Source organism: Coleofasciculus sp. B1-GNL1-01 (assembly GCF_040220235.1).
GTDB lineage: Bacteria > Cyanobacteriota > Cyanobacteriia > Cyanobacteriales > Coleofasciculaceae > Coleofasciculus.
Map to the genome: position 1 here is coordinate 1 of NZ_JAVJTO010000046.1, position 57,417 is coordinate 57,417.

44 protein-coding genes, 1 tRNA gene and 3 pseudogenes are annotated in these 57,417 nt (G+C 45.9%); 19 read left to right on the forward strand and 29 right to left on the reverse strand.

Going from position 1 to position 57,417, the window contains the following annotated elements; genetic code table 11:
• The coding region (locus tag RID53_RS10545) for a DNA/RNA non-specific endonuclease (RefSeq protein WP_446388055.1) at positions 1-2,390 on the forward strand (2,390 nt) is incomplete at its 5' end.
• Between the two features lie 1,033 nt (positions 2,391-3,423).
• Here RID53_RS10545 and RID53_RS10550 read toward each other — a convergent pair.
• The 4 genes from RID53_RS10550 to RID53_RS10565 all read right to left on the reverse strand — a co-directional run bounded on the left by RID53_RS10550 (position 3,424) and on the right by RID53_RS10565 (position 5,870).
• A complete protein-coding gene (locus RID53_RS10550; RefSeq protein WP_446388056.1) occupies positions 3,424-3,756 on the reverse strand; it encodes a type II toxin-antitoxin system PemK/MazF family toxin in 333 nt (110 codons plus the stop codon).
• Entirely contained in the window at positions 3,741-3,935 is a 195-nt protein-coding gene (locus tag RID53_RS10555) for a DUF2281 domain-containing protein (RefSeq protein WP_446388057.1), read from the reverse strand. Before RID53_RS10555 ends, RID53_RS10550 begins: the two co-directional genes overlap by 16 nt.
• Before the next feature lie 23 nt (positions 3,936-3,958).
• The gene (locus tag RID53_RS10560; RefSeq protein WP_446388058.1) at positions 3,959-4,201 is read right to left on the reverse strand and encodes a hypothetical protein; all 243 of its coding nucleotides are present in this window, start codon (positions 4,199-4,201) and stop codon (positions 3,959-3,961) included.
• A 520-nt stretch (positions 4,202-4,721) separates the two neighbouring features.
• The gene (locus RID53_RS10565; protein ID WP_446388059.1) at positions 4,722-5,870 is read right to left on the reverse strand and encodes a SpoIID/LytB domain-containing protein; all 1,149 of its coding nucleotides are present in this window, start codon (positions 5,868-5,870) and stop codon (positions 4,722-4,724) included.
• Positions 5,871-6,192: 322 nt separating this feature from the next.
• On the opposite strand from RID53_RS10565, the gene RID53_RS10570 reads away from it, so the two are divergent.
• The 5 genes from RID53_RS10570 to RID53_RS10590 all read left to right on the forward strand — a co-directional run bounded on the left by RID53_RS10570 (position 6,193) and on the right by RID53_RS10590 (position 8,988).
• Positions 6,193-6,855: a DUF389 domain-containing protein gene (locus RID53_RS10570; RefSeq protein WP_446388060.1), complete on the forward strand. Its 663-nt coding sequence runs from the start codon at positions 6,193-6,195 to the stop codon at positions 6,853-6,855.
• Positions 6,856-6,872: 17 nt separating this feature from the next.
• Entirely contained in the window at positions 6,873-7,445 is a 573-nt protein-coding gene (locus tag RID53_RS10575) for a DUF421 domain-containing protein (RefSeq protein WP_446388061.1), read from the forward strand.
• Positions 7,432-7,566: a hypothetical protein gene (locus tag RID53_RS10580; RefSeq protein ID WP_446388062.1), complete on the forward strand. Its 135-nt coding sequence runs from the start codon at positions 7,432-7,434 to the stop codon at positions 7,564-7,566. The genes RID53_RS10575 and RID53_RS10580 overlap by 14 nt, the downstream gene beginning before the upstream one ends.
• Positions 7,567-7,666: 100 nt before the next feature.
• On the forward strand, positions 7,667-8,626 hold the full coding sequence (locus tag RID53_RS10585; protein ID WP_446388063.1) for a ribonuclease Z: 960 nt from the start codon (positions 7,667-7,669) through the stop codon (positions 8,624-8,626).
• A 101-nt stretch (positions 8,627-8,727) separates the two neighbouring features.
• On the forward strand, positions 8,728-8,988 hold the full coding sequence (locus RID53_RS10590) for a ribbon-helix-helix domain-containing protein (RefSeq protein ID WP_446388064.1): 261 nt from the start codon (positions 8,728-8,730) through the stop codon (positions 8,986-8,988).
• Between the two features lie 149 nt (positions 8,989-9,137).
• On the opposite strand, the gene RID53_RS10595 is transcribed toward RID53_RS10590, so the two are convergent.
• The 4 genes from RID53_RS10595 to RID53_RS10610 form a co-directional block, all read right to left on the reverse strand.
• Positions 9,138-9,734 (reverse strand): hypothetical protein, encoded by a 597-nt coding sequence (locus RID53_RS10595; protein WP_446388065.1) that lies wholly within the window; start codon positions 9,732-9,734, stop codon positions 9,138-9,140.
• Between the two features lie 508 nt (positions 9,735-10,242).
• Positions 10,243-11,250, reverse strand: coding sequence for a hypothetical protein (locus tag RID53_RS10600; RefSeq protein ID WP_446388066.1), 1,008 nt, complete (start codon positions 11,248-11,250; stop codon positions 10,243-10,245).
• A 353-nt stretch (positions 11,251-11,603) separates the two neighbouring features.
• Positions 11,604-12,716, reverse strand: a complete 1,113-nt coding sequence (locus tag RID53_RS10605; protein WP_446388067.1) for a matrixin family metalloprotease — start codon at positions 12,714-12,716, stop codon at positions 11,604-11,606.
• A gap of 206 nt (positions 12,717-12,922) precedes the next feature.
• Positions 12,923-13,924, reverse strand: a complete 1,002-nt coding sequence (locus RID53_RS10610) for an adenosine kinase (protein ID WP_446388068.1) — start codon at positions 13,922-13,924, stop codon at positions 12,923-12,925.
• A 1,072-nt stretch (positions 13,925-14,996) separates the two neighbouring features.
• Between RID53_RS10610 and RID53_RS10615 the strand changes: the two genes are divergently transcribed.
• Together RID53_RS10615 and RID53_RS10620 are read left to right on the forward strand one after the other, a co-directional pair.
• Positions 14,997-17,693, forward strand: a complete 2,697-nt coding sequence (locus tag RID53_RS10615) for a cation-translocating P-type ATPase (protein WP_446388069.1) — start codon at positions 14,997-14,999, stop codon at positions 17,691-17,693.
• A 249-nt stretch (positions 17,694-17,942) separates the two neighbouring features.
• Complete coding sequence (locus RID53_RS10620; RefSeq protein WP_446388070.1) at positions 17,943-18,395, forward strand: DUF2267 domain-containing protein; 453 nt, start codon at positions 17,943-17,945, stop codon at positions 18,393-18,395.
• 194 nt (positions 18,396-18,589) lie between these two features.
• On the opposite strand, the gene RID53_RS10625 is transcribed toward RID53_RS10620, so the two are convergent.
• Both RID53_RS10625 and RID53_RS10630 read right to left on the reverse strand, forming a co-directional pair.
• Positions 18,590-19,798 carry a glycosyltransferase gene (locus RID53_RS10625; RefSeq protein WP_446388071.1) on the reverse strand — a complete coding sequence of 403 codons (1,209 nt, stop codon included), beginning with the start codon at positions 19,796-19,798 and terminating at the stop codon, positions 18,590-18,592.
• Between the two features lie 130 nt (positions 19,799-19,928).
• A complete protein-coding gene (locus RID53_RS10630; RefSeq protein ID WP_446388072.1) occupies positions 19,929-21,653 on the reverse strand; it encodes a glycosyltransferase family 39 protein in 1,725 nt (574 codons plus the stop codon).
• 52 nt (positions 21,654-21,705) lie between these two features.
• Here RID53_RS10630 and RID53_RS10635 point away from each other — a divergent pair, with 52 nt between their 5' ends.
• The 3 genes from RID53_RS10635 to pckA all read left to right on the forward strand — a co-directional run bounded on the left by RID53_RS10635 (position 21,706) and on the right by pckA (position 25,530).
• On the forward strand, positions 21,706-21,843 hold the full coding sequence (locus RID53_RS10635) for a hypothetical protein (RefSeq protein ID WP_446388073.1): 138 nt from the start codon (positions 21,706-21,708) through the stop codon (positions 21,841-21,843).
• A gap of 330 nt (positions 21,844-22,173) precedes the next feature.
• Positions 22,174-23,361: a leucine-rich repeat domain-containing protein gene (locus RID53_RS10640; RefSeq protein WP_446388074.1), complete on the forward strand. Its 1,188-nt coding sequence runs from the start codon at positions 22,174-22,176 to the stop codon at positions 23,359-23,361.
• A 501-nt stretch (positions 23,362-23,862) separates the two neighbouring features.
• Positions 23,863-25,530 carry a phosphoenolpyruvate carboxykinase (ATP) gene (gene pckA / locus RID53_RS10645; RefSeq protein WP_446388075.1) on the forward strand — a complete coding sequence of 556 codons (1,668 nt, stop codon included), beginning with the start codon at positions 23,863-23,865 and terminating at the stop codon, positions 25,528-25,530.
• 569 nt (positions 25,531-26,099) lie between these two features.
• On the opposite strand, the gene RID53_RS10650 is transcribed toward pckA, so the two are convergent.
• The gene (locus RID53_RS10650) at positions 26,100-27,074 is read right to left on the reverse strand and encodes a tetratricopeptide repeat protein (protein WP_446388076.1); all 975 of its coding nucleotides are present in this window, start codon (positions 27,072-27,074) and stop codon (positions 26,100-26,102) included.
• Positions 27,075-27,174: 100 nt separating this feature from the next.
• Between RID53_RS10650 and RID53_RS10655 the strand changes: the two genes are divergently transcribed.
• The 4 genes from RID53_RS10655 to RID53_RS10670 all read left to right on the forward strand — a co-directional run bounded on the left by RID53_RS10655 (position 27,175) and on the right by RID53_RS10670 (position 36,209).
• Positions 27,175-28,392 (forward strand): DUF790 family protein, encoded by a 1,218-nt coding sequence (locus RID53_RS10655; protein WP_446388077.1) that lies wholly within the window; start codon positions 27,175-27,177, stop codon positions 28,390-28,392.
• Between the two features lie 456 nt (positions 28,393-28,848).
• Positions 28,849-33,114: a two-partner secretion domain-containing protein gene (locus RID53_RS10660; RefSeq protein ID WP_446388078.1), complete on the forward strand. Its 4,266-nt coding sequence runs from the start codon at positions 28,849-28,851 to the stop codon at positions 33,112-33,114.
• An 82-nt stretch (positions 33,115-33,196) separates the two neighbouring features.
• On the forward strand, positions 33,197-33,421 hold the full coding sequence (locus RID53_RS10665) for a DUF433 domain-containing protein (protein WP_446388079.1): 225 nt from the start codon (positions 33,197-33,199) through the stop codon (positions 33,419-33,421).
• A 37-nt stretch (positions 33,422-33,458) separates the two neighbouring features.
• Positions 33,459-36,209 (forward strand): CHAT domain-containing protein, encoded by a 2,751-nt coding sequence (locus RID53_RS10670; protein WP_446388080.1) that lies wholly within the window; start codon positions 33,459-33,461, stop codon positions 36,207-36,209.
• A gap of 26 nt (positions 36,210-36,235) precedes the next feature.
• Here the strand turns inward: RID53_RS10670 and RID53_RS10675 are convergent, their stop codons facing one another.
• The 11 genes and pseudogenes from RID53_RS10675 to egtC form a co-directional block, all read right to left on the reverse strand.
• Complete coding sequence (locus tag RID53_RS10675) at positions 36,236-36,496, reverse strand: ParE family toxin-like protein (protein WP_446388081.1); 261 nt, start codon at positions 36,494-36,496, stop codon at positions 36,236-36,238.
• Positions 36,493-36,699 carry a hypothetical protein gene (locus RID53_RS10680; RefSeq protein WP_446388082.1) on the reverse strand — a complete coding sequence of 69 codons (207 nt, stop codon included), beginning with the start codon at positions 36,697-36,699 and terminating at the stop codon, positions 36,493-36,495. The genes RID53_RS10675 and RID53_RS10680 overlap by 4 nt, the downstream gene beginning before the upstream one ends.
• Before the next feature lie 90 nt (positions 36,700-36,789).
• On the reverse strand, positions 36,790-37,554 hold the full coding sequence (locus RID53_RS10685) for a DUF928 domain-containing protein (protein WP_446388083.1): 765 nt from the start codon (positions 37,552-37,554) through the stop codon (positions 36,790-36,792).
• Positions 37,555-37,584: 30 nt separating this feature from the next.
• Positions 37,585-40,803 (reverse strand): TIR domain-containing protein, encoded by a 3,219-nt coding sequence (locus tag RID53_RS10690; protein WP_446388084.1) that lies wholly within the window; start codon positions 40,801-40,803, stop codon positions 37,585-37,587.
• A 223-nt stretch (positions 40,804-41,026) separates the two neighbouring features.
• Positions 41,027-41,890, reverse strand: coding sequence for an Npun_R2479 family HD domain-containing metalloprotein (locus RID53_RS10695; protein WP_446388085.1), 864 nt, complete (start codon positions 41,888-41,890; stop codon positions 41,027-41,029).
• 409 nt (positions 41,891-42,299) lie between these two features.
• Positions 42,300-42,509, reverse strand: a complete 210-nt coding sequence (locus RID53_RS10700) for a hypothetical protein (protein ID WP_446379114.1) — start codon at positions 42,507-42,509, stop codon at positions 42,300-42,302.
• 116 nt (positions 42,510-42,625) lie between these two features.
• Positions 42,626-43,225 (reverse strand): superoxide dismutase, encoded by a 600-nt coding sequence (locus RID53_RS10705; protein WP_446388086.1) that lies wholly within the window; start codon positions 43,223-43,225, stop codon positions 42,626-42,628.
• A gap of 248 nt (positions 43,226-43,473) precedes the next feature.
• Positions 43,474-43,971 (reverse strand): TIGR00725 family protein, encoded by a 498-nt coding sequence (locus tag RID53_RS10710; RefSeq protein WP_446388087.1) that lies wholly within the window; start codon positions 43,969-43,971, stop codon positions 43,474-43,476.
• A 942-nt stretch (positions 43,972-44,913) separates the two neighbouring features.
• Positions 44,914-45,882, reverse strand: a pseudogene (locus RID53_RS10715) (RRXRR domain-containing protein).
• A gap of 433 nt (positions 45,883-46,315) precedes the next feature.
• Complete coding sequence (locus RID53_RS10720; protein WP_446388088.1) at positions 46,316-47,281, reverse strand: protochlorophyllide reductase; 966 nt, start codon at positions 47,279-47,281, stop codon at positions 46,316-46,318.
• A 912-nt stretch (positions 47,282-48,193) separates the two neighbouring features.
• Positions 48,194-48,982, reverse strand: coding sequence for an ergothioneine biosynthesis protein EgtC (gene egtC, locus RID53_RS10725; protein ID WP_446388089.1), 789 nt, complete (start codon positions 48,980-48,982; stop codon positions 48,194-48,196).
• 235 nt (positions 48,983-49,217) lie between these two features.
• Between egtC and RID53_RS10730 the strand changes: the two genes are divergently transcribed.
• Positions 49,218-49,859 carry an ABC transporter permease gene (locus tag RID53_RS10730; protein ID WP_446388090.1) on the forward strand — a complete coding sequence of 214 codons (642 nt, stop codon included), beginning with the start codon at positions 49,218-49,220 and terminating at the stop codon, positions 49,857-49,859.
• A 123-nt stretch (positions 49,860-49,982) separates the two neighbouring features.
• Here RID53_RS10730 and RID53_RS10735 read toward each other — a convergent pair whose 3' ends face one another.
• A complete protein-coding gene (locus tag RID53_RS10735) occupies positions 49,983-50,627 on the reverse strand; it encodes an ABC transporter permease (RefSeq protein WP_446388091.1) in 645 nt (214 codons plus the stop codon).
• Positions 50,628-50,924: 297 nt separating this feature from the next.
• On the opposite strand from RID53_RS10735, the gene RID53_RS10740 reads away from it, so the two are divergent.
• Both RID53_RS10740 and RID53_RS10745 read left to right on the forward strand, forming a co-directional pair.
• Entirely contained in the window at positions 50,925-51,563 is a 639-nt protein-coding gene (locus tag RID53_RS10740) for an HAD-IA family hydrolase (RefSeq protein WP_446388092.1), read from the forward strand.
• 547 nt (positions 51,564-52,110) lie between these two features.
• Positions 52,111-52,182: transfer RNA gene (locus RID53_RS10745), tRNA-Asn, on the forward strand.
• A gap of 81 nt (positions 52,183-52,263) precedes the next feature.
• Here RID53_RS10745 and RID53_RS10750 read toward each other — a convergent pair.
• Both RID53_RS10750 and RID53_RS10755 read right to left on the reverse strand, forming a co-directional pair.
• Positions 52,264-53,367 carry a tetratricopeptide repeat protein gene (locus tag RID53_RS10750; RefSeq protein ID WP_446388093.1) on the reverse strand — a complete coding sequence of 368 codons (1,104 nt, stop codon included), beginning with the start codon at positions 53,365-53,367 and terminating at the stop codon, positions 52,264-52,266.
• Between the two features lie 45 nt (positions 53,368-53,412).
• Positions 53,413-54,072, reverse strand: coding sequence for an RNA polymerase sigma factor (locus RID53_RS10755; protein ID WP_446388094.1), 660 nt, complete (start codon positions 54,070-54,072; stop codon positions 53,413-53,415).
• A gap of 289 nt (positions 54,073-54,361) precedes the next feature.
• Between RID53_RS10755 and RID53_RS10760 the strand changes: the two genes are divergently transcribed.
• Positions 54,362-54,958, forward strand: a complete 597-nt coding sequence (locus RID53_RS10760) for a glyoxalase-like domain protein (RefSeq protein ID WP_446348101.1) — start codon at positions 54,362-54,364, stop codon at positions 54,956-54,958.
• Here the strand turns inward: RID53_RS10760 and RID53_RS10765 are convergent.
• From RID53_RS10765 to RID53_RS10780, 4 genes and pseudogenes are all read right to left on the reverse strand, one after another.
• A pseudogene (locus RID53_RS10765) lies at positions 54,930-55,193 on the reverse strand (RNA-guided endonuclease TnpB family protein); the annotation flags it as partial. The gene RID53_RS10760 and the pseudogene RID53_RS10765 overlap by 29 nt on opposite strands.
• On the reverse strand, positions 55,162-55,629 hold the full coding sequence (locus RID53_RS10770) for a group II intron maturase-specific domain-containing protein (protein ID WP_446388096.1): 468 nt from the start codon (positions 55,627-55,629) through the stop codon (positions 55,162-55,164). The gene RID53_RS10770 and the pseudogene RID53_RS10765, both read right to left, overlap by 32 nt.
• A 114-nt stretch (positions 55,630-55,743) precedes the next feature.
• Positions 55,744-56,603 (reverse strand): annotated as a pseudogene (locus RID53_RS10775) (reverse transcriptase N-terminal domain-containing protein); the annotation flags it as partial.
• 443 nt (positions 56,604-57,046) lie between these two features.
• The coding region (locus RID53_RS10780; RefSeq protein ID WP_446388095.1) for a transposase at positions 57,047-57,417 on the reverse strand (371 nt) is incomplete at its 5' end.

Below are 57,417 nucleotides of genomic sequence, written 5' to 3' on the forward strand. Positions count from 1 at the left end.
GTGGGGAGATTCAGGGGAAGGCGGAGACTGGGTTGAGTCAATCCCAGGGGTATGGGGTTCCCAGTCGGGAAGTACGGAATAAGATTCGGCGGAGTCTGTTTGGCAATTTGGAACAGACGCCTGTGCAGATGCAAGAGGAGGAGGTGAGACTCAAGTCAGATGCGGGCGAAGGGGTGATACAGGAAGGGAATTCTCCACAAGAACAGGAAGCTGAGTCGCAACAGGAAACTTCTCATAAGAAAAATGTGAGGCTAACAGATATCAGCACCAAGTTTTTAATGGATGTGGATGGGGATGGAGAAATGGAGCAGAAACGCCTATTCTTTACAGGAGAAGGAGAGCAAGCGCATCTCATGCTCAATCCTGAGCCAATTCCATTTTTAGACTTCCTGAACACCCAACAAAGTATTAGCAGTGACCAAACAGTAAAAAAAATCGTTAATCACATAAGACAAGAAATAAAAAAGAATATAAGCCAGGAAAGGGGAAAAGAAATAGCCAGCAAACTGCAAGAACTAGCCAATTATTTATCCAAAAATTATAATGTTAGAAGACCTCCATCTTTAGTATCGTTCGAGACAATAAAAATCAGTTATAACAACAAGATCAGCGAATACGTAACCAAATCACTGAAAGCTCAACCATTAAGTTCTAATCCCGGGAAAACGGTTGGTTCAGGTGTGCAGCAGCCGAAGACCGAATTGATGACCGAACTGCGGAAATGGGCGCCCTATGTGCGTGGTCATATGCTAAATGCGAAACTTCATGGACCAGGAGAGGATAAAAATTTAGTTCCAATATCGGTGCCATTTAACAAAAAAATGGAGACCGAAATAGAACACAAACTAAAGCAAGAAGTCCTCGGAAATAACAAGGTCGTTTCTTACACGATAGAACCCCAAAATTGGGGGAAATATCCCGGGGCAAAAAATGCCAAGGCAAATAATGTCCAGAATATATTACCAGCAGAGTTTAAGGTAGAAATATATACAATGCGTCTAAAGAAACTAGGCGCGGATGGAAGCAAAGAAGAAAACTGGAAAAAAGATAAACAGCCAATACTTGATAAAGAATTCACACACGATCAACCAACACAAACCAACTTCAACTACGAAGAAGACCCAAAAAAAATATTACCGGGATATGGAGAAATGAAGAGTGGAGTCTTATATGAAAATCCCGTTCACCAGGGAAGATGGGTGGTGCAAGGAGAAATGCGTTGGCGTAGTTATAGGGGGACGGAACAAATAATATCCTACCCCGACCCCGTCATACTTACCGCCTCCCAGCAAAAGGGAACGGCGACAATGGAACAAAATGGGAACGACCTAATAGTAAAATGCGATGACGCAGCCAAAAAGACAGTAAAAAACCATAAAAAAGAACGGATAAGTAATATAAATAATCTGAAGAAACGAACACAAGAAATAAGTGATTCCCTCAAAGATCAAGAAAACAAAACGGAGGTGATAAAAAAACGATTAGATAAAACTAAGACAAGCGTAAAGGAAATAAACGATATAGCAACCGGGAATGAAAAAGCGGACGAAGAGGATAAACTATATCAACTCCGACAACAAAATGAAACGATGCGAAACAAAGTGCAAGGACTCACGACTTCAATATCAAACCTCGAAAGCGAGATCAAGCAGTTTTGGGAGGAAATGGAAAGTTTGGTCAAAAAAAATATAAGCCAATTCTGGAATGAACAACAAAACCGGGAGGAACAGAACGAAAAAGAGTTGACCAAGAAGGATGAGCTGACTAATGAGATACAGGCAATTTTTTTCCAACTCCAATCAGTCCAAACACAACTAAACCAACTAGAAAGACAAATAAAAGCAATGCCAAGGCAAATCCAGCAACCAAAGAGTAAAGCCAACGGACTAATAGGCATGGACGATAACTATGGAAAAGAGGAACAAAAAGACCCAATGGAAATAGATGAAACAGACAACCAGCTAATAAAAATAGATATAGACGAAGAAAAATTTAGAAACCTGCCAGAAATCGAATTCACTTACCACCAACAAAAAGCAGTTGGAGTTGGAAGTCGAACGGGAGACAGTAGCGGTGGAAAAATGAAACCGAGCAAAAGCAAAAGAAGATCGAAACCATATGAGCGAAACAGTACAATTTCTCATAAGGTGCGAAGCGCAGTAATTAACTATGTAACCCAAAAGGGAAACCAAGTTATATTAGAAAAAATCAATAAATCAAACAACGCTAATAAAATACAAGAATACAAAAACTATGTAGAATATCTAAAAAATGAAATTTCTAATGAAGGAGCTATAGAACAATATAGCAAACAAGAACAAACAGAACTAACAAACGACCTCAAGACAAGGTTGGAAGATAAGGCAGAGGAGCTAAGCGGCAATAAATAATCACAAAGCAAAGTGAAATAGAAAAAAAGCAAAAGATCAACAAGGAAGGAATAGAAAGAGAATGAGCGAACCAATTTTAAAGTAATGAGAGCTTCAGCCAGTAGAGAATTGGCGTGGTCAACCAAAAATGTGAACATAGGCGGTAATCCCCCACACCTTGTCGCTTTGCTCCAATTCAAAATTCACGCATTCAAAGTTCAAAAGCTATTTTTGGTAGTTCTGCTTTCAAATCCGTCACAATGGCAAGATGACCCCGAATTTTCCCAATATGCTTTAATTAATGACTATGATTTGCCGTTCTAATTGAGGCGGGAAGAGGGGAACGGGAGATGGAGAGGAGGGATGCGATTTGCGATCGTCTCTTGAGTCAATTGTATCAATAATTGAGCGTACTTTTGTAAGAGGGCGCACGTCGGTGCGCCCCTACAGGTGGACATATTTTTCCATGATGAAAGTATACCAGAAAAAAGGCGCGATCCCTCTTTAATGTTGAAGGGAGAAAGTGCGATCGCGTTTGGGTTGGGTTGAGGGGAGGAAGTGCGATCGCCTTTGGGTTAGGTTGAAGGGAAAAGTGTGATCGCGTGGTGGTAAGATTTGGGTGTGATGTGCGATCGCGTGGTGATTCGGTTGAGCAGATGGGATGCGATCACGTAGTCTTTGGATTGGGGTTAGATGTGCGATCGCGTGTGAATTAGGTTGAAGAGAAGGGATGCGATTCGCGGGGTGATAAGATTTTGGAATAGGGTGCGATCGCGTGATGATTGGGTTGAGCAGATGGGATGCGATTCGCGATCATATATTGAGTTTAATATAACAATAATTGGGCGATACGTTTGACAAAGGGCGCAACTTGGAAATAGGGCGCACGTCATGTTGGTAAAGGGCGCACGTCATGTTGGTAAAGGGCGCACGTCGGTGCGCCCCTACGGGCGGACACATTTTTCCATATTGAAAGTATACCCCAAAACCTAGGAAAAACCAACCCTTCCAATTCCGGCTAAAATAACCTCTTCTCAGGAATCGTGCCATCAACTCACTGTTGCAAAATCTCCACTATCCGGGCAATTACTTGATCCATCTTTTCCAACTTGAGTTGACCCGCTTTATAGAGGATAATTTGTTTATCTGCCGTAAATAAACGATTAGGTCTGACATTACTACTCTGCCTCAGTCCTCCAGAACTAAAATCATCGGACGCAATGACAACAGCATATTCATCCGTCACAGCCCGACTGGTAATTTGACACAGAATTAAATCATCCCCTGACAATACAGCAACAACTAAAGCCGGTCGTCTCTTCGCTTGAGTCAAATCTGAAAAGGGAAAAGGGACAACAACAACATCCCCTTTTACAAATCTTGCCAAGCGTCATCCTCCTCTGGCTTTAACCAGTCTTTTTGTAAAGAAGATTCACTAACCTGATAGAGTTCTAATGTTTGGGATTTATCCTTAAGCTTCAGAAACCGGAGGAAATCCAGAACTTCTTGCAAAAGAAACTCTGGAGTTTGCTCTATTTCATGGATAATCAATTCTTTGATACTCATCGGTGGGTAGGGTAAGAGCTTGTCTATAGCGATTTGAGAGTGCGATCGTGATCGTCTATGAGGTCAATTATGTCATTGGGCGCAACGTTTGTGACAGGGCGCACGCCACGTTGGTAAAGGGCGCACCATCCGTGCGCCCCTACAGGCGGACAGATTTTTCCCTTGTAAATAATACCAGAAAAAAGGCGCGATCGCACGGGTTCATTCTTCCGTTTACTCTCTTCACTTTGGCGAATGTTTGAAGTTACTCCATAGCTATATAGCAATCCTATTTAGGTTGTGGCAAAATTCCATACTGAAAAATTTTCGGATTTCCATTTTTCTAATTTATGCTCTATTATATCTGTTGCGACCTATTTAGGGCTGCTATACATTTTTCAGTTTTGGCAAAAAGTAATATTTTCTATTCCCTTTAATTGCGCGATCGCGAAGCGTGTGCGAAGCAAGTATCGCACGCCGCACAAAAATCTTGTAACCCTTGCTGGGTGCTGATTTTGGCGGAGCATTTAAGGATTAAAAATAACCAACAGACTCTTGGAGCGTCACCCAGGTGATTATCATTCTCATTCACTTATTCATTCTCAATAAGCCGGTCAATAAGTGACATTCTTTTTGAGGGGAAGAGGGGGGAAATGCTTTTTCTGCCAAGCTTTTGAGCTGCTTGTCACCCCTTCAGAGTTGGGTTTCCTTGCGTTTTCCCAACCTACTCGTTACTCGCTATACATCCCCACCCAAAAAGGGAAAATCATCTTAATCTTTCCCCTTTTTGCGGTACTTTTTCTGGAGTTACGGAAGCTGAGAAATTGCTGCCTGTTGATAATAGTGACTCAAAATCTGTTGATAGTTAACACCCTGTTGCGCTAAATTATGCGCCCCCCATTGACTTAATCCTAATCCATGACCATAGCCGCGACCACTGACTTGAAAACTCCCCCCCATATTACTCACCGTAAACAGGGTGCTTTTCAGTCCCAGCGCCTTACGCATATCATTGCCACTGACACGCTTACTACCGCCTGTTCCCTTTACTCTCATGGTGACAACGCGCCCATGGGGAGTTGTCCGTTCTGGGGTCATAGAGGTGACGCGCCCAACCCCACCAATTCGGCGTCCTAATTCGCTACCGGAAAAGGTTTGAGTCCACTGAAAGACAGGCGATCCCACATCATAATCGGGAACTCCTCGCAAATATGCCAGGGGTTTACTCCAAATATCTTCCACATTTTCTGTGTGTCCACCCGACGAGGAATGGAAAACGGATAGAATCACATCACCGCCGTAGGTCAAAATCTGTCCGGCTGTGGCGTTGACAGCGGTATGAGTGCTTTCGGCTTCAGTGTCCATTCCCTTGTAAACTTGCCACTTGACCGTATCACCAACATCGTAGATGCTATTCCCTGATTCAGCTCGTTTATAGAGGGCGTAGGTACGAGCCGCAACCGCTTGGGCTTTGAGGGCTTCTTGGGGCCAACTCGGACTCATTTCGGAGCCAATCACGCTGTAGAGATATTGCTCGAAGTCAACATGATTAACCGCCGTTAATCGCCCCCCCTTCGCCACTAATCGAGTCCGCCCTCGATACCAGCGATCGCCTATCCAAACCAAACCATCCTCAGTGGGTTCAATCCACAGTGATCCCGAACTCCAGTTACCTAACTGAACCCCACTTCCTCCAGATTGAGCATTAAACCCATTCATTGGCGCCAGTTCTCCCACAGGTTGACCCGCGCTATCGCGAACAATGGCTTTAGTTGAACTTCCCACCTTAACGCGACTGACGCCCTCTTCAATCGCCACCCGTAATTCGGTTAAAGCTTGGGCGGGACTGACTAAAATAATCCACAATAAAAAAGAGAGCCACCAATGACGCCCTCCAGAGCGAATCATTAACTTGAGCATATTTACCACAGTGAAGGGAAAACGTCTAGATGTCATCTGTAAAACTTCCTCATCCGAAGACTACTCTCGGTTTCATAATTAACAGAGATGGAAATGCCAATCTTGGTCGTCGCTAGATTATTCCGTTCCCGATACTGGAACCAAGAATCCGCACGCTGATTTTTGCTCTGGCTAAGATTGCATCCCTTAAAAAGATTGACAGGCATATTTTTAACATGTTTCTTGCTCATCGGCTAGTGCGGGGCGATCCCAGCGGTATAATCTCCTGTCGGGAAAATCTCTCCCATCCCATTTCCTATTGCCTAGAATCCTAGTCCCTAGTTCCTGTTCCCTAGTTCCTGTTCCCTATTTTCTAATCATGGACAAACCAAACGAGTTGATTCAAACTCCCCAGCCCCCTCTGGTTGAACCCAAGATTCTCCAGCAACTCTCGGAAGAAGTGGTGCTTTCACCCTCTTATTTAGTGTTAATGGGCATGGCGGGCATTTTATCCGCCATTGCCTTGTTGACCAATTCGATTCCAATTCTGATTGGTTCGATGATTATTGCCCCAGCGTTTCTACCGTTATCATTGGTCGCCTTTGCCCTAGTTGCAGGTCAACCTAGGCTAGCGCTACGGGGTTTCACTGTGGCTGTAATCGGACTATTCGTGGCGACAATTTCAGCCATGGCGACGGTATGGGTTTTCAACACCAGCGAAATTTTACCCTCTCATGACAATCTTCTGAATAAACCCCTACTAGAAGAACGGGTAGAACCGGGTTGGTATAGTGTTGTGGTGGCTTTAGCGGCGGGGGTGTCTGGGACAATTGCTTTAGTGAAACAGAAAGTCGATACATTAGTGGGAACGGTTGCAGCTTTGGCATTAGTCCCTGCTGCTGCTGCTGCTGCGATCGCGTTTATGTCTCATGATCCACTTCGGGGGGTTGGTGGCTTAGAATTGCTGGCGATTAATGTTGGCTTGATTATCTTGGCAGGTATGATTACGGTGCTGATGATCGGATCTGAACCGTCAAGTTAACGTCAGGGATTAAGATAATGCAGGCAATTGGGGAGATAATTAGCTGGGCATTGGGACTCGAAGCCTCAACACTCAATGTGTGGCAGATGGGATTACGGGCAGCCATTATCTATGGGGCGGCGCTGATCATGGTGCGGGTGATTGGCGATCGCCGCTTTATCGGTAAACACGCGGCGATGGATGTGCTGCTGGGTGTGATTCTGGGGTCTACCTTGAGTCGTGCGATTAATGGGGCTGCGCCCTATTTTCCTACATTAGGCGCAGCGTTAGTTTTAGTGGGAATGCATGGGCTAGTGTCAGCACTGGCGTTTCATGTTGAGCGTCTTGATGTTTGGGTCAAAGGTAGACCCCGGACATTAATTCGTGAGGGTCAAGTGAATCGCAAGGCGATGCGAAAAAGTCATATTAGTGACAGAGATTTAGAGTCATCGTTGCGTCTCAAGGGAAAAATCACCGAACCCACGCAGGTGGAAATGGCTCGTCTAGAAAGCAATGGTGAAATCAGTGTCATGCCCAAACCTAAGCCACCGAGGGTGATCGAGGTGTCTGTGGAAGCGGGTGTGCAAACGGTGCGAATTGAGGTGGATTGAGCGCAGGGAAGATGGGGAAGCAGAGGGAGCTGGGGAAGCAGAGGGAGCTGGGGAAGCAGAGGGAGCTGGGGAAGCAGAGGGAGCTGGGGGAGAGAATTTACAAATGACGAATGACCAATGACCAATGACCAATGACCAATGACCAATGACCAATGACCAATGACAAACTGTAACATGAATAGGGGAGTCTGTTTACCGAGAGAGGTTCAAGGATCAAGTTTGTGCAAATTACATTTTTAGGAACCAGTTCCGGAGTACCCACGCGATCGCGCAATGTGTCCAGTGTGACGTTGCGTCTCCCTCAACGGGCAGAGTTTTGGCTGTTTGACTGTGGTGAAGGCACTCAGCATCAGCTTTTACGCAGTGAACTCAAAACCAGTCAACTTCGCCGCATTTTCATCACCCATTTGCACGGTGACCATATCTTTGGCTTAATGGGACTACTGGCTAGCTGTGGTTTAGCAGGTAATGTTGATCGGGTTGATATTTATGGTCCTCCTGGTCTTAATGATTACTTAAAAGCGTGCGGCAAATACTCTCATACTCGTTTTTCATTCCCCACTCAGGTACACACCGTTAGCCCCGGCATTATTTACGAGGATGAGGAATATACGGTCATCTGTGGAGCGCTTAAGCATCGTGTGACGGCGTTTGGATATCGCATCGTTGAAAAAGATCGTCCGGGACGATTTGATGTGGAAAAAGCCAAGGCATTAAAGATTCCACCCGGACCAATTTATGGTCAACTTAAGCGGGGAGAAGCAGTCACTCTAGCCGATGGACGTAAAATTCAGGGCAAAGACTTGTGTGGAGAACCCGAAATTGGGCGTAAATTTGTTTACTGTACGGATACGGTTTATTGTGATGGAGCAGTAGACCTTGCTCAGGATGCTGATGTGTTAATTCATGAAGCAACGTTTGCTCATCAGGATTCTCAACTGGCATTTGAACGGTTACATTCCACATCAACAATGGCAGCACAAGTGGCGTTAAGTGCTGGCGTTAAGCAGTTAATTATGACCCATTTTAGCCCGCGCTATGCACCCGGAAATAACATTGGGTTAGAGGATTTGCTTAAGGAAGCCCAAGCCATTTTTCCGAAGACCAAGTTGGCGTATGATTTTTTAACTTATGAAATACCCCGACGTCGTGCGCCGGAGTTGGTGGTAGAGGGGAGATGAGGGGTGTGTGAGATTCTCGAAAGTCTTAATGGTAAGGCGCGGGAGTTGGAAGAGAAGATTGCAGAGAATATGGCGCAGTTATTGAACTTGTAGGAGGAACCATGAATATTAGTTTAAAACCGGAACATGAAGAATTCATTAAATCTCAAGTGCTGAGTGGGAGATTTGCCAATCAGGAGCAAGTAATTGATATGGCTTTTCACTTGTTAAAAAAGCTTCAGGGTGAATATGAACAATGGATAGAGGAAACGCGCAATAAGATTGATATAGGGATTGCAGAACTTGATCGAGGGGAAGGATTAGATGGGGACGCTGTTGTCGCGGGGATTTTAGAAAGATTTAAACAAGCACGTCAAGTTTAGAATCCTTGTTTTCTGAGTCGGAGAAGAATGAGGCAAAGGGCAAGCTTTATGAGCTATTAAAACTGATAGTTTAGCAGAGTAAGTACGGAATATTCTATTCTTTAGCTATATGTATGTCCCAGTTTGAAGTGTCTTACTCAACTCATGGGTCAAGTCATATTATCGGGTGTTGAGTCAAATAACTTACCATCTTGTCGCCCTAGATACTCTTGAGCTACTTTCCGATTTGATTCTTCAAACTCTTTCATCAAATCAATTCGTTCCTGAGTTGTAAGTAATTCAGGGCTGATTAAGCTGTCAGGTAAATTGGAGACCATACTGGAAATTGGATTGCCAGAGCTTAAAACTGTATGTTGATACAGCTTTTTTAACTTCCCTCGTGGTTGATGCAGCCTACCCTGATAAATTTCATTTAAAAATCGCATAATTTTAATAAGCTTTATACTAGGTGTAATATTTTTATTTGGACTAGAAAAATTCAATTGAATCTCATTTAAATTAATCTCTACAGCCTTTAAAAAATCATTGCTCAATCCATCCTTTAAATTCGTTTTATCAAACACTCTAACTATTACATTTTCTTTGCCAAATAGCTTTTTCCAACGTTCCAGTAATTGATAATAGTCTCCAAAATTTCTGTTCTCTTCAATATATTTTATAGGACTATTCCAATAACGACACAATTTAATATATTCACAGTAAAATGACATAAAATAATCATCCTGTTTTCTTAGGTAAACTATCACTTTAGTTTCGTACCTTGACAGATGCTCTTTTAGTAGAGAAAGTCGATTATCATTAATCGTAGACAAATCTTCTGCGCTAATTAAAACCTTGCTTAAATCAGACTTCTTTGTATTAATTTCTCTATGAAGATCCTCCCAATCACCAGCATTAGGATCGTAAGCCTTGCATTCTTTATCTAGTGCCCAAAATAAATTATGATGCCCTGACTGAAAACAGTTAAAGTTTGGATTTATAGTTATACCAGTTAAAGTTTGGATTTATAGTTATACCAGAAGTAGGATAAAGTATGCCATGAGTTAATAGGTTTTCCTTATTTTTTAACAATAAATTTTGTAGGGAAGTCGTTCCAGTCTTCGGTGTACCAATATGGAGATAAACTGTAGTCATACTTTTGGGCATTAAAGTTTATTTAAAAGGTAAATGAATAAATTTAGACGAGACTTTTACACATTGTTGCACTTGAGTAAGTTTTTTTTATTTTCTAACGAGTCTCCTCTAAATTGGCTATCAATTCAAGCGATAACGAACCTTAGGAATCACCGAACGAATCCCAATACTTTTAACCTGCGCTCGCACCGCAAAAGGTAAACCACTCAAAGCTGGATGTCCCCTAACCAGCTTATACCACCATCCAACCCAACTTCTAGGCGGTTCTAACCAATCCTGTTGGGTCTCATTCAGTACATCTTTGTAACGACGAGCTACACAAGCATAGGGAGAAACTGATTGGTAAATCCGTTCCGAGTCTTTCGCCAACCAAGGCTTTACTCTCATTGCATGAATGACCGGAGGCATCCCGTGTATTAAACTCATGACTCGTTGAGCTACAGTATAACCTCGTAGGGTCAGGCATTGGGCAATATCTCGCCCGTATCTTAATAACTTAACCGGCATAGCCTGATAATGTTTAGCACCCAATAAAGCAATAAATAAACTGTCATCACCTTTAGCATGAATCGGTCGTTCATTCCCTGGACGAGTTTGCCAGTGCTGATAATTCGGGTCTCTGAGCATATCCCGCCAGTGTTCCAGAAAATTTCTGTGGGATTGCGTCACCCGCGAACAGCAACTTGATGGATCGCGTGGGAAGCTGCGCCCTGGTTCTAAACCCCATGGTATTGTGCGGTCATGAGTTTTAGAACCTCTCAGACCTGGAAGTTCAGAGGCGACCAGTACATCATCCGGTTGCTCAAGCAGCACTTTGGGCAAAGACCTAGACAGAATCATATCGCTGTCCATCCAAATTGCTCGACCATAGCCTTGGTCTAACGCCCAGAGTAATACATCCGGTTTCACATTATACCCCGTCGCCTCAGTTGGGACTTGCTTATGCAACGATACACGATGATCGCTAACCCAATTCTGCAAGTCAGCTGTAGCGTTAGGGGCAAAAACATGGATACTCGCTTCGGGAAAATTCGCTTCGAGACTTACGACAAGAAGCTTAACCCCAATCTCGTAGTTGGGTCTATTTTCATAGATCACTACCGCTGTATCACTATCCTGGTTTGACATGAGACTTGTCTTTTAAAGAAATTGGTGAGAAAAACCGCAGTTATAAAATTTAGCTTATGGTACTCCATTACAGGATGATAAACAAGTCCTAATTCTAAGCGATCGCGTCAATTCGTTACCCAAGACTCAACCCCCGATAAGGCGGTAGAAGACCAAAACGCCCCTAATCTAGACTATTGGTAGGATACTCGTCCTGCCATTCCCAACTAGCAAGGGCGTTGGGTTACGCGCCCTGTTCAACGCATTAAAGCCAAGGATCAAGTCGGGGCGGGTTTAGTCACATCTGGGTAAGGTCAGAAACTCTAGTAGTAAAACCCGCCCCTACACACTCAAAACGCCCCACCTGTGAAGATTTACCACATCATTACGGCTGTTTCTCCAGCGCGATCGCTATAGTAGAGACGGATACGTAATACATATCGACGCCCCCGAAATAACCTGACCTTAATCTCGGCATTATAGTCTTCGCCACTATCGTCATCCCCGGTAAGATAGCGAAGTTCACCATTGACCTCTTCAAATAGAATCATAACGGTATCCGATATACCAAAGGTGCGAATCGTATAGGATCGTGTCGCATCAGGTTCAATACGGAAGTTCATCTGTTCCCCAGGTGTGAGGGTTAAGGGAACTGATTGAAAGGGTTTTAGTTCGGTGTAATCTTTCTCGTCTAAGAGTGGATAAAACTGCTTGATCCACGTTTTATCCCGTTCTGATAACCCAGGTGCTGGAGTTAAACCATTCCGATATTTTGGTGGTTCTTTAATTAAACCCGCACCAAAGGGATAGTGCATAATTGAGTCGGGGTCCCAGTTTGACCCTTGCACCGTATCCGGGTTAATTTTACGAATGATATTGTAATAGGTGGTGTCCCGATCCCAATTATTCGGAGGTTCTGCGAGTGCAGCGTAAACGGCTTCTTCATCCCACACAATTCCAGCATTAGGGTTTTGGTGTTCGTGGGGAAATCCTAGAGTATGACCAATCTCATGTATGGCGGTGTCAATTTCTCCAGGATAGCGGGTTAAATCCCAACCAAAATTCATTGTCCGCTCATCTCGTCCAATATTGAGAACATCTCTGCCAACATAAGACCAAGCGCCATCTCCACGCTGGAAGCCAATCCGGATTTCGGCTTCGTCTGGTGAGTTCACTTCCTTGAATTCCAGTCCAATACCCACCTGCTTCCAGACATCAAAGGCTTTACGGACAACATTTTTTTCGGTCTCAGTCGTTGTCCAATAGGTTGGCTGATCGAAGAAATAATAATGTAAGATTGTGCCGTTCACCCATTTCTTATCCAGAAATTGGATCAGATTGGCACGATTGCGATCTACAATCCTTGACAAGTCACGCGGGGCAACTTCAGGGAGTGAGCAATAAGAATAGTTCCCTCCTTGATCAGCCAATATGGATGCCGCTGATTGCTCTTGTTCATTGAATGGGTTGGTATTTGATTGAACCATCAGAGTTCTCCTAATTTAGTAATTTGTCAAAACACTGATTTCACGGATTTCTTGGGGAGATAGAGGTGGGGAGGTGAGAGCTTATTGACACTGATTACACAGAGAATTTAGTTCTCTCATCAAAACAAAATAGGATGATTGGGATTTTAAGCGTCATTGGTCTTATGTCATTTGCTTCCCCATCTCCCCTATCTCCCCTATCTCCCTCATCTCCCCCCGCTCTTCTCTAATAAAGAACGAGTCTCTTGGGTGTCCATGCGGGGACCGAAACTCGTCACCAATTTTGCTGCCGCTTTAGATCCTAACTCTCCGGCTTGAGCATAACTCATACCATGAGTCAGTCCGTAAAGAACTGCCCCTGCATACATATCTCCGGCGCCAACAGTGTCAACTGCTTTAACAGGTAATGCATCAATCTCAATTATCTCTTGTCCATCAAAGATTACCGATCCTTTCGGTCCACGGGTAATCGCAAACCCCTTAGCTAACCCTTTCAAGTAATCAACAGCAACCGTGAGATCCTCAGTGTCCGCCATTTTTAGGGCTTCACTTTCATTGGCAAAGAGGAAATCCACCCCTGAACCGATGATTTCGAGCAATCCATCTTTAAAGAACTTCACCATATTGAGATCAGACAGAGATAGGGCGATTTTTTGACCTGCGGCTTTGGCAAGATCTCTGGCTTGAATCGCCGCCGCTTTGCTAGCAGCACCCGTGACCAAATACCCTTCAATATAGGTATATTTGGACTGTGCGATCGCGTCGGGGACTAATTCTGCTTCTGAGAAGCTCGCCGAAATTCCCAGGAACGTATTCATGGTGCGATCGGCATCCGGCGTGACAAACACTAAGCATTTACCCGTAATTCCAGCTTCGGGGGCATGGTATTGCAGGTTTGTGTCAACATTAAAGCGGAGCAAATCCCCCAGGTAAACCTGTCCATCTTCATCATTAGCGACTTTACACGAATAGAAGGCTTTACCCCCAAACTGGCTCAGGGCAATCATTGTATTGGCAGCCGATCCCCCACCGCCGCGCTTCATTGATTGACCCTCTAAGCGTTTCAGAATCTGGTATTGATGATCTTCTTCAATTAAAGTCATCACCCCTTTATCAATGCCCAGTTCCTGGAGTAACTCTGGGGAAACTTCCAATTCAATGTCCAGTAGGGCATTACCGAGACCATATACATCGTATTGTTGAGTCATGTTAATTCGTGGCTAGATCCCTCGTCCATACTGGGTATGGGTTTCCCAGGAAAGCCAAGCTCCTAATTATCGTCCTGTTCAATCCAACTGCTATCCTATAGTGCCATCCGTTACTACTCAAGTGTGAGTCATGAACTGGATTTGATATAGCAGCTCTCTTGACAGGTGAGGACATTCTTTACTCATCTCTCGCTCTACGCAAGCCTTACAAGTGAAGGCACTCTTGATTATGACACGTAATGTTCAATGATAGTCTTCTTCCAACAGAGGGGTTTAGCTTTGTTTACCTTACACAGCCAATCCGCTTATTTATTTGAGATTAAATCTATTAAAATAAGGGGGTTTGGGCTTCCATTTCAGTAAGCCTCCATTATTTATTTGCCAAGAACTCAAGTTCTTGGCTAAAAGCTCAAGTCGGTTAAAACCGACTCAATTTCGTTTCCAGTCGTTAAACACCAAAGTCCAATTACTTCTCTAGCTGCTTGACCTTAAAATTCAGCAAGGTGACAAAGCCCTCAACTTGACAGTTTAATTCTTCCAATCGCCACTATTTGGGGTTACGTCGGCATGTAGAAAAACGGTTACAAGATTTTGCCTAAAGTTCTTGCCGACTATTCTAGATCATCGGTTGGTGTAACGAGAACTAGCGGTTACAAAAAGCCAAAACTCTGTAGGGGCGGGTTTAGGGAATCAATTCAGCTAGTCACCGATTAATGAACAACAAAACCCGCCCTCCCTACCGATAACTGAACAATAAAATCCGCCCTTATTCAATTTAACCGCATGGTGGAGGCAGAATATTAATGGGCGACTGATTAAAGGGTTGAGAAACGAAACTCAATGCCATCGTTAGCCGATTGGGTAACGCTTACGCTCTACCACGCTAGAGCCGTTTGTTCTCCCGAATGAGCTGAATCTTCCTTCAAAAGGAGGATTCTTTAGCCTAACTCTCTAGTATATAACCCTAATAGGGTAATCCGATGGTGCGATCGCGCTGACCTCTAACCCCCCTTGGCACAATCCCCAAATTCGTTACCCACTCTAAGTTAGGTTAATCACAATCAAACCAATCATGGCGGATCTTCCCAACCAACCGTGGACAATTTCATCAGCAGATTTATTTAAGAAACTGGATGTCTCCGAGGATGACGGACTCTCTGATGCCGAGGTACAGCAGCGACGGGAACAGTATGGCGCCAACCGTCTGCAAGAAGCCCAGCGTCGAGGACCCTTACAAATCCTGATCGAACAGTTCAAAAGTCTGGTGATTGGGATTCTCGCCATTGCCGCCATTCTATCCTTTGCCTTTGCTCAATGGATTGAGGGAGTTGCCATTGTTTTTGCCATCTTAGTTAATGCCGCTATTGGCTTTTTCATGGAATATCAAGCTGTGCGTTCCATGGAAGCCTTGCAAAACCTGAGTAGTTCTAAAGCCAAAGTGCGTCGCCAAGGACAGATGCAAGAGATTGACGCGGAAAACTTGGTACCTGGAGACATGGTACTCCTAGAAAGCGGCGATCTGGTTCCGGCGGATCTGCGCCTAACGGACTCCTCGAAAATGCAGGTGAATGAGTCGTCCCTGACGGGGGAATCGGTTCCAGTTACCAAAACCACAGAACCCATCGAAGGGGAAGTGGAACTTGCCGATCGCACGAATATGCTATTTAAAGGTACCGCCCTAACTCGCGGTTCCGGGGAAGGGGTGGTTGTAGCCACAGGAATGCAGACCGAATTAGGTCACATTTCTGAGTTAGCCCAAGAAGCGGGAACCGAGGAACGTACTCCCCTAGAAAAACGGCTGAATCAACTGGGACGCCGTTTGATTTGGGTCACCCTGATTATTGTCGTCCTGATTGCCATTTCTGGCATTATCGTGGGCAAGGATATTCGCCTGATGGTAGAAACAGCCGTCGCCCTGGCTGTCGCCGCGATTCCCGAAGGACTACCGATTGTGGCAACGATTGCCCTAGCGCGGGGGATGTGGCGCATGGCAAAACGTAATGCCCTAATTAATAAACTGGCGGCGGTGGAAACCCTAGGGGCGACAAGCGTTATTTGTACCGATAAAACCGGAACCTTAACCGAAAACCGGATGACGGTGAGTCATGTTGTCCTCGACTCCGGTGATATTGAAATTAGTGGGGAGGGATTAGAACCCGAAGGAGAGTTCACCCAAGACGATGAAACCCTGAAGCCCTTAGAGCATGATAGTCTCCGTCCTGCCTTAGAAGTTGGCGTCTTATGTAATAATGCAGCATTACAACCGGAGGACTCCAATGAAAGCCGAGTTGTCGGTGATCCGATGGAAGTGGCGCTGCTGATTGCTGGGGCAAAAGCCGGACTTGAGCGCGAAAAATTATTAGAAGAGATGCCCGAAGTGCGGGAAGAGGCATTCGATCCCGACACTAAAATGATGGCGACGCTGCACAAAAGTAATGGTGATTATCGCTTTGCCGTCAAAGGCGCACCGGAATCGGTCTTAGAGGTGTGTACTCAGATTTTAACGCCAGACGGTGAACAAGAACTTCGCGATCGCGACTCCTGGAAGCAACGCAGTAATGATCTAGCCGCGCAAGGGTTACGGATTCTGGCATTGGCACAAAAAAGGGTGAATAGTGAAGAGGCTAAACCCTACGAAAATCTAACCTTTTTAGGTGTGGTGGGCTTACTTGATCCGCCTCGCCAAGAGGTACGGGCGGCAATTGATGAATGTCAAGACGCGGGAATTCGAGTCATTATGGTAACCGGTGATCAACCCGTCACCGCCCGGAATATTGGCATCGCTGTAGGCTTAACTGATGATGAACAAGCGGATGTGGTGCAGGGGAAAGACCTAAAAAGCCCCGATGAATCGTCTTCTGAGGAACGTCAGCGTTTAGTCAAAACCCCGATTTTTGCCCGGGTATCTCCCGAACAAAAGTTAAACCTGATTGCCTTGCATCAAGACACTGGGGCAATTGTGGCAATGACGGGGGATGGGGTCAACGACGCCCCCGCCCTGCAAAAAGCCGATATCGGTGTGGCTATGGGACAACGAGGCACCCAGGTGGCAAAAGAAGCAGCAGATATGGTGCTGCAAGATGACGCCTTTTCCACGATTGTCGCGGCGGTGGAACAGGGTCGAGCGATTTTTAACAATATTCGCAAATTCACGATTTATCTACTATCCGGGAATGTCGGTCAAATTATGGCAGTTACCGCCACCTCGTTAGTCAATGCGCCCTTACCCATCTTGCCCCTACAAATCTTATATCTGAATATCATTAATGATGTCTTCCCCGCCCTGGCGCTGGGTGTGGGTGAAGGATCTCCCACCCTGATGGAACAACCCCCCCGTGATCCCAAGGAGTCGATTATCAGCAAGCGTCACTGGTTGGCGATCGCGGGATATGGTTTAATCATTGCAGCGCCTGTGCTGGGTTCCTTTTACCTGGCATTCAACTGGCTAGGACTGGAAAAAAATCAGGCTGTTACCATTTCCTTTCTCACCATCGCCTTTTCCCGACTCTGGCACGTCTTCAATATGCGCGATCGCGGATCAGGGGTGCTAGTTAACGAAGTCACCCGCAATAAGTACGTCTGGGGCGCCCTCATCCTTTGTACTGGATTACTCGCCATTGCCATTTATCTGCCCATCCTCTCTGATATCCTGCAAACTCATGCCCCTAGCCTTCAGGGTTGGTTACTCATCCTGGGAATGAGTTTAGTTCCCTTAGTCCTTGGGCAAATTGCCAAATTAATCGCGGATCGAACGACAAATGACAAATGACGAATGACGAATGACGTAGCTTGCTTCTCGCGCCGCGAGTATGACGAATAAAATATGCCTCTTGAGGTAGATGCCAGCCCTAACGCTGCTATCCTAGGTTAAAGTGTTAACCCAGAACCTGAAAAATCCTCAAAATAATCTGAAATTCATACAAATCGTTTTTCTGTCTTTACTGGATCATTCACATAAAACTGGGAAATCAGGACATTCAAAGTCCTTAACCATGACCTGAAACACAAGGAGAAAACTATGGCTGACAATACAGCTTTCTTAGAAAAAGTCAAAAAGCAGGGTTCCTTAGAAGACATTTACGACGCCCGTGATATCACTGAAGTAGTGTTCCGCACCATGCGCGACTTAATGAACACAGACGCTTCAGATCGGGTCGAATCAGAATTGCGTCAAAACGATGGATCTGTACCGACTCCAGCCGAAGAACAGCAAAAAGAAATTGCCGATCTGTGGAAAGATACTAATCCAATTGTCAGCTTCCTGAGTCGGATTCGTCCCCCTCTCGAATTTGATGCGGATACCTTCTTGTTTAGAATCCGTCAAGAAGCCAGCTTACCCAAAGGAGTCAGCCCAGAAACGGTGGTTAAAGCCATCTTTTCTGCCACAAAAGACGAGTTATCTGAGGAACGAGTCAAAGAAATTGCTGAGTTTTTACCGTCTAAAATTCAACAAATGTGGCAGCAAGCGTAGTTAGTCATTCGTCTTATGTCATTTGTCCTTTGTTTGAATCTGTAGGGGCGGGTTTTACCGATAACGCTGCGGTTAAAACCACTAACTGACCTAAACCCGCCCCGACCAAGTCCGAATAATTTTGAATACTTAATACCTAATCTTATGGGGTAAGGTTTCTGAGGTCTGCGATCGCACGCTTTGAAATGCCGCAATTATCGTCGCACATCGGTGACACGCCAACTCAGCTTGAGATTAAGCCAAAAATTCCATGCCGTAACCGCCGCGATCGCCATTAACTTAGCCACATATTCATTGATGCCAAAGACATTAAACAATAAATTCACCAGCAAAACATTGAGAATGAGTCCAACTAAACAGATCACATTGAACTTCAAAAATCGTTTTAACCGCTTACGCCATCCCCGTTGATGTTGAGAAATATCGCTAAACGTCCATAAATCATTCCACAAGAAATTGTTGACAATCGCGACTTCGGTTGACAGAATCGCACTGCGGGTTAGTCCCAACTCTACATGCTCTCGCAGCAGATAAAAAATCGTCATATCCACAAACACGCCACTGAAGCCGACTACACCGAAGCGAATGAATCGACCAATGTGTCCTAGGGATAAACGCAAGCGCAGTAAGTGTTGCAAATACTCGACATACTGTTTCCATGTCACCTTACTTTCACCCGCTTGACGCTCTTGAAACACATAACCGACTTCTCCAATCCAAGAGACTTTCCCCCGACCCAAGACTTCAATTAAAATTTTGTACCCCAGAGGATTCAGAGGGCGACCAATTAAACATTGGCGGCGCACCATAAAATAACCACTCATGGGGTCAGAAACACGCCCAATGACCCCCGGTAAAAGAATTAAGCCAATCGTCTGAGCGCCACGGGATAAAAGTCGGCGGATAAAACTCCAATCACTCACACCACCGCCTTCAACATGGCGGCTAGCAACGGCTAAATCAGCACCGCGTTGGATCTCACTCCATAGCTGCCATAACAGTTTTGGGGGATGCTGGAGATCGGCATCAATCACACCCAAAACCTCTCCCCGCGCCACTTGCCACCCTCGGATCACGGCGGTAGACAGTCCCCGTTCCTCAATCCGCCGCATCACTCGTAGCTGCGGATAATCCGCCGTGAGTTCCTGTGCCACTTTCCAGGTGTCGTCCGGACTATTGTCATCCACGATAATCAGTTCATACTCCCCCGCCAATTGTGAATCGAGTAATCGGCTCAATTGTTCGACAATCTGGGGAATATTCTTGGCTTCTTTAAACGTGGGGATAATCAGAGAAAATCGCAGGGGAGGTGCTTCGGTTGTCCCTAAGACAGTGGTTATATCCGGAACCACAAAGGAACCGGACGGAACAGGGATCAGGGAATTCGGGGGATTGACATTCATTAGCTGTTTTTTAGGTTTGATTTAAGCAGCTTGATTGCATTTGGTGAAGCGAGTATGAGGTAGCTTGCTTCTTTTCAGGAGCGAGTATAACAAATGACATAAGACATAAGACATAAGACGATCAAAGCCGTTAACGTTCATCGTTCTCACCGACTGATTGAGAACGTTGATAGAGGTGAACCGTGAATTGGTCTATATCCATTGTTCCCACCAGTGGCTGGGTTTTGACCAACTCATATTCAGAGGTTAAAGTGGTTTGGATGTTTTGTTGAAACTGGAGTTTTTCTGCCTGGGTTTCAGGTTCTGACCAAACGGGATCGCCGCTATCTAACCAGAGTACACGCGGAAAGTTGCCCGTTTGAGTATCCAAGGTTGTCTCTAATGCTGGAGCCAGTTTCGCGGGGGATTGCGCCAGTAAGGTTACGGGCAAATCGGGGGGAATATAATAGGCTAAACGGAGGACGTGACCCCAAGCCTGGGAATTCATGGCGATTAAGGTAGGAGTGGTGGGTTCTTGCTCGATGAAGTCAGCGATTTGATGGAACATTCGGCGATCGCGTAATGTGAAATCCCCGATACTGATCACTAGATAGAACCCTAACACTATCGCAGCAGCGAGGGGTCGCCATTTTCCCATTGTCCGCTCAATCCAGGCGGCGATTAAGAGCAAGCATCCGGGTAAAATAAAGATCATCGATCGCCCCCAGCCAAAGCCAACGGTAAACTGACCCTTGACAATATCCACCATTAACGCCAGGACAAGGGGAAAAATCCCCAACAGTAACGCCACACCCAAAACCGTGTAGTGATGCTGACGCCACAGTCTGATACTACAGACAACCAGGAGTGCGATCGCGCCTATCCCAGCGATGGTAGCACTGACCAGGGGCAAACTGGTCACCCAATCCCCCAACACTAAATGAATGCCTAGGGTTTGCGTCACTCCTTCGAGGTGTTTTCCTACCGTTTCTATCCAGGTTTGAGTCCCGCCAAACCGCTCTAAATCAGCATTCCGTAGCTGTTGTCGGGTTCCCCATAATACCCAAGGAATCATTAATATGATCCCCGCCGCAAATCGTAGTCCATGTTGCCACCAATGTTGCCGATCTAACCATAAGACTAAGACAGCTAGAGCGACGATAAAAAAGGCAAAGTAATAAAAGGTGAGAAACCCGGCGGTAATGGAACCAATGAAGACTAGATTCCATAAGAGTTTAGTATAGAAACTTGATCCCTCATCATCCTTGTATTCTTTATCGGGAACCGTTAGCCTTTTGGGTTCAATCAATTCCAGCGCCGCCCAAGCACTAAGAATCACCCACAACAATAGTGGACCATACATGCGGACATTGAGCGAGTGAAAGAGATAATAAGCATTAGTGCCTAAAAGAGCCGCCAATAGCAAACCACCTTGATGACCCAGCAAACGACGACCTAAACCGTAAGCGCTACCGATTGCACCGATACTGAACAGAACGTTCAAACTGCGTGTCGCGGCTACCCCATTACCGAACAGTCGTAACCAAAGATGTTGACCCAGAAAAAATAGAGGCGGATGGGGTTCACCAGCTAATCCTTGGAGCAACTTTTTTAGAGTGGCTGGGATAGCACCGATACCGTTTTCTACGGGTAAACTTAGTAACGCTGTATACTCGGCTAAGGTAACAGGCAACTCCTTCGGCGTGGAATAGGACGTTTTTTGACCTGTAGACAGCAGCAGGGACAACACCTCGTCGTACCAAAATTCTCGGCTACTTAAGTTGACGAGTCTTAACAGTACTGCGATCGCGATCGCGATCAGTAATGCCCAAGAAAATGTCCGGGAGAGTTTAGAGAGGGGAAAACTTCGGCTCATCAGAGAGGGCGATAGACACAAGAGTAGGTTCTTTGCCAGTTTAATCGATTATTTGGCGGTATTTTTCTTTCGCTACATTAATCTTGACGAAAAAGGCGGGAGTGCAATCCATCCTCCCAGAGAGTTTATCGTGCGATCGCCCTTTCCCCTAGCTGACTTTTCACGGGAAGTCTTGAAACCGACTTGGTAGGGGAATGAGTGATACCGACGTTGCGTTCAAAGATAGCAGATAGAGTAGATGGGGTGAGAGGGTGAGAGGGTGAGGGGGAGATAGGGAGAAAAAGAAAGTTCTACATTAGACTGCAACTTGGTATAAGTCCTTGGACATAAATTCTCTCTGCTGTACTCAGAAAGGTTGACAACCGTCAAATCCTTACTGTTCCTTGTTTACCCTGCCCTGTTCCTTAATCTCAACCTTCAAGTTTCATTATGTACAACTACTTAGGATCGTTATAATCAGGGATGAAGTTGATCACTCATTTTGCTGATTAACCGACATAAAATGACCGAGTAAAATAGTATGAAGGAAATGATCAAAAAATTATCGCAATTGCTGGCTTTAGGATTAGCTATCAGTTTAAATCCTTTCTCATTTCCTACTTTTAGACAGGCGGCGCTATCTCAATCAACTAATGAATTTAGAACCTTTATGGATTGGTGTCTCAATCAAGAGAAGCTCTCAAGAGGCGCTAAACATACTGTTCAGACTTTGCTCCGGTATGTCGAAACTAATGATTGTCAGCAAGCCGCTCAAGAAATCGCGATAATTTATGATCTCAATCTCGGCAGTAATAAAATAACAGATATCAGCCCCCTCTCCGGACTTAACAATCTTGCTGAACTTGACCTCGGTAGTAATCAAATCAGAGATATCAGCCCTCTCTCGGAACTCACCAATCTTGCTGAACTTGACCTCGGTAGCAATCAAATTAGAGATATCAGCCCCCTCTCCGGACTCACCAATCTTGCTAAACTCGACCTCAGTGAGAATCAAATAACCGACATAAGCCCTCTCGCCGGACTCACCAATCTTGCTGAACTTGACCTTAGTTTCAATAAAATAACAAACATCAGCCCCCTCTCCAGACTCACCAATCTTGCTGAACTCGACCTCAGTGAGAATCAAATAAGAGATCTACGCCCCCTCGCCGGACTTACCAATCTTGCTGAACTCGATCTCAGGGGTAATAAAATAACAGATATAAGCCCTTTCTCCCGACTTGCCAATCTTGCTGAACTTGATCTCAGTGAGAATCAAATAAGAGATATAAGTCCTCTCTCCCGACTCACCAATCTTTCTGAACTCTACCTCTGGGATAATCAAATAAGAGATCTAAGCTCTCTTTCCGGACTTGCTAATCTTTCTGTACTTGACCTCAGTGAGAATCAAATAACTGATCTAAATTTCCCCTCCGGACTCACCAATCTTTCTCAACTCAACCTCAGTGGTAATCAAATAACAGATATAGATTCCCTCTCTAGATTTACCAATCTCTCTTCCCTCAATCTCCGTGATAATCAAATAACAGACATCAGCCCCATCGCCGAACTCACCAATCTTTCTTACCTCAATCTCCGGAATAATCAAATAACAGATGTAAGTTCCCTATCTGGACTGAACAATCTTTCTGGACTATCCCTAATGGGTAATCCACTTGCTGAATTAAAGTGTCCTGTAGAGCCAGAATCTATTTGTATCTTTAGATAATCAATTGTAGGGGCGGGTTTAGCCCGTTTAATATTGGAATCCTACCGATAACCTCTCAACAAAACCCACCCCTCGTCATAAAAGGGCGGTATAAGTAGCGAATGTTACCATTTGGCAGGATTTTGGATCGAGCCTTTGTTCAGTGGCGATAGCGTTGTTGCCGTTAAGTTTATCAACCATGATAAACCGAGGAACATTGATCTGTTCCGACAATAGTGCATTATACTTGTTGTCAGCATAATATATTCCCGATAATTAGCCAAGCTTAATTGTCATTAAACGTTGACATTTGCCCCATTTAAGCTTGACAAATTTTATGGTTTAAGCAACAAGAATACTGATGCTCATTTTTATTTACAAAAAATAAAGAAAAAATATTAACTAATTTAAATAATTGTGAATTCGTAAAATACAACACGATTTTTCTGATACAAATAAACCTAGGAAATATTTCTTATGGCAAACGCAAGTTCACGCTTATAGAGTGTAGAAGGTGCTGATATGAACGAAAATACTTACGAATTGGAATCCGAACTTAAAACCTTGAACCACGTCTATCAGACATTATCTGAAGTCAATCCTCAGATGAATGATGAGAGTTATGGACTAGAATCTCTGGGATTACGGAACCTTGGTCATCTGTATCACAATCTCCCGGTTCCCCAGCTTATTGAAGAAGCCCTAAAACGGCATGAAGGCGTTCTCGCTGCCAATGGCGCTCTTTGTGTAGAAACAGGCAAATACACCGGACGTTCTCCGGCGGATAAATTCATCGTTGATGAGCCGGGGCTGCATGAGGAAGTGAACTGGAATAAAGTCAATGTTCCCATATCACAGGAAAAATTTGACTTACTTTATAAACAGATGTTGGCTTATTTGCAAGGCAGGGATCTGTTTATCTTTGATGGATATGTCGGCGTTGATCCGCAATATCGCCTGGGTGTACGAGTTATTAACGAACTCGCCTCGCAAAATTTGTTTGCTCATCAAATGTTCCTCCGCCCAACTCCAGAGGAACTGACTTCCCATAACCGCGAATTAACCATCATTGCAATTCCTGGTTTACAGGGAGACCCCGAGATTAATGGTATCCATAGTGAAGCCTTTATTGTCGTCAGCTTTGCCAAACGGCTGGTTTTGATTGGCGGTTCGCGCTATGCCGGTGAAATCAAAAAATCGGCATTCTCATTCATGAATTATCTGATGACCAAGCGCGATGTTCTGCCTATGCATTGTTCCGCCAATATGGACAAAAAAGGGAACACCGCGTTATTCTTTGGGCTTTCAGGGACAGGGAAAACCACCTTATCCGCTGATCCGACACGGCATCTAATTGGGGATGACGAACATGGATGGTCAGAACGGGGTATCTTCAACTTTGAAGGAGGTTGTTACGCCAAAACCATTCGGCTGTCGCGGACGAATGAACCCCAGATTTGGTCAGCGATTCGCTTCGGGTCAATGATGGAAAACGTGATTCTCGACCCAGCAACCCGCATTCCTAATTATGATGATGGTCGCCTCACGGAAAATACACGAGTCGCTTATCCGGTCGATTATATTCCTAATTGTGTCATTCCGGGTATTGGCGGTCATCCCGGAACCGTTATTTTCCTCACCGCAGATGCCTTTGGTGTATTACCACCGATTACTAAGCTGACCAATAATCAGGCAATTTTCCACTTCATGTCGGGTTACACCAGCAAACTCGCGGGTACAGAACGGGGAATTACTGAACCTCAAGCCACCTTTTCTGCTTGTTTCGGTCAACCGTTCCTTCCCCTATCGCCAACTGTCTACGGCGAGATGTTATTTGAACGACTGGTTAAATATGATGCCAATGTCTATTTAGTGAATACTGGGTGGACAGGTGGACCTTACGGCGTTGGCACACGTATCCGGATTCAAGACAGTCGCGCCATGGTTGCAGCGGCGTTGAGTGGGGAGTTGGAACAGGTACAATACTATCACCATCCCATCTTCAAAATCTTAGTGCCAAAATCAGTTCCCGGTGTTGACAGCAGCATTCTCAATCCCCAAAATACCTGGAGTGATCCCCAAGCCTACGAGACACAAGCGAAGGATTTGGCGAAACGATTTGTGGAAAACTTTAAGAAGTTTCCCAATGCGCCGCGTGAAGTGAAGGAAGCCGCACCTGTTTTTGAGTAACTGTTCCCAGTTTTTGCCGCAACACCCTTTACTTTAGGGTTGTTGTGGACAAGAACTTGAACGGGTAAGGGTACATAACTGTTATTGGTGTCAATTGAAGCAAACCCATTATCCATGGTGTGGAGACGTAGCCTGCTACGTCTCTACATTTATAGTTAGGTCTGTAGGGGCGGGTTTTACCGATAACGTTTTGGAAAAAACCGACAACTGTACTAAACCCGCCCCTAATAGGGGAAGTATGTAGAGATGCAATAGTCTTCCAGAGTTGAGGAAACCCAAGCGTGAGAGATCGCTGGGCACATAGAAGGACTAGACTACACTAGACTATCATAAAAAATTGGCTTGGGAAATCTTTCTTGCCCAGAATAGAAAAGTCTCAAGGTTGACTCATGAATTGACTTTCACCTTTCATCCCTATTCCTTATCTTTCATCTGAGGACAGAAAAATGAGAGCCGAATTCTTTATATCTCTCAACCCTCAAAACTTCGGGTGGGGCGGGTTTAGTCACATCAGGGCGGCAAAAAAACGATAATCGTGAAACCCGCCCCTACAAAAACGCTTTCATCCCTCATCCCTTGAGCAAAGCTTCAAAGGACTCATTTCCCCGTAGATTGTCAAAATCTGAGTCAGTTTGGGCTAAGGTGAGATATTCACTCGGATTTAAGCGAATCGCTGCTTGTAAACTCGCGATCGCACTCTCCTGATTTCCCAGTAAGGCATAGCAACAGGCTTGGTTGTACCAGGCGTATTCGTCTTCTGGATCTGAGGCTAATGCTTGGTCATAACTCGCCACGGCTTCGGCATATCGAGCCAGTTTTCGCAGCAGTTCCCCTCGCTGATACCAACTCCAGGGGTCAGTGGGTTTGATGTCCAACGCCCGATCATAGCTAGCCAAGGCGTCTTCTAAGCGTCCCCATCGGCGCAGGGAATCTCCCCGTCGATACCACGCCCAATAATCATCAGGTCGAGTTTCTAAGGCTTTTTCGTAGCTGGTAATTGCCTCTCCATACCGTGCCAAATGCCGCTGGGCGTCACCTAAGCGATACCAACTCCAGTAATCGGTTGGTCGAAGCTTCAGGGCTTCCTCAAAGGAGGTAATCGCTTCCTTGTACCAATCCAAATCTTCTAGGGCGACCCGTCCCCGATTGTACCAAGCCCAATAGTCATCGGGTCGAGTATCCAGGGCGTGATCGTAACTGGCGATCGCGTCTTCGTAGCGTTGTAATTCTCGCAGTACCTGGGCGCGTTGACACCAACTCCAGTAATCGGTGGGCTTTTCGGCTAACGCTTGGTCATAACTGCTTAACGCTTCCGAGTAATGTCCCAATGCATCTAAAACATCGGCTCGCCAGTACAGCGCCCAAAAATCATGGGGCTTGTAGTCTAAAGCCCGATTATAGCTGGTCAGGGCATCTTCATAGCGCCCCTCATCGCGCAATCCATGCCCTTGATTTAACCAATCTCTATAGCTATCAGGTCTGCACTCTAGCACTCTGTAGATAGTATGGGCAGGTGTCTGCCTCATCGATAATGTTGTACTCATAGTTTAGTCTTGAAATTATGTAACGGATAGTGAAGTGGTGACTAATAATCAATGACATAAGACATAAGACTAATGACCACTGACATAAGACAAATAGCTCATGTTACCCACACCACTGCTAATTTATCGACAAAATGGAGAAGAAATCATCCCCAAGCGGTTGCCGATTAACCCACGAACCTGTGATATCGCCACGGATTTAATCACCTGTTTCCGGGAGGCGGTGGGTCATACCCAAGGTGAACTCAATAGCCAGCTTTCTGAATTAGAAGGAGATAGTCCTGATTATCGCCTTAAACGGGGACTAGCACATCTGCTCAAAAATAATTTCAGCACCTTTGAAATTGTTAGTCCCCTAGAACCGAAAGAACTGCGACAACGGGTTTTTACCCTATCTGCTCAATCCCTCCCCTGTCGCGCTGCTACGGAAGCTACGCTAGAAACCCTCAGTAGTACGCTTACTCAAGAATTACACCAAGAGGTGCTACCGTCGCAAATTCGCACGGGGCTTTATGCGGATTTGCCGGAAAATCGGATTCTCACCCAGTTTGATGATCCCGCGCCGGAAGCCTTGCTGCATCGTTACAACTTATCTCAAGTCCAAGGGATTTTCTACAAAGCCTCTGAGATGATTCTCAATGCTCATCGGAATGTACCGGGGGAATATAAATTACTGTTTCGTTATTTAAAGTTATTTGGCTTAATGACCTATATCGAAGGCGATGCCGATCACGGGTTTACGATTACTATAGATGGACCTGCCAGTTTATTTAAAACCAGTACCCGCTATGGACTCGCGATCGCGAAACTAATTCCGGCTCTACTCCATGTTACCCGTTGGAGTCTCAAAGCCACGTTACAGATGCGTGATCCCTACACGGGAACGTGGAAAACTGGACGATTTTGCCTCAATGATAAGTGTGGGTTGGTGACTCATTATCCCCCTGGTAAGCCTTACGACAGTATGATTGAGGCATCCTTTGCCAACCGTTGGGACTCGCTGAAAACAGAGTGGATACTGGAACGAGAAGTAGATTTGGTTCCGATTCCGGGGGGTGTGATGATTCCGGATTTTCGGTTGGTGCATCCCGATGGGCGAGATATGTTATTAGAAATTGTTGGGTTTTGGCGTCCCGACTATCTGCAAAAGAAATTTTCTCAAGTTCGGCGGGCGGCTTGTGATAATTTAATTTTGGCAATTTCTGAGCGACTCAATTTGGATAAAGCTGGGGTTAAGCTTGAACGTGTACCTGCTCAAATTATTTGGTTTAAAGATAAATTATCACCCAAGGCGGTACTAGAGGTATTAGATCAATGAACGGTGATCACCGTAGGGGCGCACCGACGTGCGCCCCAGTATGCAAGGCTTGCGCCCCAGTATGGTTCCTGGGTACAGCGTCATGGTTCCAGGGTATAGCAACCGCCAAGGCGGTTAGACAGATCATTGATGTAGAGAGACGGCATGGCGCGTCTCTACCCATGGAAATCGGGAATGTCCCTATATCTGGAAAAGAATGATTATAATGAGTTGAAAGCGAGGAAAATTTCACACCCAAGTTAGCTGCTTGGGGACAGCAAGAAGGAAAAATTAAGAACAACGGGTGCATGGATACCTACTAAATGTTTATAACCTAATACATTCACGGCGTTAATGCAGACAAGTTCAGGATCATCAGGAGTGCCATACCGATTTGAGGCGGATGCTGATAGCCTCAATTATCCAGTTCTATCACTACAGAACAGATAGGTTGATTGTTTACTAATAAGTAAGTTTATGGCTCTGATGAACGTAAATATGATGAGTATGCGGTTGTGTTTGGTTAGTGGGTTAGTGATTAAGCTGGGCGTTGGTATCTTTTTCAACCCAGTGTCGGCTCAGATTATCCCAGATGCTACCTTGGGGAGTGAAGGATCTCGCTTTATCGAAAGTGTAGAGTTTGATCGGATTGAGGGTGGAGCAGCGCGAGGGGTCAATTTGTTCCACAGCTTTACTGAGTTTAACGTATTAGACGGACAACAGGTTTATTTTGCTAATCCTGGCGGGATTGAGACTATCCTGAGCCGGGTGACAGGGGGGAATGGTTCGGATATTTTCGGAACGTTGGGGGTATTGGGAAATGCGAATTTATTTTTAGTTAATCCCAATGGGATTGTGTTTGGACCGAATGCGCGGCTGGATGTGGCGGGTTCGTTTGTGGCTTCGACGGGAAATGGGTTTAATTTCTCGGATGGGAGTAGTTTTAGTGCGACGAATCCCGAAGCGCCGCCGTTGTTGACGATGAATGTTACTCCGGGGTTGCAGTATGGAGCGAGTCAGCCTCAAGCTGAGATTATTAATCAGGGAAATTTAAGGGTAGGGCAAGATCTTACTTTAGTCGGGAATCGTCTCAGGTTATCGGGTCAGCTAGAAGCGGGGAGGGATTTAACCCTGTTGGCAACGGATACGGTAGAGATTCGAGATAGTGTGAGTAATCCGTTCATTGCTAAGGCGAGTGGTGAATTGATTGTGCAGGGGAATGAGACAGTTGATATTTTTGCCTTGAATCATCCCGATAGTGGGTTGTTTTCCGGTGGGGATATGGTGCTGCGTTCCGCTAATCCTGTAGGTGGCGATGCTCATTACTGGAGTGGGGGGAGTTTTCGGATTGAGCAGTTGGATAGTAGTCTGGGGAATTTGTCAAGTCCTAATGATCCGGTGATTCGGGCGAGTGGGGATGTTAGTTTTGATAGTTATGAGGGGGCTTCCTTACATATTTTTGCGGGTGGTAGCGTCACGGTTGAAGATAATATCACGATTAATGATGTGGACGCTGAGAATGGAATTGTAGAGACAGTTACTCTCTCTGATGGGACAACTGTGGAAGTTGATGGTAAGAATGAACCGACGCTGGATATTCGCGCGGGAACAATTGCGTTTGGGACTCCTGGAAATCCTGACAATGTTAACGTTAATAATCCTCCAGGTATTAACGGAACTGGGACAAGCGCGGATATTAACATTGGCAATATTAATATCAACGAGTCCGATGGTCTCGTCTTATTAACTAATCAGTACAACCCCAATACCTTACCTGGAAATATTACCGTTGATTCAATTAGTACCAGTAGTTCTTCAGGGAATAGCGGCTCAATATGGATCGACTCTCGCGGCGATATTACACTCAACAAATCGATAGATTCCTCTATAGAGGAATCTATCGATAACGCCCTTGATAGTGAACTTTTCCTATTCGACAGCAAGGGTAACTTACTGACGGAAAATGATGATTCTTCGACGGCATTAGGTGAAGGGGGAAGCACTAGCGGTTTAGACTCTTATATTGATTACACCTTCAATCAAAATGGAGAATATATTATTGGAGTGGGACAATTTCCATCAGAGGGCACGCAAGGGGGAGAAATGCCAATATCAGGTACTCCACTCACAGGAAATTCAAAGTATACTCTCCAGGTTTCGATTGAAAATCATGCTCAAGGTTCAGGCGGCAGTTTAACAGAAAGTGAGCCAAATAACTCTATCCAAGAAGCACAGAAACTAGATTCATCCTTTTTACTCCAAGAGAATCCAAATGTTGAGTCATCTGATACAATTCCCCATGTATCCATTGATGGTACTGGAGATAATACGTTTGACTACTACTCCTTTGAAGTTAAAACACCAGGGAGTCGAGGGATTTTCGATATTGACGACGACAACACTAGCGGTGGGAATGCTGGAAATATTACCATTAATGCAGCGGGTTCTGTCTTGCTTAAGGGGAGTAGCATTTCCGCTTCTTCGTCGCGTAGAGTAGGCAACGGTGGTAATATTGCGATCGCAGCAGGTAACTCTGTCCGCTTAACAGAGGGAGCCACCTTAGAAGCTCAAACCAATGGTAGCGGAAATGCTGGAAGCGTTGTAGTGCAAGCACTGAACGGGGGTTCCGTTTCTTTAGAGAACAGCCGAATTTCAACATCTGTGCAAAAAGGGGCAAGTGGTGATGGTGACAATATTCGGATTGAAGCTGGGTCAGTCTCTTTAAGCGATAAGGCTTCTATAGAAGCTATAAATAACGGTTCTGGCGTTGGCGGTAACATAGACATTACCGCTAACACTGAGTCAGTTAACTTAACTGATAACGCTCAAATCAATGCTAGTACTTTCGGTCAGGGAAAAGGAGGCAGCGTAACTATAAGGGCAATAAGCGGTTCCGTTGCGATCGCGAACAGCAGCAACATTAGCACCACTGTAGAATTAGGCGCAACTGGGTCTGGTGGCAGCATCAACATTACAGCAGGAGCGGTTTCACTGACAGGAGGTTCTCGACTCGAAGCGCAAACTCGCGGACAAGGAAATGCTGGCGATATCCAAATCAGTGCCTCAGATAAGGTGGAAATCTCCGGCACGAGTCAATTTGGACTATCGAGCGGATTGTTAACCTCTACTGAAACTGCAAATAGCGGTGAGGGCGGTAGTATTTCCGTTAGGGGACTGCCAAACGATCCGTTGGATATCTTGCGCGTATCTAACGGGGGCTTCTTAAGTTCTCGAACGAACAGCATATCTACTGGTGGCAGTATAACCGTTAATGTCAATCAACTGGAAGTGATGAATGGCGGACAACTCATCACCTCTGCCTTCAGCAGTGGAGACGCTGGTAATATTACGGTTAATGCCGCTCAAAGCGTCCTCCTCTCCGGCAGTAATCCTAACTTTAAGGAGATTGGCGACAATATAACCGCAAAAGGTCGCGGTACGGTTGGCGAACAAGAGGGTAATGATTCAATTGATAAAGCCCAAGTTATCCCATTGGACAACTTCTCGCTGCAAGATAATGATGACATTGAATTCTCTAAGGATATTCCCCACATCTCTATCTCTGGCACTGGTGACGGCACCTTCGACTACTACTCCCTTGAAGTTAAAACACCAGGGAGTCGGGGGATTTTCGATATTGACAACACTAGCGTTGATACTGAACTGTTCCTCTTCGACGAGTCAAGAAATTTGCTAGCAGAAAATGATGATTCTTTAACCTCATCGGGTGGAGGTGGCAGTAGCAGTGGGCTTGAATCGTATATCAGTTATACGTTTGCAACGCCTGCTACCTACATCCTCGGTGTTGGCAGATTCAATTCGGAAGCTAACAATCGCACCATCGAAGGTGAGCCTCTAAAGGCAGGGGATAGCTATACACTCCAGCTATCGCTCGACAATCGCAATGTTAATCCTAATCAAAGCCCAAACAGTGGTCTATTTGCTCAGTCTCAAGGAACAGGACAGGCAGGAAGTATAGAAATTACCGCCAACCAAGTCTTGCTCGACAACCAGGGAGAACTTAACGCTCGCTCCAAATCAGGTACAGGTGGCAACATTAACCTACAGGTAAACGATGTATTGTTGATGCGTAACAACAGCCTGATATCTGCCACAGCAGGTAATAACGGCGATGGCGGCAACATTAATATTAATGCTGGATTTATTGTTGCTGTTCCTTCCGAAAATAGCGACATCATAGCCAACGCCTTTCAGGGAAGTGGGGGACAAATCAACATCCAAGCCAATCGTGTATTTGGTTTCAATCTGCGGCGAGAACGGCTTTCTGTGGAAACTCTTCGTAACAATCGCACTAACGACATTAGCGCTAGTTCTGAATCGGGTCCTCAAGGAAACATTAACATCCAAGCTCTTACCACCGACCCCAGCCAGGAACTAATCGAACTCCCCACCGACACCGCCGCCCCCCAACTCGACCAAACCTGCTCCCCAACCGGAAGCGGTAAGAATGAATTTACCGTAACTGGACGCGACGGACTCCCCCCTAGCCCCACCGATATTCTCACCCCAGAACAACCGCTAGCCGACTTAGGCACACCCATCAATAACACCGCCACCCAGCCAACCCCAACCCCAACTCCCCCCGCTTCCCCCAAACCCATCGTAGAAGCCCAAGGCTGGATTATTGACGAACAAGGTAACATTACCCTCGTCGCCAATGTCCCAACCGCCAATTCCCAGGGAGCATGGCAACCTCAAGTATCCTGTCAGGGAGGGCGCTAATGTAGAGACGCGCCATGGCGCGTCTCTACAGGATAGGCAGTTAGAATAGACGCCAACCAACCTGCAAAACCCGACAAAACCCATGAATTACCAAGACATCATCACCTTAGAATCGGGAAAACGTGGCGGTAAGCCCTGCATTCGAGGGATGCGAATCACCGTCTACGATATTTTAGAATACCTCGCATCCGACATGAGTCAAGAGGAAATTCTAGAAGACTTTCCCTATCTGACTCAAACCGACATCCTCGCTTGTCTTTGGTTTGCTGCTCAACGCGAACGCCTTACCGTTACCGTTCAACGGTGAAACGTCTCCTGTTCGATGGAAGGCAACTTGATATAAAATGTCCAAATTCAAACCAACCCGCCGCCCAAAACTGCACAAACTCCTGTGCTACGTTGGCATGGGTCTCAGTCTCACCCTGCTGAGATTCTACCTAGACTGGACACCCGCTACCGCCATTGTCCCCCAGACAGACACACTGACACCCAATACAACTCATTTAACCTCTCCCCCAGCATCCCTGATTCCCCCCAACCCCCCTCGTTCCCTTGACTCACGGGATCTGGAAAACCTCTCTCCTGCAAGGAGAGAGGCTTTGAATCCTCCCCCCTTCCCTACCTCCAACAACGCCCTCACCCTCTTCCAACAAGGCAAAACCTACTATCAAGCTGGACAATTTGCCGCCGCCCTAGACGCTTGGCAACAAGCCGCTAATGCCTACCAAACTCAAGGAGAACCCCTCAACCAGGCAATGACATTCAGCAACCTGGCACTCGCCTATCAGGAATTGGCAGAATGGAATCAAGCCAATCACGCCATGGCTCAAAGCTTCGCCCTCCTAGACACCCTCCCCGCCAATACCCCAGAACATCTCCGGGTTCAGGCACAAGCCTTCAACACCCAAGGCACCCTGCAACTGGCTCAAGGACAACCCGAAGCCGCCCTGAAAACCTGGCAGCACGCCAGCCAACTCTACCGCCAAATCCCCGACGAACCGGGCATCATTCGCAGCCAAATTAACCAAGCCCTCGCCCTGCGAGCCTTAGGGCTATACCGTCGCGCCCGCAACACCCTAGTGCAACTCGAAACCACCTTACCAACCCAACCCAACAATCCTCTCAAAGCCGCCACTTACGCCAACTTAGGCAACCTACACCGCTCCCTCGGACATCCCCAAGACGCCCAAGAAACACTCCAGAAAAGCCTGGATATCGCCCGCACCCTCAACTCCCCCGCCGATATCAGCGCCGCCTTACTCGGCTTAGGCAACACCGCTCGTTCCCAAGACCAGAATGAGCAAGCCATCGACTACTATCAACAAGCCGCCGCCAGCGCCATTTCCCCCAATGCACAATTTGAAGCATCTGTCAATCAACTCGACCTACTCCTGGAAACCAACCAAAGGCAACCCGCCACTACCTTAATCCCCCAACTCCAGGAACTCGCCCAAAACCTACCCACCACTCGCCCCGCCATCTATGCCCAAATCCACTTTGCCCAAACCCTCACCCACCATCAAACCCAACTGAAATCCACCCTATCTGCCCAAGAAATCGCCCAGATTCTCGCCCACGCCCAACAGCAGGCACAATATCTCAACGACACCGTAGCCGAATCCTATGCCCTCGGCTACCTGGGACACCTCTACGAAACCGCTCAACAATGGCAGGACGCCGAAACCCTCACCCGACAAGCCTTGGCACAGGCAAAAAACACCCCAGAAGTCGCCTATCACTGGCAGTGGCAACTGGGACGACTCTTAAAAGCACAGCATCAACTCCAAGCCGCCACCAACGCCTACACCAGCGCCTATAAAACCCTGAAACTCCTGCGAGGAGACTTGGTTGCTGCCAACCCCGATATCAAATTTACGTTCCGAGACGAAGTTGAACCCGTCTATCGGGATCTCGTAGACTTACTCCTGTCCGGAACCAGCGAACCTAGCCAAGATAACCTGAAACAAGCCCGTGAGGTGATGGAGACATTACAGGTGGCAGAACTAGAAAACTTCTTTCAATCCGCCTGTTTGGATTCAACGGTACAAGTTGACCAAGTAGTCGATGAAAAAGACCCAACGGCTGCCATTATTTACCCGATTGTACTGGAAGACCGCATCGAAGTCATCCTCAAGTTACCGGACGAAGCCAATCTGATTCATTATCGCTCCCCTGACTTTGACTTATCCCGGAAAAAGGTGGAAACCACTGTAAAACGATTCCGCAGCAATCTCCAAGATCCTTTCACCCACCCAGCTATCAAAGAGGATGGGCAAACCCTCTACAACTGGTTAATCAAACCAGCACGCCCTTACCTGGAACGCCATGGGATTAAAACCCTAATTTTTGTCCTGGATGAACCCCTGCGGAACATTCCCATGGCAGCGCTTTACGACGGGGAAAAATATCTGGTTCAAACCTATGCCACTGCCCTATTAATGGGGCTAGAAGTGCGGGATTCCCATCGGCTAGAGCGAAACCGGATGGATGTACTCGCCGCCAGTCTAACTGAACCGCCGCCACAGGTGGGTAACTTCGCCACGTTAGTCAATGCCAATCCCGAGTTAGACAAAATCAAAGCCGCAGGCATTCCCGTTACCTTCATCCGAGACGAAGATTTCACCGAAACCGCATTAGAACAACGCCTAGAGCGCTCTCATTTCGACATCGTACACCTAGCCACTCACGGTCAATTTGGCGACAAACCAGAAGACACCTTTATTCTCGCCGCTGACACGAAGATCCTCTTAAACCAATTCAGCCAATTATTTCGCCGCCAACAGTCCACCACAACCCAAGGGATTGAACTCCTCCTGCTCAGTGCCTGCCGCACCGCCACAGGCAGCAATCGAGCCGTACTGGGAATTGCCGGAGCCGCGATTCAGGCAGGAACAAAAAGTGCGATCGCGTCTCTCTGGAGTTTGGATGATCTCTCCAGTGTTACCTTCACCGAAGCCTTCTACCAACACTTAGGACAACCGGGAGTGTCTCGCGCCGAAGCCCTACGACGAGCGCAGCAGGCGATGTTACAAGATGCCAACTACCAAGCCCCCCTCTTCTGGGCTGCCTATGTCTTAGTGGGCAGTTGGTTTTGAGTGATGAGCCTTAGGTTCGGTGATCGCTATTTTGAGCCTAATAGCTTGTCATATTCCGCGTGTGTTCCGATCCAAAACCAAACTAGATCATTATCCTGCTTGACTGCAATCGCTCTGTAGTTTAAACCGACTCTAACCGACCAAAACCGACCAACTTTCTTCAAATGTAGTGAGGGATATCGAGGATCTTGTTTGAGCAGCTTGTAACATCTATCGGCAAGGTCTTGGATGTCAGCGGGTAGCTGTCGATAATAATACCAAAAATCGGGGGTGGCGCGGTGTTTCACAAATCAGTACATTTTCCTTTTCGTAAATCTTGTAAGGCTTTGTCGGCTAGTGCATCGAGCCTACCCGCCGCAACATCTGTCTCAAATTGCCGATCCCAATTGATTGCATCAAATTCAGCAAACCAAGTCCTAAATTTTACCAGATCTTCATCCGAAAGCTGACTGATCGCCAGTTCAATTTTCCTTAAGTCACTCTTAGTCATAAGCCCTATTTTTTTATAAATCTTCTTAAATTATAGGGGTTGCCACTAAGGTTAGGACATCGTGAACGGCTGAAATCGAACTCAGGTTAACTAATCCGAGCTTGTTTCTGCTAAAGGATTAAGTTGAGTGACAGCCGCATCAGCAACGCCTTCTAGCTTAAAATAGCCCAACAAACTCATCCAAGGCTCTGCATGGACAGAGCGATGCCAAGCTAACTGCGTCAGCGCTTCCTGAGAAATACCATGGTCTAAATACGCCCGATATTGCTCAGATTCAGGTAAAGTTTCTAACTGCCGAACCAATTCAGAACTCGCTTCCACCCGTTCCACCCAACCACTAACCCATGGGTTTCTTGAGCGTTCCTGCTCATCGCATAGGACTTGGAAAAACCAATTGTACCGTTTGCCCACTTCTAAAGGCGGTTCAGTCTCCGGCAATTTCACGCTAACAATCCCCGGCGCATCTGGTAACGCCATCGTTTGGTCGAGGACAAGCCGTTGATTTTCATCAAATAGCACGAATCTTGCTTTTGTAATCGTCTCCGAATGATCCAAAGGTAGGTAAAACCAAAGAGTAGGATAGGCAGAAACAGTTGTCCCCAAATTGTCCGCCGAAACTAGAGCCGTTAACGGCTGGCTAGTCACAGAGACACAGAATTCATCCCGCATCGCTGTACCCCGGGCTCGCCCCGAAGCCCTCCCTTGTTTGCGCTCCCGGCGAAACAAATTCACAATCCGCTCTCCCACCGATTGCGCCTGGGCTGGGGGATTGTCGAAGGGTAGCACCGACAGGAACAGCACTGTACTTAAGGTCAAAATCAGGACGCTTTTGCGATCGCGTGATAACCAGCTCATCTCCATTAACTCCTAACTCTGCATTGATGTCTAAGCTTGTCGCCGCCGATAGGTCAGATAACCCACACCGCCTCCAGTCACCACGATGGCAATCGCCGACGGTACCAACGGCACCCAAACGCCTTGGCTGACCAGAATCAGGTAGCATAAACCATACAAACCGACCACTGTACCCACAGCACCAGCAGCCCCTTGCGCCAACGAGCGAGAACAGAACCAGATAACCAAACCTCCAACGGTAGACCAGCCAAAAATCCACAATGTTTCGCCCCAAAGCGGTAACCACCAAATTAAAGGACGCTGATCTAATACCGCACTGATAAGTTGGCTTGCCATCTGAGCTTGCACCATCACTCCCGGCATATTACCGTAAGGAGTATTCCAAAGGTCAGCCCTTATATCTGCCGTGTCCGTGTAACCAATAATCACAATCCGGTCTTGAATGTCTGCGGCAGATACCTTGCCATTGAGAACATCTTCTAGGCTAACCGTTGGCGCAAACTTGTTGGGGTCACCTTGGTGGGCGCGGTAATTGAGTAAAGTTTGATAACTTTCTAGTTGATCATTTCTACCTAGGTAAGGACTACCATTTCCCCAAAGTTCCGGGATTGCCGTCTCGCCAAACTGCATATCTCGCACATAGTACCCTTCACTATTGAGGGGAGAGGTATAAGAAATCCCTTCTGCTTCCAGATACTTACGAGCCAGAACTAAGTTCAATGCCTCTGGCGTGTTGCAAAACCTTGGGTCGGGTTCCTGCAAGAGCAAGTGACGGCGCAACATCATCTCACCATCCTCAGAGGCATCATTAAATCCAATACGCTCCATCGGAACTTCACTGGGGGGAGGAATACCCGGTCTCGGATTGCCCTGTTCATCGTCATAACTCGCTTTACAAAGCGCAATCAGGTTCTGCGTTTGCCGGAAACGTTTCGCTAACTCTGGCTGTGCCTGAAAATCTCGGTAAAAATCTAAGCCAATCAGTCGGGGTTGATGTGCCGATAACTTAGCTAAAACCTCATCTAAAGCTTTGTCAGGGATTGTGCCAATTCCCGGCTGATAACGCCCCTCAATTATGTCTTGCCGGAGTGCCTCACTACTGGCAGCATCCACCTCGACGATTAAAAAACGCTGATCTTGAGGTTCACTGGGACGTAACCGCATTAACTGATCATAGACTCTCAGTTCAGCCGACTCCATCCCACCCAAAAACCGAGCCACAACCACCAGCACCGAAACGAAAGCACTCGTCAACACCACCGAACGCCGCTTAATTTTGCGATAGGGCAGTTCTCGGCTAGCTTTAATATAGTCTAGTTGTAGCGCCGTGGGCTTCGGTTGCTTGTCGGCTGATTCCTGTAACCATTGCTTAGAGGCGACTAAATCTTTCCCTCGCAGCAAAAAGCTATCATCCTGTCCCTTTTGTGTCCACTCCATCGCCTTCACCAGCAGCCGAGTGTGAGTGCGTGTATAGTCCGGATCACTATCTAGCGTCCGGATTAATTCGCCAAAATTGGGTAAAAATTCACCGCCGTGTTTACGGAAATCAATCCAGTGGGCGTTCTCTAAAGCCAAGGGAAGTTCGGCTGTGGCTGTTTCTTGATGCAAGATGGCAACCGTTCGTTTATTCAGCGTCTGGGCATAAGCTAACTCCTTAGCCACATCAGCATCGTTAACAAAAGGAAGAGAAATCACCGCGACAATTGTATTAGCTCGTTCAATACCCTTAACCCGTTCAATACCCTGATCAATGACTAGCTGCAAGGCAATGCTGTCACTTCCTGAAGCTCTATCCTGGGGCAAGTCCGCTTGGGTAGAAATACTTTCCTGGTCAAACCACGTCGTTTTACCCTGCATCTGCAACGCATCATTCAGCTTACGCACAAAGTCTGAGTCAGCATCAGAATAGGAAATAAACACATCATGGGACACTTCCGGCGGCTGTCGCAGACTTTCAGTGATAAATTCTTCGTGCCAAGCTGTTGGCTGATGTTGAGTCCTCTTTTTCGCCACCTGCAACCAAGCTTCAGCACGGCGCAGATTATACCCCCGCAGTAAAATACTGGGGTTGCGGTTCTGCTGCTGCCACTTGAGCGCCTTAGCTAAGAAAATCTTATGCTCGTGGTAGTATACTGCCTCGTGATCCAGTATGTTGATCAGTTGGCTTTCATCAAGACGGTAATCTTCTTCGTGTAGATTATCAGTCAGATCAATATAATGTAACGAGCGCAATTCTGGCGGGATTTGCTCCGGCTCAACAGGACTCACCAGCACAGGGATAATCCGCTTATTCAGCGCTAAAGCATAGTTTAATTCTTGCTGACAGTAGGTGGAGTTCAAGGAGTCAGGTGAGAGCAAATAGACTAAGTTATCTGCTTGGGCTACACCCTGCTTAATCGCTGCCTCAAAGGTTTCCCCTGTTTGAATATCAGCGGTATTCGTCCAAACTGTAAATCCTGCACGCCACAGACTGGTGCGAATCTGCCGCATCACTGCCTCATTTTCGTAGGCATAGGAGAGGAACACCTGAGTCATCAGGTTATAAGCATTTTTGATACTTTCGCTGATAAACTCACAGTGTAAATCTGTGGGAGTACAGGGGGGCTGCTCGTCTTTAAAGCGCACCTTCAGCCATGCTTCGGCTTGCTTTCGTTCCTCACCAATGAGTAAATCTTGTGATCTCTTGTGCTGCCGTTCCCAGGCTAGGGCTTTATCTAAGAAATACGTGTGCTGATGTACGTAATCCTTGTGCCTTGCGAATAGTTCTAGTAATCCGGAGAACGACTGCTCAAAGTCGTCAATTCCCTCACGAAAATACACCCAATTAATTTTGCCAATTGCCGGATGCATATTGGGAAAGCTGGAATGCAGTCCCTTTGCTTGGTAAGCATCCCAGTCAGCATCCGTTCCTTGGGGATTCCGTTGTTGCCAGGTATCACGACTAATCTGTTCGACGTGCAGCAACGGGATAATCCGCTTGTGGTACTTAATTGCCAGTTCGATTTCTTTACGGCAGTAGGCGGAGTTGATCGAATGGGGAGCAATGATGAACAGGAAGTTATCCGCCTTCTCAATCCCATCATCAATTTGGTTTTGAAAATCTACGCCCAGAGGAATATTTTCAAAGTCAAACCAAATTTTTAAGCCGTACTCAGTCAGGTGTTGATAGAGCTTTATGGCAAAGGCTTTACTATCGGCTCTTCCATAGGAAATAAAGCCATTGTCAAAGCCGGGACGCGGTTCATACATCTAACTTGAGATAGATTTATTTCTAATATCCACAACTATAACAAAAGAACCTGAATGCGACTCGAACAGCGATCGCGAATTAGGGCTTGCTGTCAAAACCTGAAACCTTATCGTTGGTTTTATGTAACGAAGACACTCGGATATCAAGACTTACCCAGGCTTTCCCGTTGAACCATTTGTAGGGGTACGACAGGGGTACGACATGTCGTACCCCTACCGTCTTTTAAGCGGCGCTAATGGTTGCATGGAGAGAGGGGTGTTCATGTTCAACCACAAACACATTGGCATAAAGGTTCGCCACAATTTGCTTACCCTCTAGCGTCAACTCTAAGTAGCGCAATGAGTCCTTAATGTAGGGATACACCCCACTCCAGTAAAACTTGGAATAGTTTTGGCGCAAATCCCCTGGATGGCTATAGCCTAAGGCTTTATTCACACCCGTTTCTTCAAACTCGTAGTACAAGGCACTAATTTTTTTCAAGTAGCGCGGATCACTGAGTTGACCAATTAAATCGGCAGACCTTACTAAACCGGGACAGTTACTTGTGTCTAGGTGATCTTGATCACTGGGTACGGGAAAACGAGTGAGTTCAATATTCCGCTTAATTTCTTCAGCGTCAATCAGTAAATTGCCACCAAACCGTTCTTCAATAAACAGCTTACCGCGATCAACGTGATAGGGGGTGAGGCTGGCATCTGTCGCCCCTGGTGGTAAACTCACCTTGTCCCCATCTACGCCTGTGGCATAGCGGTTTTCACTTAAGCGGTCTTGTCGGCAGACTCCTTTAACGTAACCAATATCATGGCAGAGTAAGGAGATAATCGCATGCATCCAGTCTTCACAGGAAATGCCTCCTTCACGGATATGTTTACCGCGCAGAATTTCCTGTCCGACTAAGGTGACTAAAATGGTGTGTTCAACATTGTGGTAGAGAGCGTCACTATTGGCAATATTTTCTAATGCCATGCCGCCCGCCCAGCCGATAATGTCAGCGTAGTCAGACTTCCAGCCACCGTAAGTTCGGCTGTAGCCTTCCCGAATCCGATCCACAAAGTTGTCGATGAGTATTTGGGTTGTGTCAAACATGGAGGGTTACCTCAAGGGGACTGGTTAGGACAATCGAAGTTTATGAGTTAGTAGTTGACTATAATGATAAATCTCTCTGAGAGTTGAGTAATCCTATCCTTTGCCATTAATCCGTCTTGGCTCAAAAGCGGTGATTTTCACGCCTAGGACAGGTATAGCGAAAAATTCTCAAACTCGATACTTCTAATGTAATAAAAATAGCGAAAAAGGTTGTGATGACGTTTTTTCGCTCAACGTGATGCTTTGAGGCAACCCGTGTGAGGCGGATCACCTGATTGCAATTAGCCAAAGATGTGCTTTGGGAGCAGGGGAAGATGGGGAGCAATTTAGAGACGTGCCATGGCGCGTCTGGAAGCTGGGGGAGTAGGGAAAGTACAGGCACCGGAAATTAAAGTTTATCTGAATAGTATTAGCCAAACACCTCTGCTTCAATACCATGCCACCACTCACCCAGATTCATCAAATCCTGATGAATCTCAGCTAGCTCACGAGTATAGGCATCTGGTGTCATGGTTGTTTTACGCTCTTGGAGTTTTCGTAAACGCAATTGCACTAACAGCCAAGGCTTGGCAATCCCGTCTGTCGCTTCAATGTATTGGGCTAAGTCTTTACTGTTCATTTTCTGTATAGGCGCGATCGCACATCAAGGACTCAAACTACCAAAAGCCCCGTCTGATATCCAGATCAGGCGGGGCTAGTCACTGTTACTGACGTGACAACTTCACTGGATTATCCTTAAGCGGCAGCCATTTGCTGATTCACAAAGTCCCAGTTAATCAGATTGTTGAGAAACGCTTCCACAAAATCAGGACGCTTGTTTTGATAATCAAGATAGTAGGCGTGTTCCCACACATCACAGGTTAACAACGGCGTCATTCCCAAAGCAATGGGGTTGACAGCATTGGCAGTGTTAACTACTTTGAGCGTGCCATTATCGAGGACTAGCCACGCCCAGCCACTACCAAATTGGCTTGTAGCGGCGTTCTTGAATTCTTCCTTGAACTTATCGTAGCCGCCTAAATCAGAGTTGATTTTGTCAGCGACTGCACCACTGGGCGCACCGCCACCACCTGACTTCATGGAGTTCCAGAAGAAGGTGTGGTTCCAAGCTTGGGCAGCATTATTGAAAAGCCCTGACTTGGACGAATCATTGTAGCTAGCCTTAATGACTTCCTCGATGGACTTGTCACCCATACCAGCGGATTGGGACATGTCGTTGAATTTAGTGACGTACTTCGCGTGGTGCTTGTCGTGATGAAACTCTAGCGTTTTAGCTGAGATGTAAGGCTCCAGCGCGTTGTAAGCGTAAGGTAAATCAGGAAGTGCGTAGGCCATATTGTGTTCTATCCTCTCAAATACTGTGTTCTAGCTTAAAACGAACCGAGACTTTAGATGTATTCCTTAGGTTAAGTATTACTATATCAAGGGATTAACGCTTGTTGTAATAACTATTAACAATAGCATTGTTTCTGTGAGGGGTAGCCATCGCCTTAAGTCTATGATTAGGTTTGGGATATTCTACCCGTGGCGAAACAGGTTAGACGCGATCGCGCCTCTAGCCCGGTTGAGTCAAAGGGGGACAGTTAGCGGTTTTCCTGGACAATCGCTTGCACAATATCAATGGCATCGGCTGGGGTGGCTGCTACAAAAACTGTCTCCGGCGACAGGCTGGTAAAAAACTGTTGACTTTCGTGATGGTCGGACAATAATACCACAGGTTTACCACCCTTGAGGGCAAGAGCGATTTCAGAGGCGGTTCCTGCACCAATACCACAAGCAATCACTACATCACTGGAGAGAACGTTAATATTATTTCGTCCACTTCCCATATCTGTCGCGATCGCAATATCCACAGCATCGGACATATTCTGAGTATCGCTGCTGGGTAAGATGCCCACGGTTAAGCCATTTGCTGCTTTTGCACCTTGACTTGCTGCATTCATTACTCCAGCATTTCTACCACCTGTCAGCAGTACCCATCCCTGCTGGGCGATACGTTGTCCCAATTCATAAGCTCGTTCTAAGTCGGTGGCGGTAGCCCCTTTACCGGGTCCCATCACGCCGACAACAATTTTTCTCATGGGTAGAAAGTATAGTTGGCTGAATACTGGAGTTATATCATTTTGGATTGTTTGTGTAACACAATGTCCTGCTCTAATTAGGGTTATAGCAGTCGCTAGGGTCATTAGGACATAAAATGAATGCCGTGTATTTTTTTGAGGCAAGTTTAGTGTCCTAACCGTTGTGGCGGTTGCTATATTTCCGTTATCGGTGAGAAAGGGCGGGTTTTGTTGTTCCGTTATCGGTGCATAGATGACTTTAGTCCCTAAACCCGCCCCTACAGTAATGTTTTAACAACAGAGTTCATGAATTACGCGATCGCAACTTTACCTCCAATTCTGGTAGTTTGACAAAAAAAAGCGATCGCCCTCTCTTGTTGAACAAGAATTAAAAGCGATCGCGCATTCTTATCTATCAGTGGCGTTGATTAAATAAAGACCCTTATCAAACACGTCACTTGAATTTGAAAATGCACCCTAACATCCATCTGCTATCACTAAAGTTTCACTTACCACTATCTGTTCGTGTCGAGCTATTTTGTTCAACGAATTGCTCCACTCAAACAGATTTTGCCGTTCTACAAAACTTTGTCTAGATTAAAAACACAAAGTTTGAACAACCTAACGGCTTGTTGGGTAAATGCGCCCTATCTAAATATCGTCAACATCAATCGTCCACAGCAATGGAATTTTTTCTGCTTGTAAAAGTAAATTCCCTTGCTGTAATACATCCAAGTAACCTTCTTTAGAAGGAATATTAACTATGGTAGAAAAGGATACAATAATTGTCAACGATTTCGTAATACACTGTATTATTTCTTCGATTAAGTCGTCAGGACATGGACAAAGCAACAGGAAACGGGGAATAGAGAACAGTCAGAAGTTGACAATTGTTAATATTTCTTAATGTTTTATATCTAAAGACTGACCGATTTTTTCCAGATAGTCGGGGCAATTCATGAATCACCCCGACTCATCGTATTTCTCGTGAGACTCCACCCTCAGCGAAGCAGGGTGGAGAGGGATAGAGGTCAAACCGCGCCGCTCGATGCGGTGAGGTTTGAAGGGTCCAGTTGCCGGCACGACAATTAACCCCGTGCTTCGCTGCAACAACTGGACTTTTTTGACCCTAAATTGTCCTAAACGTTTCCAGTTAATATCACTAACCAAAACCAGTTTACCGGTGTCTCCAGAACACCAACCGATGTAAGTTTTTCCAGCTTTTTCGGCTATAAGTTTGTCACCTTTTCTAAACCCATGACGGGTGACTGTGCCGCCATACTTACGCCGTAGTCCACCTTTAGAGGGAACACATAGATGCAATTGTCTACGACTAACGGGTGGTCTACGGATTACCGCAAACGGCGCGGGGGTAACTTGAACATCACCTATCCAGCTACCATGTTTAGCATGATCGGAATGCCATTCCTGCCATTGAATGAACTCGAACGCGGCTAAGGTTACACCGTCAACGGCATGGGTTGCAGGCGTCTGATGGCCCTTGTTCTTTTTGTCTTTGGCTAATCCTAACCATTGCCTAAGTTGACTGGTTCCGTTACCATCTCTCTGCCATCCTTTATGGGTGATAATAGGGGCTAACTCAGATAACCAAGTTAGCATTTGTCTCTGACCTACCATGACTGGAGAAAAGCCAACGCCAGACCGAGCCGATTGACGTCCGCTAGTCTTGTCTACATCCGCCATAACTAATTCATAATGGATGGCACTAATTGGGAATAGCTTGAACAACTCTTTGACTACCCGTAACTACTGAGTATTTTCTTCCGTTTCAAATGTTAGCTGAATAGCAAAACATTCTAAGTACTTATACAATACTTTGGCTTTACCTTCTTTAAGCCAACGTCTAGCACGGCTAGGTTTTGTGGGCATTAATGGCTTACCCGATTTCGATAAAACTGGTACTCGCAACATGGTGATAAACCTCCGAGTAAGAGTGTGTAGTCCCTTCCCGCCATCTCAGTTAAGATGTCTTGTACAGACGCGCCATGGCGCGTCTCTAACAACAACCCGACAAAAGGTTTTAGAGGTAATCCGGACTAGGGAAGTATCCGGATGTCTGTACCAAACTGAGACTCTACGCGGTATTCAACGGTTTAAAATGCAATTTGTCTTGCAATCCCCACGCTCCACGTCAGTAGCGTGGGGTTGTTGAATATATGGAGTAATTGGGACGAACGTTGACACCTAAGCTGTTTGGTATTTCAACCTTAATGTCAATAATGGCGAAATCCTTGTAGGGCGTTTAGCGAAGCCATGCCGCAGGCTTTAGCGAAGCCATGCCGCAGGCTTTGCATCTTGCTCGCTACCTATTCCCAATTTAAATGCGTGACCGCTTAGTCTCCCATCAAGCAACTCCTACTAACTTGGTACTCAACTCCCACATCCGCTCTCCTTTTTCATCATCGCGGGCTTGGGGAGAAACCTTTTGCACAAAGGATTTGCCATTTTTCTTCTGTCGGTTTCCCCAACTCCAATAGACACCAGATTGGCTATATTCAGGATCGGCAACGACAGCAGCAACCCGTTCACCTGCCAACTCCTGCGACACATACCCACCTGTGATGTGTTTCTGGAACAGGGGAAAGAGTTTCTGAAACAAGGGATAGTGATTGCGGAACAGGGGTGTATCCGCCACACATCCTGGATACAGCGAACTGAAGACGATACCAGTTGACTCGTGATAGCGCCGATGCAGTTCTCGCATAGTCAGGACATTACAGACTTTGCTGTCTTTGTAAGCTTTGACGGGTTCAAACTTTTTGCCATCAATCATCGAGTGAGGCTCTTTGAATCCTGCTTCAAACCCCTTGAGTTGCCCTAAATCTGGACGCGGTGGAATCTTCCCACCCAATTCATCGGGATTGTGAGTCACCGTTCCTAAAATAACCAGCCGGGGAGACTCAGCCGAGGAATGCTTCAAATCCTCTAGCATCAGATGAGACAAGAGAAAATGTCCCAGGTGATTTGTGGCAACGCTTAATTCATAACCTTCTGGCGATCGCAGAGGTTCCTTGAGTAAGGGCATATAAATGGCAGCGTTGCACACCAAGGCATCTAAGGATTTGCCGCTTTCGCGGAATTTAGTCACAAACTGGCGCACACTCTCTAAGCTACCCAAGTCGATATGCATAATTGTGTAGCTGTCCTCGGGCATCCCCACCTCTTGGGCAGCGTTTTGGGCTTTCTCTAAATTCCGACAAGCCATAACGACGTGCCAGTTTCCCCGTTGCGCCAGGGCTTTGGCAGCATACAAACCCACCCCTGATGAGGCACCCGTAATTACAACCGTTGATTTCTGATGTTGTTCCATTTGGTTCAAAACTCCGTTAACTGCCGTTAACTGCTTTCTAGGATCTCATCCCACTGATCTACCGATTTTACATTTCAGTAGATCCAGTTGATCAAAAAAGTTTCCGATGGATTGGGTAGAGAGGCAGAGGTGAAATTTGTGACCTCGCTCACCAAAGGGATTCTGTCTAGTCACGCTTACGTTTCATTGAAATTACTTATCCAGACCATACAGTATCACCCATCTTCTCGCCAATCATCACCTGGGTTGTGTTACCCAATGCCTAGATCTTTTCTTTACAATTCAATATATTTGTTAAAAGAAGTTTAGAAAATCCGTGACTTGTCGTTAATTAATAATTATCGGAAGATTAATAATGACTTATTACCAACTCTCTCATAACCAATCTCGGAACGGAGATAAATTGTCGTTAAAACTACGGTACAAAATGTTCAACTCAAAAACTGAGGATAAGTTTGAGGCGTGGATTACACAAATAGAAGACGACTGGAACGATGAAATCGCTGCCTGTCTTCAGGGTCAATTTCCCGATTGGCGTAGCTAATCAGGAGTTGTCTTCGGCACGGTGAGATTAATGAATAAACCTAGGGTATGAGGCGATAAGTGCAGGTATCGAGAATGCCGGAATCCTTCCAGCTAACGGAATTCCGCAATCCTGTTAAAAGATAGTGAAGCCTGAAAAAAATACCCTAAACTTATCTCAAACTAATCTTAAGAGCTAGGCTATAGAACTCAAGCTATGCCTATTCAACTTAGTTAGATATCTAAGAAAACCCGAGCGTGAGAGAGCGCTGGGTTGAGAAAAATGAGATGGTAGGTATTTATTAGAATAACACAAACTGCAACGGCATTGAGACGGCGGTGCCTCGGCATCCTCTGGAATGGGGCAAGTTCCATAACATTATCAGTTCTTTAGAATTGATTGATGCGAACGTCCAAATCCTTTTTAACTACCAGCAGGCTATTGGTTGGGCAACTGTGCCAATTCCCCGCAAATAAGGGTTCAGAGGCAATGAGGACAGCGTTAGAGTAATTGAGTTCATCCCTTACCCAGTATAGGGTGGGCGCACTGCTACCCGATGCGTAGCGACTAGCAGCGAGGCTATGCCCATCACTGATAATCACATTGGCAGAAAAGTTGACGTGGTAGGATTCGGCTAATGTTGTCAACTGGATCAGGGTTTGGGATAAGGCTTTCTCTAAGGAAGCATCGGGAATCGTTTGCACTTCATTGACAAGGAGGGCAAAAATATGCTCAGAATCAGTCGTACCGTGAATTGACTGGTAAATTTCATCACTCAGGCGATCGCGAATCGGTCGATAGAGCGTTTGACGGAACCGTTCGATAAAACCATTGTGAATGAATAAGATGCGATCGCGACGAAAGGGTTGACAGTTTCCCATGTCTAAAGCTTGACCGGGCGTCGCACTACGAACATACGCCAGTACACAGTCGGATTGCACATAACGGCTCAATTCCGGTAGATTCGTATCGTTCCAGATGGGTAGCGTATTTTTGTAGGTAAATGGATTAACATCCTGGGTGGAGTGATACCAGCCAATGCCCAATCCATCCGCATTGACAACCCCCGATGTCATCTCCTGGGGTAAGTAACTCTGGACAACCAGAGAACGTTCAGGTTTATACAAAAGGTGATTGAGTTGGACAGGGGAACCCAGGTAGCCCAGTAATCGGCACATGCTTATCTTCCATTGAATCCAATTGCATTTTAGGCTGAAGTGATAACTTTAGTGTAGTCTGCCAATTTAACAGTTATTGAACTTTGCACTAAATACCTGGACATCAATTTGGTTAAAGATTATACAAACTCATAAGTCCTTTGCTGCTTCCTGTTCCCTGTTACACACCGAGCGAAGCCGAGGTGTTCCCTGTTCCCTAATCTCAACCATCCACTTTAATTTTGTCTGACTCCTGATGAACTATATTATTAACAATCCTGAAGATATTATTCAATTAACGCTCGAACATCTTCAGATGACGAGTTTAGCCGTACTGATTGCTGTGGCGATCGCGCTTCCCTTATCAGTACTGATCACGCGCTACCGTTGGCTGAATATCCCCATTTTAGGAATTCTGGGTATCCTCTACACCATACCCAGTTTGGCGCTAATTATTCTGCTTGTACCACTTTTGGGCTTGAATCGTCAATCGGTAGTAGTAGCGATGATTCTCTATACCCAAGTGATTCTGGTGCGAAATTTTTTAGTCGCTTTACAATCGATTGATCCGAAAATTTTAGAAGCCGCACGCGGGATGGGAATGAATGCTTGGCAACGCTGGTGGTGGGTACAAGTTCCCCTAATTTTACCCATTGGTATAGCCGGAATCCGTTTGGCAACCATTGTCGCGATCGCGATCTCCACAATTGGTGCTAAATTTGGGGCGGGAGGATTAGGAATTCTCCTTTTTGATGGGGTTTCTCAGAGTCGCTACGATAAAATTTGGGCGGGGGCAATTACTGTGGCGATTTTGGCGTTTGCTTTAAATGGTATCTTGCTAGGATTACAGTGGTTATCTAATCCGCAACGAAAAATCAAGCTGATGAGTGATGGTTGATTGGGGATTGGTACTGTTTAAAACCCGTAGCGAGCAAGATGCTCGTACTTCTCCAATTTATGATCAGCTAGGGGGAGCATCTCGCTTCCTGCTATTCCGAATGGGTTTACCGAATAGGTGGCTTTACACCCTGTGGAAAGATGTTAATCGTTGTAGAGTACTCAAACCCACCTCTGCGACTAATGCCAATATTGCCACCGGAATGGCACCAACTAATAGAATACTTTGATCATAAAGTGCAAATCCCAACACGATAAAACTGCCCAATCCCCCTGCACCAATAAAAGCAGCTAGAGTCGCACTGGCAATCACCTCGACTGTCGCGGTTTTAATCCCAGCAATGATCACGGGTAAGACTAAGGGGATTTCGATTTGTTGCAGAATTTGCCGGGGAGACATCCCCATCCCTTTTGCGGCTTCGATGATAGTGGGTTCAATATTGCGAAAGGCGACATCTGTGCTGATCAAAATTGGTGGTAGTGCTAAAAGCGTCAACGCTACCGCCGCCGATTTGAAGCTAAGCCCCAAATAGGGAATGGCAACAAATAAAATAGCTAAACTGGGAATAACTCGTAAGCCATTGACAGTATTAATCAAGACAGTTGAGGCGGTTCGCGATCGCGCACTCAGCAGCCCTAACGGTAAACCCAGCACTAAGCTGATTGTCAGTGGCACGAGTACCAATAGCAGATGTTGCCCTAGGGCTTCCCTAAAGTTGTCTGGATGACTAGCAATATAATTTAGGACTTCAGTAAATTTCTGAAACATTTGAGTTTTTCAGCCATTAACGTTTATCATACAGTCATTCTGCCAGTGCCAGTGGCTGTAGTGATCAGGCTATCTGCCCCAGTGTTTATCCCTACAACCCGGATTTTACTTGGTTTTCATGCTTTCATGTCAAGTTTTTCATCTTTCCCTGCACTATAGATCCTACGCTTACGGAATTCGGAAAAATCTTGGACAAGAAACTGAGATGTTCCGACGTTGGTGTTTCAGCAGGATGTCTAGATAAATTTTGAGGCATCTGTTGACATTTCGGTTATTGTCAATTGTCGGAGCCAACTCATGAGTATAAAAGTCATTGTTTTTGATTTTGATGGCACTTTAGCGGATACTTTCAACGCGATCGTCCGGATCGCGAATCGTTTAGCGGACGACTTTGGATATAAACCGTTAATGCCATCAGATATTGAGAGAGTTAGAAATTTAAGCGCTCGCCAGATTATTAAAGAATCAGGAGTTCCATTATTCAAGATTCCTTTTTTGCTGAAGCGGATTCAATCAGAATTGCATCAGGATATTGAATTTTTAAAGCCTGTTGCTGGAATCCCTGATTTGTTAAAGGAGTTGAAGAATCAAGGGAAAATTATCGGTATCTTAACTTCAAACAGCGAAGAGAATGTTAGAGAATTCTTGAAAATACATGGTTTAGACTGTTTTTTTAGTTTTGTTTGTTCAGAACCTTCAATTTTTGGTAAATCACGCGCTTTAATAAACTTGATTAAATATCACTACTTTCAATCTAACTCTCTTATGTATATAGGAGATGAAACGCGAGATATCTCCGCAGCTAAGAAGATTGACATGAAGGTGATAGCCGTAACTTGGGGATTTAATTCGTTCAGTGTATTAAACCAATACAATCCTGATTTTTTAGCTGACCATCCTCCTGATGTATTGAATATTATCGCACAATTGGATTAAGTTTATATGGAAAAAGGGAATAGGCAATAGGCAATAAGCAATAGGCAATAGGCAATAGCAGGAGAGAGATGCGTCGGTTTTTTGTGTCAGGAGAAACTGGTATTGGATTTCATGAATGAGCAAGAAAACACTATATCTGGATCTCCCCATCTACTCTATCTGCTACCTTTGAACACAACTTGGTATGAATTCCTGGCGGGTTAACGCTGTCACTTAGCGAGCGAGACGATCGCACTACGGTTTCCTCGTGTCTTGGAGCCTTTGTCCTCTGCCTTGTCCCCGATCAAAACAGGGGGAGTTGATCTCGATTGAGTATAGATACGCGATCGCGCTGCTTGACACATCGGCAATGAAGCCAAGAAACAGTATTAGCTGAAATGCTTTAACAAAAGGGGTTTCAGCATTTTTTATGCCGAGAAATTACAGGTATAGCTGGAAAACCAAAGGCGTAACAGCGGATGCTCTCAAAAAAATTTTGCCAGAGGACTTGCCAAATCATCCCTTTAGTGGGTAAGATTAGTAATCGTGGCAAGCGTTGAAGTCATGATCCTCAGTAGCTCAGTGGTAGAGCGGTCGGCTGTTAACCGATTGGTCGCTGGTTCGAATCCGGCCTGGGGAGTTAACAAATAAATTATTGTAGATGCTCAACACCAAGCTTGTTGCTCGGCGTTGAGAAAGATAGAAGGAGGAAGATAGAAGTTCAATCCCCTCTGTCATAAAGGATTTGGGCTAATTCATTCCGTAATAAGGCTTCTTGCTGAGTTTCGCCGATCGCATTGGCGAGAGCGATCGCTTGTTCGTAAAATTGCTTCGCTTTCACTACATTGCCTCTGGCGAGGTAAAATTCGGCAAATAACCGTAGTGTAACGAGTTCTCTGCTTAAGCTTTCCTGTTCTTGGGCTAAGGCGAGATGCTGATTCAGGTATCGAATCGCCAGCAAATCTGGACCAATGATGCTATAGGATTTCGCCAATCCCCGCAGGGCGCGAAACTGATTGGAAATATCCTGGCTATCTTGTGCCAGTTGTAAGGTATAGCGATAGGAGCCAATTGCATCTTTGTAGGAGGCGATCGCGAAATAGGCATCGCCTAAATTATTACGGGTATTGGCTTCTCCCAAGGGATCACCCAAGCGCCGCCGCAAGGTTATCGCCGCTTTATACTGTTTAATCGCCTCTAAATAATCACCCCCACTAGCGGCGACTAAACCCAGGTTGCTTAAACTAAGTCCTTCCCCTTCGCGATCGCCCACCGTGCGAGCAATGGTTAGGGCTTCAGTAAAGCTTTCTTGAGCGGCGTCGAGATTGTTTGATTGCAGCAGCACCGTACCGACGTTATTCAAGGCATAAATTTGTCCCTGAAAATCTTGGAGGAAACGAGCAACCCCTAACCGACGGCGCAGAGACTCTTCGGCTTGGGAAAAGCGTCCTAAATCAGCATAAGTCAGACCGATATAATTGTAAGCTAAGCCCTGCCCTTCAAAATCGCCAATTTTTTGATAAAGATCCAACGCCTGTTGCCAATAGGCGATCGCTTTTTGCAAATTTTCTTGACGCTTTGCCTCGCCTCCTAACCGCAGAAGTACATCCGCCTCATTTCTAGCTTCCCGTTGAAGGCTCCTATTCAAGGGAATCGTCAATTGCTCTTGTAAGTCAAAACCCTCGGTGCTTCGACTGCGCTCAGCCACCATGTCATTGGAGACGGTTTGACTTTGAGCCGGGTTACTCGCCAGCAGTACCGCCCCAGAAATCAGAGCCATCGCTGTGCGACGAATCACCTTCACCGAGAGATATCCTCTGTTCATGATCGGGAGATTTTTTGATCGGGATAAAGAATTTCTAACTTTAGTTTAAACGGGGACAGCGTTGGATTCGGACTTGCCATCGGCATGATCCGCCGCTTCCTGTAAGTAAATCTCGCGAATATCATCGGGTAAGTTTGCCTCTAATAGCTGATACCCTTGCTGGAGTTGACGTCTAACTTGAGCGGGTGCGATCGCTTCGCCTTCGGCTTGTAAATAAGCGGCGATGCGGGTTTCACTCCACTTAAAGGTTAACGCCATGATGATGATTAACCGCATGAGCGCAGGTAACTGCTCTAATGCCGCCTCCAGGTAACACCATAATGGCGGTGGTGCGGCTTGCAGGGTATAGTGAATAGACTCCACTGGGGGTAACTCCGCTTGATTGATGCAGACGGCTGTCATGTTAATCAGCCAGCTTTGGAAGGTATTGGACTCACTCGCCGCCTCTTTGATGAAATCCATTCCCCGCAATTCATAGAAAATATGACGCCAAGTAAGGGCAAAGAGGTAGTCAGCTTGCACAGGCGATCGCGCCGAATGACGAATTAAGGTATAGACAATCGGACTATAGCGGCAAAAAATCGCCGTGAAATACTTTCCCTGTTCCGGATAGCGCTGAAACAGAGTCACCAGTTCGCGATCGCTGTAGTGAAACAGGGATTTGACTAGCGGATGGTTGGATTCAGAAAAATGTGGAATATGCACAGTCTTTACGTTCTAGCTAGAATTCCGAATGCGCGGCGTTAACGCTCAAGCAGATGCCTCCCCAATGCAGGTGTTCTCCCTTTGGTTAAGGATTTAACGGTGAGTTGCTGACGCCTATCATCCTTAGTATGTATCTTGTACACCCCAAAGGATTAGCATAGCGCGTTGAGCTTAGCTAAAATTAGTAACATCTAGTAACATCTATAGGACATCAGATGGTATTCATCATAAACCTGTAACAGGACAACCGATTCGTCAAACTTAAATCAACTCAACATAGCTTGTCAGAATGATTCTATCAGTTGATATTATTGCCTTTCGACTACCGCTCCTGCCTTTGGGTGCTTTTTTACCGTCTCTGCCATTAGATAGCCTTTTTTCCACCCAAGGCATTATGGTTATGCTCTTGGCAGCTTACGCGGTGGCGATGTGGATGTTTCTCACCAGTGCGCCAAAAGTACATACCATTATGGTGTCTGATTTGGAGGTGGCACGGCAGTTTTACGAAGGCTTGCTGGAATTGTCCGCAGCGGAAGTTCCCTTACATTACTACTACAACTATGAGCAAACCCTAGGTGCAACTGGGATCGATCCCCTCTATCTATCCACCAATACCGGAACCACGAGTGCGACTCAACTCCAAGGAACCGAGGGACTTTGGTATCAGCTTAAAAAAAATACCCAACTCCATGTCATTTCCGGTGCCAGCTATGGGAATAAAAATCGACACCGCCATGTCTGCTTTGATCATGATTGCTTAGAACAAGTGTTGATGCGGGTACAAATGCGACGCCTCAAGTATAAGGTTCGCGCTCAAAAACCGTTGAATTTTTTAGTCAAGGATTTAGAGGGGCGCGTTATTGAAATGGCAGAAGTCTCGAATTAAGGCATGTTGACACTCCCCGGTCTCGCATACGCGGGGATTCTGCTGACAGAGTAGATTGTGGTAATTCCCACAATCTAACTCTCGCTACGGTAGTCAAACACCGTCTACCCAGTCGGTTTAGGTCAATGCCTAACTTTCTGGCTACTTTTCTTAAAATATTGGCACTGCCATTTAAATCGGCATTTACAATCGAGCCATTCCTATTACGATACAAACCACGCTTTACTCGTCTTCCTGGTTAGGGTCGAGGGGAGTATTACTACTGGACTTTTATCGCCTTTAACCTTTACAAAAGTGGTGCTACTGCTGCTAAATTCCTTATGTAAAAGTAACCGCAGGGGTTCGCGTCCCCTGTTCTTGGTTGCGAATACCCAGTTGTTGCCATTTATGGTTGTCCAGTATTTGGTATGACCATCGTTGATGTTTCCACAACGACGTTTTGCCCATCTACGAAGTTTCAGGTATGTTAGGTGGTCTTGTTTGGATAGTTCTCCAAATGTTTGGGCATCGGAGTTTGAGAAGTAAGAAGTCCATCCCCTTATTACAGGGTTAAGGTCTTTAATCAGAGCCGCTTGGGGTGAAGACCTGTGTTTTCTGATGATTCTTCCGACCTGTTCCTGATGTGCCTTACTCGCCTTCTTTGATGGGGTGATGAGTGTATTGAAACCCAATATCCTACCTTGAGCGTTTCTGTTGCTCCGATATTTACCAGCCGGGTATTGCTGGATGTGATGACCTAGAAAGTCAAATCCAGCGAATCCATCCTCACTTAACTCCCGGTGGAGCGTATGAGTTAGCCTCGTCTTTTCAGGTTTTAATTCCAGACCAATGCCAGCTAACCATTCCGATATTATGTCTCGGCATCTTTGGACAACGGACTTATCCTGATGAAGGACAACGAAATCGTCGGCGTATCGAATTAGATTAGGTGTTTTAAAATTAGTTCCCTTTTTATGGAACCAAGTTTCCCTCATGGTATGAGACATTTCGGGAAATTCTTTTCTAATTCGCTCTTCCAATCCGTGGAGGGCAATGTTAGCCAATAGCGGGGAAAGAGCATCTTTAAATGGTTGATGCAATCGAAACACTTGGCTATGTCAGCATCTAGTACATACTTCGCCTTTGAGTGTAGACAGTTCTTAATCTGTCTAATTGCATCGTGGCTTGACCTCCCTGGTCTAAAACCGTAGGAGTTAGGCTCGAATACCGCTTCCCACTCCGGTTCTAGTGCCGTCTTGATGACTGCTTGTAAGGCTCGGTCGTACATTGTGGGTATTCCTAATGGTCGCTTCTCATCTTTTCCAGGTTTTGGTATCCATATCCTACGAGTGGGATAGGATTTTCCGGTTAATTTGAGTTGACTTGCTAGCTCAGAACGTGCTGCTGGGGACAGGGATTTTATTCCGTCCACTCCTGCCGTTTTCTTGCCAGTATTATCTTGTGTTACCCGTCGTACCGATAAGACCTTATTAGACCAAGACCTCATCAGCGTCTTTTGGAGTTTACGAACTCGCTTGACATCTCCGCGACGTGAAGCAGCGTAGATTCGCTTTTGTAACTTAAAGACATACCGTTCGGCTGTGTGCCAATTGATAGCCTTCCATCCCTCAGTATTCTGTTGTGAATCTGATTTAGGCTTATACATCACTACTCCTGACTCTAGCTAGAACACATTGCGGTTCACGTCTGCATATCCTGGCAGTTACGCCATCCCTTTTCAGGCATTACCCGTTATTTCGGGTTAGGCATTTTGCTTCTTGAACCATCCCTCCTTATCCGTTGCATCTGGCTCGACTGCCTACCTTATCAATCGACCTCGATAAGGAGCGCAGGAAAGGTTACTTCGTTCCTACTAAGTAGTCGGACAAAAGAAAACGGCACTGTATGAAGTTTTGTAATCCTTGTTGGACATCGGTTGTGGAGAAAGACAATCTGGAGGAAAGGGGGGTGCGATCGCGTCCAGTCTAGGGGTAATTCTCCCCTCCTGGTCGGAAGGCTCTGTCTTACTATGGGATAAGGCTTGGCGCTATAGTCTAGTACATCGGTATGGGAAAACTTACGGTTAATGTCTAAAAGGCGGATTTCCCATCAACTTAAGTTTTTAATTTTTGACGGAAATCTAAATCTTTCTACCTTTAATCCTCGGTTTTTTTGTCGGCATTCAATTGCCCCTATTACCGCCTTAATCAAGTCATATTCATCCTCAAACATAGCAGCTGCTAATTCATCTTCTTTGACTCTTTGCCACTCCGGTTCAATAAGATTTAGTTCCGGTGAATAACTGGGCAATAAGAATATCAATAGCCCGAGTTCCGCCCATTTCTCATAATGGCTTTTCGTGAGTTTACTTATGTGTATAGAGCCTTGGTCTTGAACGACTACTGTCAATTTTCCGGTTTTTTCCCATCTTTCTTTAGCTTGAGTCGCTTGCCAATCCATTAATTTTATATAACTCTCAC

Coding starts and splice junctions, on each gene's coding strand:
- RID53_RS10735 (WP_446388091.1), bottom strand. CDS start 50,627: ATGTTTCAGAAATTTACTGAAGTCCTAAATTATATTGCTAGTCATCCA.
- RID53_RS10610 (WP_446388068.1), bottom strand. CDS start 13,924: ATGACTCAACAATACGATGTATATGGTCTCGGTAATGCCCTACTGGAC.
- RID53_RS10640 (WP_446388074.1), top strand. CDS start 22,174: ATGAAGGAAATGATCAAAAAATTATCGCAATTGCTGGCTTTAGGATTA.
- RID53_RS10685 (WP_446388083.1), bottom strand. CDS start 37,554: ATGAGCTGGTTATCACGCGATCGCAAAAGCGTCCTGATTTTGACCTTA.
- RID53_RS10680 (WP_446388082.1), bottom strand. CDS start 36,699: ATGACTAAGAGTGACTTAAGGAAAATTGAACTGGCGATCAGTCAGCTT.
- RID53_RS10695 (WP_446388085.1), bottom strand. CDS start 41,890: ATGTTTGACACAACCCAAATACTCATCGACAACTTTGTGGATCGGATT.
- RID53_RS10630 (WP_446388072.1), bottom strand. CDS start 21,653: ATGAGCCGAAGTTTTCCCCTCTCTAAACTCTCCCGGACATTTTCTTGG.
- RID53_RS10600 (WP_446388066.1), bottom strand. CDS start 11,250: ATGTCAAACCAGGATAGTGATACAGCGGTAGTGATCTATGAAAATAGA.
- RID53_RS10750 (WP_446388093.1), bottom strand. CDS start 53,367: ATGAACAGAGGATATCTCTCGGTGAAGGTGATTCGTCGCACAGCGATG.
- RID53_RS10705 (WP_446388086.1), bottom strand. CDS start 43,225: ATGGCCTACGCACTTCCTGATTTACCTTACGCTTACAACGCGCTGGAG.
- RID53_RS10570 (WP_446388060.1), top strand. CDS start 6,193: ATGGACAAACCAAACGAGTTGATTCAAACTCCCCAGCCCCCTCTGGTT.
- RID53_RS10690 (WP_446388084.1), bottom strand. CDS start 40,803: ATGTATGAACCGCGTCCCGGCTTTGACAATGGCTTTATTTCCTATGGA.
- RID53_RS10665 (WP_446388079.1), top strand. CDS start 33,197: ATGAATTACCAAGACATCATCACCTTAGAATCGGGAAAACGTGGCGGT.
- RID53_RS10650 (WP_446388076.1), bottom strand. CDS start 27,074: ATGAGTACAACATTATCGATGAGGCAGACACCTGCCCATACTATCTAC.
- pckA (WP_446388075.1), top strand. CDS start 23,863: ATGAACGAAAATACTTACGAATTGGAATCCGAACTTAAAACCTTGAAC.
- RID53_RS10700 (WP_446379114.1), bottom strand. CDS start 42,509: ATGAACAGTAAAGACTTAGCCCAATACATTGAAGCGACAGACGGGATT.
- RID53_RS10555 (WP_446388057.1), bottom strand. CDS start 3,935: ATGAGTATCAAAGAATTGATTATCCATGAAATAGAGCAAACTCCAGAG.
- RID53_RS10720 (WP_446388088.1), bottom strand. CDS start 47,281: ATGGAACAACATCAGAAATCAACGGTTGTAATTACGGGTGCCTCATCA.
- RID53_RS10740 (WP_446388092.1), top strand. CDS start 50,925: ATGAGTATAAAAGTCATTGTTTTTGATTTTGATGGCACTTTAGCGGAT.
- RID53_RS10655 (WP_446388077.1), top strand. CDS start 27,175: ATGTTACCCACACCACTGCTAATTTATCGACAAAATGGAGAAGAAATC.
- RID53_RS10605 (WP_446388067.1), bottom strand. CDS start 12,716: ATGGTTCAATCAAATACCAACCCATTCAATGAACAAGAGCAATCAGCG.
- RID53_RS10620 (WP_446388070.1), top strand. CDS start 17,943: ATGGCTGACAATACAGCTTTCTTAGAAAAAGTCAAAAAGCAGGGTTCC.
- egtC (WP_446388089.1), bottom strand. CDS start 48,982: ATGTGCCGATTACTGGGCTACCTGGGTTCCCCTGTCCAACTCAATCAC.
- RID53_RS10670 (WP_446388080.1), top strand. CDS start 33,459: ATGTCCAAATTCAAACCAACCCGCCGCCCAAAACTGCACAAACTCCTG.
- RID53_RS10625 (WP_446388071.1), bottom strand. CDS start 19,798: ATGAATGTCAATCCCCCGAATTCCCTGATCCCTGTTCCGTCCGGTTCC.
- RID53_RS10590 (WP_446388064.1), top strand. CDS start 8,728: ATGAATATTAGTTTAAAACCGGAACATGAAGAATTCATTAAATCTCAA.
- RID53_RS10575 (WP_446388061.1), top strand. CDS start 6,873: ATGCAGGCAATTGGGGAGATAATTAGCTGGGCATTGGGACTCGAAGCC.
- RID53_RS10660 (WP_446388078.1), top strand. CDS start 28,849: ATGGCTCTGATGAACGTAAATATGATGAGTATGCGGTTGTGTTTGGTT.
- RID53_RS10710 (WP_446388087.1), bottom strand. CDS start 43,971: ATGAGAAAAATTGTTGTCGGCGTGATGGGACCCGGTAAAGGGGCTACC.
- RID53_RS10760 (WP_446348101.1), top strand. CDS start 54,362: ATGATTCTATCAGTTGATATTATTGCCTTTCGACTACCGCTCCTGCCT.
- RID53_RS10730 (WP_446388090.1), top strand. CDS start 49,218: ATGAACTATATTATTAACAATCCTGAAGATATTATTCAATTAACGCTC.
- RID53_RS10565 (WP_446388059.1), bottom strand. CDS start 5,870: ATGACATCTAGACGTTTTCCCTTCACTGTGGTAAATATGCTCAAGTTA.
- RID53_RS10615 (WP_446388069.1), top strand. CDS start 14,997: ATGGCGGATCTTCCCAACCAACCGTGGACAATTTCATCAGCAGATTTA.